Origin of the sequence: Micromonospora fiedleri, from assembly GCF_016774385.1 — a bacterium.
GTDB lineage: Bacteria > Actinomycetota > Actinomycetes > Mycobacteriales > Micromonosporaceae > Micromonospora > Micromonospora gifhornensis.
In genome coordinates this window covers 57672-113867 of record NZ_JAETXL010000009.1, presented here as the reverse complement: position 1 = coordinate 113867, position 56196 = coordinate 57672, and the positions used below count along the sequence as shown (strand labels likewise).

At 71.1% G+C, this 56196-nt stretch carries 51 protein-coding genes and 1 pseudogene (2 of these 52 running past the window's edge); 27 read left to right on the top strand and 25 right to left on the bottom strand.

Going from position 1 to position 56196, the window contains the following annotated elements:
- The 4 genes in view from JMF97_RS23960 to JMF97_RS31825 are tightly spaced (each overlapping or abutting the next) and all read left to right on the top strand, a layout consistent with a single transcriptional unit that may run on beyond the window.
- Positions 1-1179: the 3' portion of a class I adenylate-forming enzyme family protein gene (locus JMF97_RS23960; RefSeq protein ID WP_203223558.1), read on the top strand. 387 nt of this gene lie to the left of the window's left edge; only the last 1179 of its 1566 coding nucleotides appear in the window; its start codon lies off the left edge, out of view; its stop codon occupies positions 1177-1179.
- On the top strand, positions 1179-2537 hold the full coding sequence (gene purB / locus JMF97_RS23955; RefSeq protein WP_203223557.1) for an adenylosuccinate lyase: 1359 nt from the start codon (positions 1179-1181) through the stop codon (positions 2535-2537). Before JMF97_RS23960 ends, purB begins: the two co-directional genes overlap by 1 nt.
- Positions 2537-3283: an enoyl-CoA hydratase/isomerase family protein gene (locus JMF97_RS23950; protein WP_203223556.1), complete on the top strand. Its 747-nt coding sequence runs from the start codon at positions 2537-2539 to the stop codon at positions 3281-3283. Before purB ends, JMF97_RS23950 begins: the two co-directional genes overlap by 1 nt.
- Positions 3280-4902: a thiamine pyrophosphate-binding protein gene (locus JMF97_RS31825; protein ID WP_203223555.1), complete on the top strand. Its 1623-nt coding sequence runs from the start codon at positions 3280-3282 to the stop codon at positions 4900-4902. Before JMF97_RS23950 ends, JMF97_RS31825 begins: the two co-directional genes overlap by 4 nt.
- Positions 4903-4907: 5 nt before the next feature.
- Here the strand turns inward: JMF97_RS31825 and JMF97_RS23940 are convergent, their stop codons facing one another.
- Positions 4908-5735: an IclR family transcriptional regulator gene (locus JMF97_RS23940; RefSeq protein WP_013733324.1), complete on the bottom strand. Its 828-nt coding sequence runs from the start codon at positions 5733-5735 to the stop codon at positions 4908-4910.
- A gap of 142 nt (positions 5736-5877) precedes the next feature.
- On the opposite strand from JMF97_RS23940, the gene JMF97_RS23935 reads away from it, so the two are divergent.
- From JMF97_RS23935 to JMF97_RS23875, 13 genes are all read left to right on the top strand, one after another.
- The gene (locus JMF97_RS23935; protein ID WP_203223554.1) at positions 5878-7917 is read left to right on the top strand and encodes a hydantoinase B/oxoprolinase family protein; all 2040 of its coding nucleotides are present in this window, start codon (positions 5878-5880) and stop codon (positions 7915-7917) included.
- Positions 7914-8903, top strand: a complete 990-nt coding sequence (locus tag JMF97_RS23930) for a DODA-type extradiol aromatic ring-opening family dioxygenase (RefSeq protein WP_013733322.1) — start codon at positions 7914-7916, stop codon at positions 8901-8903. Before JMF97_RS23935 ends, JMF97_RS23930 begins: the two co-directional genes overlap by 4 nt.
- Positions 8896-9723, top strand: coding sequence for a DODA-type extradiol aromatic ring-opening family dioxygenase (locus JMF97_RS23925; RefSeq protein ID WP_203223553.1), 828 nt, complete (start codon positions 8896-8898; stop codon positions 9721-9723). The genes JMF97_RS23930 and JMF97_RS23925 overlap by 8 nt, the downstream gene beginning before the upstream one ends.
- A 20-nt stretch (positions 9724-9743) precedes the next feature.
- Positions 9744-10034, top strand: a complete 291-nt coding sequence (locus JMF97_RS23920) for a BMC domain-containing protein (RefSeq protein WP_013733320.1) — start codon at positions 9744-9746, stop codon at positions 10032-10034.
- A 19-nt stretch (positions 10035-10053) separates the two neighbouring features.
- Positions 10054-10380, top strand: coding sequence for a BMC domain-containing protein (locus tag JMF97_RS23915; protein ID WP_102658969.1), 327 nt, complete (start codon positions 10054-10056; stop codon positions 10378-10380).
- The gene (locus JMF97_RS23910; protein WP_013733318.1) at positions 10380-10628 is read left to right on the top strand and encodes a EutN/CcmL family microcompartment protein; all 249 of its coding nucleotides are present in this window, start codon (positions 10380-10382) and stop codon (positions 10626-10628) included. Before JMF97_RS23915 ends, JMF97_RS23910 begins: the two co-directional genes overlap by 1 nt.
- A gap of 12 nt (positions 10629-10640) precedes the next feature.
- Positions 10641-12158: a 2-hydroxymuconic semialdehyde dehydrogenase gene (locus JMF97_RS23905; RefSeq protein ID WP_238360022.1), complete on the top strand. Its 1518-nt coding sequence runs from the start codon at positions 10641-10643 to the stop codon at positions 12156-12158.
- Positions 12155-12952 carry a 2-keto-4-pentenoate hydratase gene (locus tag JMF97_RS23900; RefSeq protein WP_203223552.1) on the top strand — a complete coding sequence of 266 codons (798 nt, stop codon included), beginning with the start codon at positions 12155-12157 and terminating at the stop codon, positions 12950-12952. The genes JMF97_RS23905 and JMF97_RS23900 overlap by 4 nt, the downstream gene beginning before the upstream one ends.
- The gene (locus tag JMF97_RS23895) at positions 12949-13860 is read left to right on the top strand and encodes an acetaldehyde dehydrogenase (acetylating) (RefSeq protein ID WP_203223551.1); all 912 of its coding nucleotides are present in this window, start codon (positions 12949-12951) and stop codon (positions 13858-13860) included. The genes JMF97_RS23900 and JMF97_RS23895 overlap by 4 nt, the downstream gene beginning before the upstream one ends.
- Positions 13857-14879 carry a 4-hydroxy-2-oxovalerate aldolase gene (dmpG, locus tag JMF97_RS23890; protein ID WP_203223550.1) on the top strand — a complete coding sequence of 341 codons (1023 nt, stop codon included), beginning with the start codon at positions 13857-13859 and terminating at the stop codon, positions 14877-14879. Before JMF97_RS23895 ends, dmpG begins: the two co-directional genes overlap by 4 nt.
- Positions 14876-15589: a 2-keto-4-pentenoate hydratase gene (locus tag JMF97_RS23885; protein WP_203223549.1), complete on the top strand. Its 714-nt coding sequence runs from the start codon at positions 14876-14878 to the stop codon at positions 15587-15589. The genes dmpG and JMF97_RS23885 overlap by 4 nt, the downstream gene beginning before the upstream one ends.
- Positions 15586-16002: a RidA family protein gene (locus JMF97_RS23880; protein ID WP_013733312.1), complete on the top strand. Its 417-nt coding sequence runs from the start codon at positions 15586-15588 to the stop codon at positions 16000-16002. Before JMF97_RS23885 ends, JMF97_RS23880 begins: the two co-directional genes overlap by 4 nt.
- A 129-nt stretch (positions 16003-16131) precedes the next feature.
- On the top strand, positions 16132-16959 hold the full coding sequence (locus JMF97_RS23875; RefSeq protein ID WP_203223548.1) for an SAM-dependent methyltransferase: 828 nt from the start codon (positions 16132-16134) through the stop codon (positions 16957-16959).
- A gap of 61 nt (positions 16960-17020) precedes the next feature.
- On the opposite strand, the gene JMF97_RS23870 is transcribed toward JMF97_RS23875, so the two are convergent.
- Entirely contained in the window at positions 17021-17746 is a 726-nt protein-coding gene (locus tag JMF97_RS23870) for an Atu4866 domain-containing protein (protein ID WP_238360020.1), read from the bottom strand.
- Between the two features lie 127 nt (positions 17747-17873).
- Here JMF97_RS23870 and JMF97_RS23865 point away from each other — a divergent pair, with 127 nt between their 5' ends.
- Positions 17874-18701 carry a helix-turn-helix domain-containing protein gene (locus tag JMF97_RS23865; RefSeq protein ID WP_203223547.1) on the top strand — a complete coding sequence of 276 codons (828 nt, stop codon included), beginning with the start codon at positions 17874-17876 and terminating at the stop codon, positions 18699-18701.
- Between the two features lie 66 nt (positions 18702-18767).
- On the opposite strand, the gene JMF97_RS23860 is transcribed toward JMF97_RS23865, so the two are convergent.
- Entirely contained in the window at positions 18768-19271 is a 504-nt protein-coding gene (locus tag JMF97_RS23860) for an Atu4866 domain-containing protein (protein ID WP_203223546.1), read from the bottom strand.
- A 310-nt stretch (positions 19272-19581) separates the two neighbouring features.
- Here JMF97_RS23860 and abc-f point away from each other — a divergent pair, with 310 nt between their 5' ends.
- Together abc-f and JMF97_RS23850 are read left to right on the top strand one after the other, a co-directional pair.
- A complete protein-coding gene (gene abc-f / locus JMF97_RS23855) occupies positions 19582-21219 on the top strand; it encodes a ribosomal protection-like ABC-F family protein (RefSeq protein WP_203223545.1) in 1638 nt (545 codons plus the stop codon).
- Positions 21220-21434: 215 nt separating this feature from the next.
- Positions 21435-22151: a YqjF family protein gene (locus JMF97_RS23850; RefSeq protein WP_238360019.1), complete on the top strand. Its 717-nt coding sequence runs from the start codon at positions 21435-21437 to the stop codon at positions 22149-22151.
- Between the two features lie 51 nt (positions 22152-22202).
- On the opposite strand, the gene JMF97_RS23845 is transcribed toward JMF97_RS23850, so the two are convergent.
- From JMF97_RS23845 to JMF97_RS23830, 4 genes are read right to left on the bottom strand one after another with little or no spacing between them, the layout of a single operon-like run.
- Complete coding sequence (locus tag JMF97_RS23845) at positions 22203-23084, bottom strand: AMP-binding protein (protein ID WP_203223543.1); 882 nt, start codon at positions 23082-23084, stop codon at positions 22203-22205.
- On the bottom strand, positions 23081-23545 hold the full coding sequence (locus tag JMF97_RS23840; RefSeq protein WP_203223542.1) for a MaoC family dehydratase: 465 nt from the start codon (positions 23543-23545) through the stop codon (positions 23081-23083). The genes JMF97_RS23845 and JMF97_RS23840 overlap by 4 nt, the downstream gene beginning before the upstream one ends.
- The gene (locus tag JMF97_RS23835) at positions 23542-24714 is read right to left on the bottom strand and encodes an acyl-CoA dehydrogenase family protein (protein ID WP_203223541.1); all 1173 of its coding nucleotides are present in this window, start codon (positions 24712-24714) and stop codon (positions 23542-23544) included. The genes JMF97_RS23840 and JMF97_RS23835 overlap by 4 nt, the downstream gene beginning before the upstream one ends.
- A gap of 20 nt (positions 24715-24734) precedes the next feature.
- Positions 24735-25883, bottom strand: coding sequence for an acyl-CoA dehydrogenase family protein (locus JMF97_RS23830; protein WP_203223540.1), 1149 nt, complete (start codon positions 25881-25883; stop codon positions 24735-24737).
- Positions 25884-25972: 89 nt separating this feature from the next.
- Between JMF97_RS23830 and JMF97_RS23825 the strand changes: the two genes are divergently transcribed.
- The 4 genes from JMF97_RS23825 to JMF97_RS23810 all read left to right on the top strand — a co-directional run bounded on the left by JMF97_RS23825 (position 25973) and on the right by JMF97_RS23810 (position 30121).
- Positions 25973-26638, top strand: coding sequence for a TetR/AcrR family transcriptional regulator (locus tag JMF97_RS23825; RefSeq protein ID WP_203223539.1), 666 nt, complete (start codon positions 25973-25975; stop codon positions 26636-26638).
- A gap of 43 nt (positions 26639-26681) precedes the next feature.
- The gene (locus tag JMF97_RS23820) at positions 26682-28100 is read left to right on the top strand and encodes an aldehyde dehydrogenase family protein (protein WP_203223538.1); all 1419 of its coding nucleotides are present in this window, start codon (positions 26682-26684) and stop codon (positions 28098-28100) included.
- The gene (locus tag JMF97_RS23815; protein ID WP_203223537.1) at positions 28097-29173 is read left to right on the top strand and encodes a zinc-binding dehydrogenase; all 1077 of its coding nucleotides are present in this window, start codon (positions 28097-28099) and stop codon (positions 29171-29173) included. The genes JMF97_RS23820 and JMF97_RS23815 overlap by 4 nt, the downstream gene beginning before the upstream one ends.
- 507 nt (positions 29174-29680) lie before the next feature.
- Positions 29681-30121, top strand: coding sequence for a hypothetical protein (locus tag JMF97_RS23810; protein WP_203223536.1), 441 nt, complete (start codon positions 29681-29683; stop codon positions 30119-30121).
- A gap of 509 nt (positions 30122-30630) precedes the next feature.
- On the opposite strand, the gene JMF97_RS23805 is transcribed toward JMF97_RS23810, so the two are convergent.
- Both JMF97_RS23805 and JMF97_RS23800 read right to left on the bottom strand, forming a co-directional pair.
- The gene (locus JMF97_RS23805; protein WP_203223535.1) at positions 30631-30927 is read right to left on the bottom strand and encodes a hypothetical protein; all 297 of its coding nucleotides are present in this window, start codon (positions 30925-30927) and stop codon (positions 30631-30633) included.
- A 665-nt stretch (positions 30928-31592) separates the two neighbouring features.
- Complete coding sequence (locus JMF97_RS23800; RefSeq protein ID WP_203223534.1) at positions 31593-32789, bottom strand: helix-turn-helix domain-containing protein; 1197 nt, start codon at positions 32787-32789, stop codon at positions 31593-31595.
- A gap of 425 nt (positions 32790-33214) precedes the next feature.
- Here JMF97_RS23800 and JMF97_RS23795 point away from each other — a divergent pair, with 425 nt between their 5' ends.
- Positions 33215-34150, top strand: a complete 936-nt coding sequence (locus tag JMF97_RS23795) for a PIN-like domain-containing protein (RefSeq protein ID WP_203223533.1) — start codon at positions 33215-33217, stop codon at positions 34148-34150.
- On the opposite strand, the gene JMF97_RS23790 is transcribed toward JMF97_RS23795, so the two are convergent.
- The 15 genes from JMF97_RS23790 to JMF97_RS23720 all read right to left on the bottom strand — a co-directional run bounded on the left by JMF97_RS23790 (position 34133) and on the right by JMF97_RS23720 (position 52396).
- Positions 34133-34957 carry a transposase family protein gene (locus JMF97_RS23790; RefSeq protein ID WP_203220950.1) on the bottom strand — a complete coding sequence of 275 codons (825 nt, stop codon included), beginning with the start codon at positions 34955-34957 and terminating at the stop codon, positions 34133-34135. The two genes, JMF97_RS23795 and JMF97_RS23790, sit on opposite strands and share 18 nt — an antisense overlap.
- A 1018-nt stretch (positions 34958-35975) precedes the next feature.
- Positions 35976-38891: a helix-turn-helix transcriptional regulator gene (locus JMF97_RS23785; protein WP_307817086.1), complete on the bottom strand. Its 2916-nt coding sequence runs from the start codon at positions 38889-38891 to the stop codon at positions 35976-35978.
- 120 nt (positions 38892-39011) lie between these two features.
- Positions 39012-39623: a TetR/AcrR family transcriptional regulator gene (locus JMF97_RS23780; protein WP_102657560.1), complete on the bottom strand. Its 612-nt coding sequence runs from the start codon at positions 39621-39623 to the stop codon at positions 39012-39014.
- A gap of 46 nt (positions 39624-39669) precedes the next feature.
- A complete protein-coding gene (locus JMF97_RS23775) occupies positions 39670-40905 on the bottom strand; it encodes an acyl-CoA dehydrogenase family protein (protein ID WP_203223531.1) in 1236 nt (411 codons plus the stop codon).
- Between the two features lies 1 nt (position 40906).
- The gene (locus JMF97_RS23770; RefSeq protein ID WP_203223530.1) at positions 40907-41911 is read right to left on the bottom strand and encodes a phosphotransferase family protein; all 1005 of its coding nucleotides are present in this window, start codon (positions 41909-41911) and stop codon (positions 40907-40909) included.
- A complete protein-coding gene (locus JMF97_RS23765) occupies positions 41904-42668 on the bottom strand; it encodes an SDR family NAD(P)-dependent oxidoreductase (RefSeq protein ID WP_203223716.1) in 765 nt (254 codons plus the stop codon). The genes JMF97_RS23770 and JMF97_RS23765 overlap by 8 nt, the downstream gene beginning before the upstream one ends.
- 131 nt (positions 42669-42799) lie before the next feature.
- Positions 42800-44080 (bottom strand): ABC transporter substrate-binding protein, encoded by a 1281-nt coding sequence (locus JMF97_RS23760; protein WP_203223529.1) that lies wholly within the window; start codon positions 44078-44080, stop codon positions 42800-42802.
- A 57-nt stretch (positions 44081-44137) separates the two neighbouring features.
- Entirely contained in the window at positions 44138-45244 is a 1107-nt protein-coding gene (locus JMF97_RS23755) for a branched-chain amino acid ABC transporter permease (protein ID WP_203223528.1), read from the bottom strand.
- Entirely contained in the window at positions 45241-46119 is an 879-nt protein-coding gene (locus JMF97_RS23750) for a branched-chain amino acid ABC transporter permease (RefSeq protein ID WP_203223527.1), read from the bottom strand. The genes JMF97_RS23755 and JMF97_RS23750 overlap by 4 nt, the downstream gene beginning before the upstream one ends.
- A 17-nt stretch (positions 46120-46136) precedes the next feature.
- Complete coding sequence (locus JMF97_RS23745; RefSeq protein ID WP_203223526.1) at positions 46137-46856, bottom strand: ABC transporter ATP-binding protein; 720 nt, start codon at positions 46854-46856, stop codon at positions 46137-46139.
- Positions 46856-47638, bottom strand: coding sequence for an ABC transporter ATP-binding protein (locus tag JMF97_RS23740; protein ID WP_203223525.1), 783 nt, complete (start codon positions 47636-47638; stop codon positions 46856-46858). The genes JMF97_RS23745 and JMF97_RS23740 overlap by 1 nt, the downstream gene beginning before the upstream one ends.
- A gap of 90 nt (positions 47639-47728) precedes the next feature.
- The gene (locus tag JMF97_RS23735) at positions 47729-48889 is read right to left on the bottom strand and encodes an acyl-CoA dehydrogenase family protein (protein WP_203223524.1); all 1161 of its coding nucleotides are present in this window, start codon (positions 48887-48889) and stop codon (positions 47729-47731) included.
- Entirely contained in the window at positions 48886-50043 is a 1158-nt protein-coding gene (locus tag JMF97_RS23730; RefSeq protein ID WP_203223523.1) for an acyl-CoA dehydrogenase family protein, read from the bottom strand. The genes JMF97_RS23735 and JMF97_RS23730 overlap by 4 nt, the downstream gene beginning before the upstream one ends.
- Positions 50044-50162: 119 nt before the next feature.
- A complete protein-coding gene (locus JMF97_RS23725; RefSeq protein WP_238360046.1) occupies positions 50163-50993 on the bottom strand; it encodes an alpha/beta hydrolase family protein in 831 nt (276 codons plus the stop codon).
- A gap of 161 nt (positions 50994-51154) precedes the next feature.
- Entirely contained in the window at positions 51155-52396 is a 1242-nt protein-coding gene (locus JMF97_RS23720; RefSeq protein ID WP_203223521.1) for a glycoside hydrolase family protein, read from the bottom strand.
- 142 nt (positions 52397-52538) lie between these two features.
- Here JMF97_RS23720 and JMF97_RS23715 point away from each other — a divergent pair, with 142 nt between their 5' ends.
- A complete protein-coding gene (locus JMF97_RS23715; protein WP_203223520.1) occupies positions 52539-54326 on the top strand; it encodes a glycoside hydrolase family 15 protein in 1788 nt (595 codons plus the stop codon).
- A 3-nt stretch (positions 54327-54329) separates the two neighbouring features.
- A pseudogene (locus JMF97_RS23710) lies at positions 54330-54786 on the top strand (SDR family NAD(P)-dependent oxidoreductase); the annotation flags it as partial.
- Positions 54787-54877: 91 nt separating this feature from the next.
- Here JMF97_RS23710 and JMF97_RS23705 read toward each other — a convergent pair.
- Positions 54878-56196 carry the 3' portion of a dihydrolipoyl dehydrogenase family protein gene (locus JMF97_RS23705; RefSeq protein WP_203223519.1) on the bottom strand. It continues 103 nt past the right edge of the window, so the window shows 1319 of its 1422 coding nt (coding positions 104-1422); the start codon falls outside the window, past its right edge; its stop codon occupies positions 54878-54880.

The following is a 56196-nucleotide window of genomic DNA, read 5'->3' as shown; positions in this document are numbered from 1 at the left end:
CCGTACGCGCCGGACGGCATCCACCCGCTCGGTGACGACGGCGGCCGCCAGGCGTTGGCGGGCCTGCCCGGCTGGGCCGACCCGACGCCGGAACCGGTCGGTGACGCCGACGCGGTGCTGAACATCCAGTTCACCTCGGGCTCCACCGGCCCGGCGAAGATGGTGACGTTGAGCGGCCGCAATCTGGTGCGCAACGCGCAGTGGACGGCCCAGGCGGCCGGGCTGCACGCCGGCGACGTCCTCGCCTCGCCGCTGCCGTTGGCGCACGCCGCCGGGCTGAGCAGCGGCGCGGTGCTCGCACTTGTCACCGGGGCGCTGTGGGTGTCGACCCGCCGGTTCCGTTCCGAGACGGTGCTGGACCTGATCGAGCGACACCGATGCACGGTGCTGCAGGCCGTCCCGACGATGGCCACGATGATCGCCGATCGGGTGCAGGCCGAGCCGCAGCGGTGGGACATCTCCTCGCTGCGGGTCGGCTTCCTCGGCGGTGCCCCGTGCCCGCCCGCACTGCGGGAGCGGACCGTACGCGTGCTGGGCCTGGACCGGGCGGCCGTCATCTACGGCCAGACCGAGGCAGGTCCCACGATCAGCGTCGACCCGGGCGACGGCAGCTGTGCCCCGGTCGGTCTGACCGTCGGGCGGATCATGCCCGACCTCGACGCGGTCGTGGTGCAACCCGGCACCCGGCACCCCGTGCCGTCGGGTGAGGCCGGGGAGCTGCTGGTCCGCGGCGAGTCGGTCACCTCCGGCTACCTGGACGATCCCGCCGCCACCTCCGCTGCCCTGACCGCCGACGGTTGGCTGCGCACCGGCGACCTCGGCGCGCTCAGCGCCGAGCGGGTGTTCACGCTCACCGGCCGGGTCAAGGAACTCATCATCCGCGGCGGCGAGAACGTCAGCCCGGCCGAGGTGGAGGCCGTGCTCTGCGAACACGACACCGTCGGTCAGGCCTGCGTGCTCGGTGTGCCGTCGGCGCGCTGGGGTGAGGAGGTCGGTGCGCTGCTGATCGCCGCGCCCGGCGCACGGCTCGACATCGACGTCGTGCTCGCCGCCGTGGCCGGGCGACTGGCCCGGCACAAGCAGCCCACCCGGGTACGCGTGGTCGCCGAGTTGCCGCTGCTGCCGTCCGGCAAGGTCGACCGACGCGCCGCGCTGACACTGTTCGAGGGGGAGAACTGATGCAGCTGGGGTCGTGCTTTCTCGATTCGTTGACCGTCACCAGCTTCTTCGGCAACGCCGAGATGCGCGGGGTGTTCAACGACCGGCAGCTCATGCAGTCCTGGCTGGACGTGGAGGCCGCGCTGGCCCGTGGGCAGGCGTCGCTGGGAATCATCCCGCAGGCCGCCGCGGATGCCATCTCGGCGACGGCCCGGCTGGAGAAGTTGGACGCGGCGGCCCTGGCCTCCGATGCCGAGGACACCGTGCACCCGCTGGTGCCGCTGGTGCGTGCCCTGACCGCGGCCTGTCCGGGTGACGCGGGGCGTTACGTGCACCTGGGTGCCACCACTCAGGACGTGATGGACACCGGCTTCGTGCTGCGGGCCCGGGCCGGCCTGGACATCGTCGGCCGTCAGCTCGACGAGTTGGTGCGGCTGTTGCGGCGGTTGGCGTTGCGGCACCGCAGCACCCCGATGCCGGCGCGTACGCACGGCCAGCAGGCGTTGCCGACGACGTTCGGGCTGCGGCTGGCGGTGTGGCAGAGCGAGTTGCAGCGCCACCGCGCCCGGCTGCGGGAGATGCGCGCCCGGCTGCTGGTGACGAGCATGGGCGGGGCGGCGGGCACCATGGCCGGGTACGGGCCGCAGGCGTTCGCGCTGGAGCGGGCCGTCGCCGAGGAGTTGGGTCTGGGGGTGGCGGACACCCCCTGGCATGCCACCTCCGACCGGTTCGCCGAGTGTCTGATGGTGCTGGGTCTGGTGGCGTCCAGCGGCGAGAAGCTGGCTCGGGAGGTCTACTTCCTGGGTCGTACCGAGGTCGGCGAGGCGTACGAGCCGCAGCGCGCGACTCAGGTGGGCAGCAGCACCATGCCGCACAAACGCAACCCGATCCGCTGCGAGGCGGTGATCGCGGCGGCCAGCACGCTGCGGGCGCAGGTGCCGTTGGCATTGCAGACGATGGTCGCGCAGGACGACCGGGACATGGGCGTCGGCATGACGCTGTGGAAGCTGCTGCCGGAGTGTTTCATCCTCATCGGCGGTGTCCTGGAACGCCTGGTGGAGGTCTTCGGTGACCTGGGCGTGAATCCGGACCGGATGCGCGCCAACCTCGACATCACCGGTGGGCTGGTGCTGTCGGAGGCGGTGATGTTGCGGCTGGCCGGCCCGTTGGGCCGCGAGCAGGCGCACCACCTGGTGATGCGGGTGGTGCGCGACAGCCTGGAACAGGGTCGCCCGTTCGCCGAGGTGCTGCGCGGCGACCCGCAGGTCGCCGCCGCCCTGCCCGGCGGGGACATCGCCGAACTGCTCGATCCGCTGTCGTACGTCGGTCACGCGGCCGCCCTGGTGGACCGCGCCCTGCTCACCTCGGAGTCGCCCTGATGAACGAACCGTCCGTGTTGCTGGAGCGGGCCGGTCGGCTGGCCCGGATCACCCTGAACCGCCCGCACCGGCGCAACAGCTTCGACCTGGCGATGCTGGCCCGGTTCGAGGACGTGCTGCACGAGGTGGGCCGCGACGCCGAGGTGGAGGTGCTGGTGCTCACCGGCGCCGGGTCGGCGTTCTGCGCCGGCACCGATCTCGACGAGCTGGCCACCCTGGACGCGGCCACCACCATGCACGTGCAGCGCCGTACGGCCGAGGTGGTGGAGCGCTGGTACCGGATGGAGCAGACCACGGTGGCCGTGTTCAACGGCCCGGCGATCGGCTCCGGGGCGGTGCTCGGTCTCGCCGCCGACCTGCGGGTGGCCGTCGACAGCTGCTTCTTCACCTTCCCCGAGGTCACCTTCGGTATCCCGCTGACCTGGAGCGGCATGGCGATCCTGGCCGATCTGGTCGGCGCGGACCGGGCGAAGCGCTGGCTGCTGCTGGGCGATCGGATCGGGCCGGCCGAGATGCTGCGGCACGACCTGGTCACGGCGGCGGTGCCGGCGGACGAGCTGGGCGCGGCCTGTGACGCGGTGCTCGATCGGCTGCTGGCTGTCTCGCCGGTGGGCCGGTCGATGACGAAGCGTGCCGCCCGGCTGGCCGGGCCGAGGTTCGAGGCCGCCGCCAACGACTCCTACCTGGGTGCGCTGAGCGTCGCGTTGCGGCCGGCGGGCGCGTACCCGAAGGGCGGGAAATCATGAAGGTGTACCAGTTGCTGGCGGACGCGCTTGTCGCCCAGGGCGTCGACACGGTGTTCGGGCTGCTCGGCGATGCGAACATGTTCCTCGTCAGCGATCTGGTGGCCCGGCACGGGGTGCGGTTCGTGGCGGCCCGCAACGAGAACGCCGCCGTGATGATGGCCGACGGGTACGCCCGCGCGACCGGTCGCTGCCCGGTGGCCACGGTGACGCAGGGCCCGGGGCTGGCCGTGGCCGGTGCCGCGCTGACCATCGCCCGCCAGGCGCGTACGCCGCTGGTGCTGGTGGCGGGTGACACCCCGCCCGGCGACCCGGGGCATGTGCAGAGCTTCCCGCAGCAGCCGTTCGCGTTGGCCACGGCGGGTGAGATGGTGCCGGTGGTGGCTGCGGCGAACGTGGCCCGCGACGTCGCCACCGCGTTCCGGCTGGCCCGCTCGGCCGGTGGCCCGGTGGTGTTGAACGTGCCGATCGACCTTCAGGACCAGGACGTCGCGGACGACGTGCCGGCGCCGGTCGCCGTGGCGGTGACGCGTCGTCCGGGGCCGCCGGCGGCGCACCCGGACGACGTGGCGATGCTCGCCGCGCTGCTGCAGAAGGCCGAACGGCCGGTGGTGCTCGCCGGTCGGGGCGCGGAGGCGGCCGCGACGGCGGTACGGGAGTTGGCGGATCGCAGCGGGGCGGTGCTGGCCACCACGCTGATGGCCGGGGGTCTCTTCGCCGACCATCCGTACTGCCTGGGGGTGGCGGGTGGGCTGGCCCGGCCGCTGACCCGGCGGGTGTTGGGCGAGGCGGATCTGGTGCTGGCGTTCGGTGCCGGGCTCAACCGGTGGACCGCGGACCACGGCCGGCTGTTCGGCCAGGCCACTGTGGTGTGCGTCGACATCGACCCGGCGGCGTTGGGCGACCGCTGGCCGGTGGACGTGCCGGTGGTGGGCGACGCGGAGATGGTCGCTTCGGCGGTGTCGGCGGCGCTACCGGTGATCTCGCGGCCGCAGTGGCGGTCGGCGGAGCTGGCCCGCGAGGTGGCGGCGGCCGACGCGTTCGCCGGGCTGGAACCGTTGCAGGCGGCGGACCGGATCGACCCGAGGGCGTTCATCCGGGTGTGCGCCCGCAGACTGCCGCCACAACGCACCACGGTGGTGGGGGTGGGGCACTTCGGCGGCTGGCCGAACCTGCTGCTGGACTCACCGGCGACGGACCGGGCGCTGATCGCGCCGTGGGAGTTCGGCAGCATCGGCGTGGGGCTGCCGTTCGCGGTGGGTGCCGCGGTGGGCCGCCCGGACCGGCCGGTGGTGGCGTTCGAGGGTGACGGCAGTCTGCTCACCGGGCTCGGTGAGCTGGACACGTTGGCCCGTACGGGCGCGGCGGTGCTGTTGATCGTCCTGGACGACTCGGCGTACGGGGCGGAGGTGCGCAAGCTGCGTCCGCGTGGGGTGGATCCGGCGCTGGCCCGCTTCCCCGACCGTGACCTCGCTGCGGTGGCTCGGGCGCTGGGTGTGCCGGCGTGGACGGTGACGGACGAGGCCAGTGCCGACGCCGCGTTCGACGCGGTGCTGCCGGTCACCGGCCCCGCCCTGCTGCACGTGCGGGTGCACCCGGACGCCGTGCAGGAACACTTCTGAGCCGGTCAGTCCCCCCAGACCGCACCCACGCCATGACCCAGCTGACGCGACAGCTCGTTCGCCGTGCGTACGGCGGCGGCGGCCAGTTCGGCGACGCGGGTCTCGTCGAGGCGGAAGATCGGCCCGGAGATGCTGATCGCGGCGGTGACCTGGCCGAGCCGGTCGCGTACCGGCGCGGCGACGACCCGCAGGCCCTCTTCGCTCTCCTCGTCGTTGAGCGCCCATCCCTGCTCGCGGACCTGGTGCATCCGCTTGGCGAAGGTGTCCAGGTCGGTGATGGTGTTCGGGGTCAGCGGTGTGAACTGGGTGTCGGCGAACATGGCGCGGATCTGCTCGTCGTCGAGGTCGAGCAGCAGCGCCTTGCCGGCTGCGCTGCACCACAGCGGGATGCGCCGGCCGAGGCGGGAGACGAGCTGCACGTTGCGGGTGCCGCGCTCGATGTAGATCGACAGGGCATCCAGCTCGTCGCGGATGGACAGGTTGACCGACTCGCCCTCGTCCTGGGCGAGCTGGTGCAGCAGTGGCCGGGCCAGGGCGTGCATGTCGAGCCCTTCGAGGAAGCAGGCGCCCAACTCGAAGACGGTGACCCCGAGCCGGTACGCGCCGGTCTCCTCGTTGCGTTGCAGGAAGCCGGTGTCGGCGAGCGCCCGGAACAACCGGCTGGCCGTCGACTTGTGCAGTCCCAGCTCGCGACTGACGTCGCTGACCTTGCGTTCGACGCCGCCACTGCGGAAGGCCAGCAGCACGCTGAGCGCGCGGTCGAGCGCCTGGGTGCCCGATTCCCGGGCGGCCGGTCCCTCCGCAGCTGGGGACGGTCCTGCGACCTGCGACATCTTGCTTCCCACCTTCTCGGTTGCTAGTGTTTCACAATATAAACCACGGACCACATTATGGTCCATGCACGGGACCACATGGTCCGTGTGAGGTCAAAGCCAAACCACTCGTCATCACGAGTCGGAACCCATGAGGCGTCGCATGACCAAGACGTTGAACCCGATCGACCTCGAGATCGTGACCGAAGGTCTCATCTCGATCGTGCGCGAGATGCGCCAGACGATCTTCCGCACCGCGCACTCCCCTGTCATCGCCGATGCGCAGGACTTCTCCTGTGCGTTGTTCGACCCCAAGGGTCAGATGGTGGCCCAGGGCCGGGACATGCCCGGGCACGTCATCGCCATGCCGGCTTCCGTCGCCGAGATCTTCGCCGACTTCGCCGACGAGATGCGCCCCGGCGACCTGTACATCGTCAACGATCCGTACCGGGGCGGCAGTCACCTCAACGACGTCACACTGATCACCCCGGTCTTCGTCGACGGCGAGTTGTTCCTCTTCCCCTGCGTGCGCATGCACTGGGCCGACATCGGCGGGATGACTCCCGGCAGCGTCTCCGGGCAGGCCACCGAGATCCTTCAGGAGGGGTTGCGCATCCCGCCGATCAAGCTGATCGAGCAGGGTCGCCCCAACGCCGCCGCGTACGCCATCCTCTTCGCCAACGTGCGGATGGCCGACGAGCGTCGCGGCGACCTGGAGAGCTGCTTCGCCGCCTGCTTCACCGCCGAGCGGCGACTGCGCGAACTCGTCGGCCGCTACGGCGCGCCACTGCTGCTCGACAGCGTGGCCGCCAACATGGACCGCACCGAGCAGCGGCTGCGCGACCGCATCCGGCAACTGCCCGACGGTGTCTACCGCTACGAGGACTACCTCGACCTCTACACCGACGGGCGGTACGACCCCGCGCTGGTGCGCTGCGTGCTCACCATCGACGGCGACGAGATCGACGCCGACTTCCGGGGCTCGTCCACGCAGGTCGCCGCCGTCGTCAACTCCTCGCGGGCGATGACCGTCGCCGGCGTCTTCATCGCCGTCAAGAGCGCGCTCGACCCCGGCGGCCTGGTCAACCACGGCGCCTTCCGGCCGCTGCGGGTGCACACCGAGCCGGGCACCGTCGTGCACGTCGCCTACCCCGCGCCCGCCAACGCGCACAGCGAGGTACGCAAGCGGGTCATCTCCGCGGTCATGGCCACGCTGAGTCAGGTCGCGCCCGACCTCATCGCCGCCGACCAATTCGGAACCACCTTCCAGAACCTCATCGGCGGCGTGGACCAACGCACCGGCCGGTCCTACCTGTACTACGACTACCCCGCAGGTGGCAACGGCGGCTTCCTCGAATCCGACGGTCCGAGCGCGATGAACCCCGTCGACCTCGGCGACATCTCCACCATCCAGTCCGTCGAACGGCTGGAGACGGAGATCCCGATCGTCGTCGACGCCTCCGAGCTGCGACTCGGCTCGTGCGGCGACGGGGCACGCCGGGGCGGGCTGGGCAGCCGACGCGAAACCCGGCTGCTCGCCAGCAACGGGGCGTACTCGGTGCAGACCGACCGCACCACCGTGCCGCCGTACGGTCTGCACCGTGGTGGCCCCGGTGCCCCCACCGTGACGTTCGTGCGCCGCGCCGACGGCGAACGGGTCGACTTCGACACCCCCGGCAAGGTCGCCGGCTTCGCGATGCGCAGCGGCGACGTGCTCGTCATGGAGTCCGCAGGTGGCGGCGGCTGGGGCGATCCGCTCGAGCGTGAACCCGCCGCCGTCGCCGACGACGTGACGCAGGGCTACCTGGACGCCGACGATGCGCAGCACCGCTACGGCCTGCGGTTCGACGCCGACGGCCGGGTCGACGCCGCCGCGACCGCAGCAGCCCGGCAGGAACTGCGCCGCCGGCGCACCTGGCTGCGGGTCGGCACCACCGACCGGCAGCCGTACACCGGGGAGCGTGGCCGGCGACGGCTCGCCTACGTGGGTCCGGGCACCGGCCTGGCCGACGGCGCCCTCGTGGAGATCCACGGCCCGCACCCCGCGCCCCTGCGGGCCTGGGTCCGGCACGACCCGGACCTGACCGACGACCAACTGGCCCTCGACGACGACGGGCTGCAGATCCTCGGCGCCGAACCCGACGAGCGCACGTTCGTGCGGGTGCTGGCCGACCGGGGCACGACCGGGGAGGGACCGGCATGAGCAGAGTCTTCCGCGTGCCCGTGGCACCCGCCCGTTCGGGCGGTGCCCGCCGCTACGACACCACCGAACGACCTTCGGCGGAGCCGACGCCCGCCCGCGCCGGCATCGTCGCCGGGGTGCTGAGCCCGCACCCGCCGCACCTGATCTACGCGGAGAACCCGCCGCAGAACGAGCCGCGGTCCACCGGCGGCTGGGAGGTGCTGCGCTGGGCGTACGAGCGGCTGCGCAAGCGCATCCGCGAGGTGCACCGCCCCGACGTGCTGATCGTGCACGCCCCGCACTGGATCACGATGGTCGGTCACCACGTCAACTGCGTGCCCAACCCGCGCGGTGTCTCCGTCGAGCCGATCTTCCCGCACCTGTTCCGGTACTCCTACGACTTTCGTACCGATGTGGAGCTGGGCGAGGCCATCGCCGACGAGGCCACCGACCTGGGCCTGGTCACCCGCAAGCTGCACGACCCCCGGGTGCGGGTGGACTACGCCACCATCGGCGCGTTGCACCTGGTCAACCCGGCCTGGGACATCCCGGTGGTGTCGTTGTCGGCAAACAACAACCCGTACTTCTACTCCGAGGCGTCGCTTGAGGAGATGGAGGTGCTGGGCGAGGCGACCCGCCGGGCCGTCGAGCGGACCGGCCGCCGGGCCGTGCTGCTGGCCTCCAACTCCCTGTCCCACCTGCACTGGCACGAGGAGCCGGAGCTGCCGGAGGACATGGAACGCGAGCACCCGTACAACAACCACCAGTACCGCTGGGACATGAAGCTGCTGGAGGCGATCCGCCGGGGGCCGACCGCGCCGCTGCGCGAGCTGATCACCGAGCACATCGAGGCGACCGCGTCGGAGACCAAGGCCGGCAGCCTGACCTGGATGTTGGCCGCGATGGGCTGGCCGCAGGTGCCGGGCGACGTCATGGGCTACGGAACGATCATCGGCACCGGCAACGCGGTCGTCGAGTGGACGCCCGAAGGAGGACACCGTGGCTGACACCGGCATCGTCGCCGGGGCGCTGCTGCCCGGCATGCCGCACCTGCTGGCCGAAAAACCCGCGCAGTGCTGGGCCGACCTGGCCGCCGCCGCCCGTGTGGTGGGCGATCGGCTGCGTCGCCTCCAGCCCGACGTGGTGCTGCTGCTGTCCACCCAGTGGTTCACCGTGCTGGGCCACCAGTTCCAGTGCGACCCGAACCCGCGCGGCGAGCACGTCGACGAGAACTGGTACGCCTACGACTACGGCGAGCTCCGCTACGACCTTCGCTTCGACGTGCCGTTCACCGAGCGGTGGACCGATCACGTGAACAAGGCCGGCATGCAGGCGCGGCGTACCCGTTACGACGGCTTCCCGATCGACACCGGCACCATCGTCACCTCGGCGCTGCTCGACCCGGACCGCGAGCTGCGCTGGGCGCAGGTGTCCTGCAACCTGTACGCCGACGCCCAGACCCTCGCCGACGTCGGTGCGGCCGGTGCCGCCGCAGCCCGCGAGGCCGGCGTACGTGCCGCCGTCGTCGTGGTCACCGGCATGTCGTCCGGCCTGATCCAGCAGTGGATCGAGCCGCACGACGATCACGTCAGCGACCCCGGGCACGACCGCTGGAACCGGCGGGTGCTGGACCTGCTGACCGCCGGCAAGGTCGACGAGGTGTTGAAGATCCGCGAGGACTTCGCCCGGCAGGCGCAGGCCGACAGCCAGTTCCGCGCGCTGGCGTTCGCCGCCGGCGCCGGAGCGACCGCCGGTCCGGCGCAGCTGCACGCATACGGACCGCTCTGGGGCACCGGCGGCGCCGTCCTGTCCTGGAACCTGCCCTGAACATCGGAAAAGGAGAACCCATGCGGAACATGGCTGCCGGCTTCGTCGAGGCCGAGGGCTACACCGCCATCTTCGACGCGGTCGACGCGATGGTGAAGGCCACCGAGGTCGAGGTGACCCGCGTCGTGCGCCTCGGCGGCGGCATCGTCGCCGTCGCCCTGCGCGGCGACCTGGCCACCGTCGAGGAGGCCGTCGACATCGGCGAGGAGACCGCCAAGGCCAAGAGCCGGAAGGTGCGTTCCATCGTCTTCGCCAGCCCCTGTGACGCGGTGTCGGCGCTCGCCGTCGACCCCCGCCTCGTCGGCAACTGACCCGGTAAGGAGAACAAACATGCCTTCTGACATCGCCATCGGCATCGTCGAGACCCGGGGCGTGGTGGCCCTGTCCGCCGGGATCGAAGCCATGATCAAGACCGCGGACGTACGCTGCATCGCCGTGGAGCGGGTGACCAGCGGCTACCTCGCCGCCGCCGTGCAGGGCACCCTCGCCGCCGTCCGGCAGGCCGTCGCCTCCGGCGAGGCCGCCATCCGACAGCACGGCGAGCTGCGCAGCTCGCAGGTGTACCCCAAGCCGCACCCCACCACGGCGGCGCTGCTGGAGGACCCGGAGGCCGCCCGCATCCGCGAGGTCATGGCAAGCCTGCGGGGAGACGGCTGATGATTCTCGGTGAGGTCGTCGCCAAGGTCTGGCCGGACAAGATCCTGCCGACGTTGCAGGGTCGCCGGCTGGTGCTGGTCCGGCCCCGCAGCGAGGGGCCCGACCTGGTCGCGATCGACCCGCTCAACGTCGGCGTCGGCACCGTCGTGCTGATCGCCACCGACGAGGCGGCAGCCGCGGCCACGGGCGAGCCGACGGCCGACGCGGCCGTCGTGGCGCTCGTCGCTGACTCCACCACCGAACGATAGGGAACCAGGCCCATGACATCCGGGCGTACCACCCGTTGGCCGAGCGGCCTGATCGACGGGCGCCGCAGCGGCGACCTGCTGCTACCGAACTACGTCGGCGGTGAGTTCGTCACCGGCGGCACCTCGTTCGCGAAGGTGTCGCCGGTAACCGGCGAGACGCTGCTGCACGTCGCCGAGGCCGATGCGGCCACCGTGGACGCCGCGGTGACCGCCGCACGGGCCGCGCTGCGCGGCCCGTGGGGTGCCATGGGCGAGGGCGAACGGGCCGCGGTGCTGCGCCGGGTCGCCGACGAGTTGGAACGCCGTTTCGACGACCTCGTCGCCGCCGAGGTCGCCGACACCGGAAAGTCGGTGGCCCAGGCCCGCACCCTGGACATCCCGCGCGGTGCGGCGAACTTCCGGACGTTCGCCGACATCATCACCGCCACCCCGACGGAGTCGTTCACCACCGTCACCGCGACCGGTGGACGGGCGCTGAACTACGCGGTCCGCAAGCCGGTCGGCGTGGTGGCGATCATCGTGCCGTGGAACCTGCCGCTGCTGCTGCTGACCTGGAAGGTGGCACCGGCCCTGGCGTGCGGCAACGCGGTGGTCGTCAAGCCCAGCGAGGAGACGCCGTCGTCGGCGACCGTGCTGGCCGAGGTGATGGCCGCCGCCGGCGTACCCGACGGGGTGTTCAACCTGGTGCACGGCTTCGGCCCCGGCTCGGCCGGTGAGGCGCTCACCCGCCATCCCGGGGTGGACGCGATCACCTTCACCGGCGAGTCCGCCACCGGCTCGGCCATCATGCGCGCCGCGGCCGACGGGGTGAAGGCGGTGTCGTTCGAGTTGGGCGGCAAGAACGCCGGGCTGGTCTTCGCCGACGCCGACCTGGACGCGGCCGTCGAAGGCTCGGTGCGGTCCAGCTTCACCAACGGTGGTCAGGTCTGCCTGTGCACCGAACGGATCTACGTGCAGCGGCCGGTCTACGAGGAGTTCGCGGCCCGGCTGGCGAAGCGGGCCGAGGAGCTGGCGTTCGGTTGGCCGTCCGAGCCGGCGACGATGACGATGCCGCTGATCTCGGCCAAGCACCGGGAGAAGGTGCTCGGTCACTACGAGCTGGCCCGCGCCGAGGGGGCCACCGTGCTGGCCGGTGGTGGTGTGCCGGTGTTCGGCGACGACCGCGACGGCGGCTCGTACGTGCAGCCCACCGTCCTGACCGGACTGGGGCGGCACGCCCGCACCATGCGGGAGGAGATCTTCGGGCCGGTCTGCCACATCGCGCCGTTCGACGACGAGGACGAGGCGTTCGCGCTGGCCAACGACAGCGAGTACGGCCTGGCCGCCACGGTGTGGACCCGCGACGTGGGTCGGGCGCACCGGGCCGGGACCCGGCTGGAGGCCGGCCTGGTCTGGGTGAACACCTGGTTCCTGCGGGATCTGCGCACCCCGTTCGGCGGGGTGAAGGCCTCCGGCGTGGGACGCGAGGGCGGCACCCATTCGCTGCACTTCTACTCCGAACTCACGAACGTCTGCGTGGACCTCGGATGAGCACCGACATCAAGGGCGCGGCCGCGGCGCTGCGCCAGGCGTACGCCAGCGGGGTGGCCTGCAAGCCGCTGCGCGACGACCTGGTGCCGACCGGCGACCTGACCGCCGCGTACGCCGTGCAGCAGGCCCAGGTCAGCGACTGGCTGGCCGAGGGTCGTCGGCTGGTCGGGGCGAAGGTGGGCCTGACCTCGCGGGCGGTGCAGGAGGCGTTCGGGGTCTTCCACCCCGACTTCGGTGTCCTCTTCGCCGACATGGCCGTCCCCGACGGCGCCGAGATCGACCCGCGGACCCTGTTGCAGCCGCGCGTCGAGGCGGAGGTCGCCTTCGTGCTCGGCCGGGACCTGCCCTACGACCAGGTCACCGTCGCCGACGTGGTGCGGGCCACCGATCACCTGCTGCCCGCCATCGAGATCGTCGACTCGCGGATCGCGAACTGGGACATCTCCATCGTGGACACGGTGGCCGACAACGCCTCCAGCGGCAAATACGTGCTCGGCACCAGTCCGCGCCGGCTGGGCGAGGTGGACCTGCGGCTCTGCGGTGCCGTGCTGGAGCAGGGCGGCGAGCCCGTCTCCGTCGGGGCCGGGGCCGCGTGCCTGGGCAATCCGCTGCACGCCGTCGCCTGGCTGGCGGGGACCCTGGCCGCGAACGGTCGACCGCTGCGGGCCGGGGACACCGTGCTGTCCGGCGCGCTCGGACCGATGGTGGCGGTGACCCCGGGCGCGGCGTACGAGGCCCGCATCTCCGGCCTGGGCAGCGTCCGGGCCTGCTTCTCGAAAGGTGGCTCGTCATGAGCACCGGCGTGGCGGTGATCGGGTCAGGCAACATCGGCACCGACCTGATGATCAAAGTGTTGCGGCTGTCGGAGTCGCTGCGGATGGTGGCGATGGTCGGCATCGACCCGAACTCCGACGGTCTGGCCCGGGCCCGCCGCCTCGGCGTGGCCACCACCGCCGCAGGTGTCGACGGGCTCGTCGCGATGCCGGAGTTCGCCGACGTCGGGATCGTCTTCGACGCCACCAGCGCGGGCGCGCACCGGCACAACGACGCGGTGCTGCGCGCCCACGGCCGCCGGGTCGTGGACCTGACCCCGGCCGCCATCGGCCCGTACGTGGTGCCGCCGGTGAACCTCGACGCCCACCTGGGCGAGCGCAACGTCAACATGGTGACCTGCGGCGGTCAGGCGACCGTGCCGATCGTCGCGGCCGTCGCCGCGGTCACGCCGGTGGCGTACGGCGAGATCGTCGCCTCGATCTCCTCCCGTTCGGCCGGTCCGGGCACCCGCGCCAACATCGACGAGTTCACCGAGACCACCGCGCGGGCCATCGAGGTGGTCGGCGGGGCGGGCCGCGGCAAGGCGGTGATCGTGCTGAATCCGGCGGAGCCGCCGCTGCTGATGCGCGACACGGTCTACTGCCTGTGCCCCGATCCGGATGCCGACCGGGCCGCGATCGCGGCGTCGGTGGAGGCGATGGTGGCGGCGGTGCAGCAGTACGTGCCCGGCTACCGGCTCAAGCAGCAGGTGCAGTTCACCGAGGTGGACACGTACGTGCCGGCGCTCGGCGGGCACTTCGTCGGCATTCAGGTCTCCGTGTTCCTGGAGGTCTCCGGTGCCGGCCACTACCTGCCCGCGTACGCGGGCAACCTGGACATCATGACCAGCGCCGCGCTGCGTACGGCCGAACGGATGGTCTCGTCGTGACCGATCTCTACATCCAGGACGTGACGCTGCGCGATGGCATGCACGCCATCGGGCATCAGTACACCGTGGACCAGGTGCGGAGCATCGCGGCGGCGTTGGACGCCGCGGGGGTGGCCGCGATCGAGGTGGCGCACGGTGACGGGTTGGCCGGGTCGAGTGTCAACTATGGCCACGGTGCGGCGAGTGACGCCGAGTGGATCGCGGCGGCGGCCGAGGTGATGACGAACGCGAAGCTGACCACCCTGCTGCTGCCCGGCATCGGCACGATCGCCGATCTGAGGGCGGCCAAGGCCCTCGGGGTGACAAGTGTGCGGATCGCCACGCACTGCACCGAGGCGGACATCTCCGCCCAGCACATCTCCTGGGCGCGGGAGAACGGCATGGACGTCGCCGGGTTCCTGATGATGTCGCACATGAACGACCCGGCCGGGCTCGCCGCGCAGGCCAAGCTCATGGAGTCCTACGGCGCGCACTGCGTCTACGTCACCGACTCCGGTGGCCGGCTGACGATGGCGGACGTGGCGCAGCGGGCGGACGCGTACCGGCAGGTGCTCGACCCGACGACGGAGATCGGCATCCACGCGCACCACAACCTGTCGCTCGGCGTGGCGAACAGCCTCGTCGCGGTCGAGCACGGGGTGCGCCGGGTGGACGCCTCACTGGCCGGGATGGGCGCCGGGGCGGGCAACGCGCCGCTGGAGGTCTTCGTCGCGGTGGCCGAGCTGAACGGCTGGCAGCACGGTTGTGACGTGTTCGCGCTGATGGACGCCGCCGAGGATCTGGTGCGTCCGTTGCAGGACCGGCCGGTGCGGGTGGACCGGGAGACGTTGTCGCTCGGTTTCGCCGGCGTCTACTCGTCGTTCCTGCGGCACGCGGAGAGCGCCGCCGGACGGTACGGGGTGGACGTGCGCACCATCCTGCTGGAGTTGGGTCGCCGCAAGATGGTCGGCGGCCAGGAGGACATGATCGTCGACGTGGCGCTGGACCTGGTCCGGGACGCCGGGAAGGACCCGCAGTGATCGACACTCTCGCCGCCCGGCTGGACGAGGCCGCCGTGACGCGGACCACGCTGGCCCAGTTCGGTGCCGACGCCGGTCTCGACGTGGCCACCGCGTACCAGGTGCAGGACGCCCTGGTGGCACGCCGGGTGGGCCGTGGCGAGGCGGTGGTCGGGGTGAAGCTGGGCCTGACCAGCCGGGCGAAGATGACCCAGATGGGCGTCGACGAGGTGATCTGGGGTCGGCTCACCGACGCGATGCACATCTCCGACGGCGGCACCGTCGACCTGTCCGGACACATCCATCCGAAGGTCGAGCCGGAGGTGGCGTTCCTCGTCGAGGGTGGCGCGATCGCCGCCGTCGCCCCCGCCGTCGAGCTCATCGACTCCCGGTACCGGGACTTCCGGTTCACCTTGGCGGAGGTGATCGCCGACAACACCTCCGCGTCCGGCTTCGTCGTCGGGCCGTGGCAGCCGGTGCCCGACAACGTGGACAACCTCGGTGTGCTGCTGGAGGTCGACGGTCGGGTCGCGCAGGTCGGCTCGACCGCGGCGATCCTCGGCGACCCGCGCCGCGCCCTGCCCGAGGCGGCCCGCCTCGCCGGGGAACTGCGCGACGGTTGGGTGCTGCTGGCCGGCGCGGCGACCGCCGCGGTGCCCCTGACGCCGGGCGCGCACGTGCGGGTCACCGTCGAGCAGCTCGGCACCGTCTCGCTGCGGGCGTCGGCATGAGCGGGGCTCGGGTCGTCGCCGGCAAGGCCGTGCCGCGTGGCCGGTTCCCGCACGTCAAGGTCGCGGGCGGGTTCGCCTTCGTCTCCGGTACGAGCAGCCGCCGCCCCGACAACACGATCGCCGGTGCGACGGTGGACGCGCTGGGTACCACCTCGTTGGACATCGAGGTGCAGACCCGCGCGGTGATCGAGAACATGCGCGACATCCTGCGCGAGGTGGGCGCGGACCTGTCCGACCTGGTGCAGGTGACCACGTACCTGGTCAGCATGAACGACTTCGGCGGCTACAACCGGGTGTACGCCGAACTCTTCGACGAGACCGGGCCGACGCGTACCACCGTGGCGGTGCACCAGTTGCCGCACCCGCACCTGCTGATCGAGATGCAGGGGATCGCGCTGCTGCCGGTCGACTGAGGCGCACGTCTGCTGGGAGCGGTACCAGCCAGGGTGAGAATTCCACCCAGTCGATGGCTACACTCACCGCAGCGCCGGAACCGCCCGCAGACTTCACCCGGCGTTGTCCCTAATGGAATGGAGACGCCTGTGACCCGCGACAAGGCGGCACCCCCTGGCATCGACACCAGCATTCCCAGCGTGGCCCGGGTCTACGACTTCTTTCTCGGCGGCAAGGACAACTTCGAGGTCGACCGAAAGGTCGCCGAGCACGCCCTGCGGATCACTCCGGACGGGCCGGCAGCTGGCCAGGCGAACCGGGCCTTTCTGCGTCGGGTGATTCGCTTCCTTGTCACCGAGGCCGGCATCGACCAGTTCCTCGACATCGGATCGGGGCTGCCCACCCAGGGCAACGTGCACGAGGTCGCCACCGAGCACAACCCGAAGGCCCGGGTGGTGTATGTGGACAATGATCCGATCGTCCTGGCGCACGGGCGGGCCCTGCTCGCCGAGGAGGGCACGGCGACGGTGATCCAGGCGGATGTCCGGGCACCGCAGGAAATCCTCGACAATCCGGAGGTACGTCGGTTCCTCGATTTCGACCGGCCGATCGGGTTGTTGCTTTTCGCGATCCTGCACCACGTCGGTGACGACGAGCAGCCGCGAGCGTTGGCGGCCGAGTTGATCGACGCGCTGCCGTCCGGCAGCTACGTGGCGATTTCCCACTTCCGTGACCCGGGTGAGCGTGATCCGGAGGGCTCCCGCAAGGCGCGCGAGGTCGAACGGGTCTTCAACGAGTCGCTGGGCACCGGCCGCTGGCGCACCGACGAGGAGATCCTCGCCTTCGCCGACGGGCTGACGGTGCTGGAGCCGGGGTTGGTGCCGCTGGCCGAGTGGCGTCCGGAGCCAGGCACGCCAACTCCGCAGCAGACCGACACCTATCACACCTTCGTCGGGCTCCTCGCCCGCAAACCATAGGCTTCGGCGGCCCGAGTCCGTCGGCGGGACGTGTGTCCTGCCGACGGACTCCCCGCGCCGGTCACCGGCGGTGCAGGACGTATCCGGCGTGGTACAGCACCCCGTCGATGAACCGGCCGTACGCCCAGAAGCCCAGGTCGTCGCGGTAGATGATCCGGTCGCCGTCGATCCAGAACGCCCCCTGGTAGGCGTGCGGCCGACCACCCCGGGTCTCGTCGTACCTGCCGTCGGCGGTGAGTTCCTGGTGCAGGAAGCCGGTCTCGTCGACCCACATCCCCAGGTGTTCACTGCGGACCGTGCGCGTACGCGGGTCGGGTTCGATCGGGGTGGGCGCCAGACGGCGGCCGTTGGCGAGCACGATCTCACCGTCGACGACGACGGCGGCGGCCTGTTCCGGCCGCCAGACGATCATCTCCAGGGCGGCGCCGGCGGTCGGGCCGGCGACCAGCGCGAAGGTGGCGGGGTTTCCGGGGGTGAGCGTGCCGACCCGGTCGGCGCGACGTTGGCGCAGGCCGGCGACGGCGACACCGTCGACGACCGCGGGCACGATGGCCAGGCCGGTGCAGTCGACGACGATCGCGCCGTCGTCCTCGGCCGCGGTGTGCAGGCCCGGACCGACGGCGACGATCTCGCCCGTGCCGATCAGCAGGTCGGCGGCGGGGAAGTCACCGATCACCGGGTCGAGGGTGTGGATGGTGGCGTTGACGAACATCAGTGGCCGGTGCCGGTCACCGGCGGCCGCGGTGATCTCGGCCAGCACCGTTTCGTCGAACATCGGGCTGCTCATGGCGTACTCCTCGGGTTGGGGTTGGTGTTTCCACAGTCGCGGGCGTCGGAGTCGGCAGCCAGGCCGGGCGCAACCAGGGTGCGGCGCACCCTGCCTGGCCGGATCCCGCACGGCTACCGTTTGTGGCATGCCGACAACCGCGCTCGGGGCGTTCCTCACCGCCCGACGCGCCCGGTTGACGCCGGGCGACGTCGGACTCGTGTCCACCGGTGCCCGGCGGGTCGCCGGGCTGCGGCGCGAGGAGGTCGCGGTGCTGGCCGGGGTGAGTGTCGACTACTACACCCGGCTGGAGCAGGGCCGGGAACGCCATCCGTCGGCGTCGGTGCTGGCCGCCGTGGCCCGCGCCCTCGACCTGGGGCCCGACGCCCACGACCACCTCTTCCGGCTGGCCGGGCTCGCACCCGGTGACGCGCCGACCCCCGCTCGGTCCCGCGTCGAGCAGAGCCTGCGGGACCTGCTCGACGCCTGGCCGGACACCCCGGCCTTCGTCCTCGACCGACGACTCAACCTGCTGGCCGGCAACGCGCTGGCCGACGCGTTCTACGCGGACTTCGCCGAGGCGGACAACCTCGTCCGGATGACGTTCCTGGACCCGGCCGGTCCGACGTTCTTCGCCGACTGGCGACGGGCCACCGAGGCGTGCGTGGCGAACCTGCGGCTGGCCCTCGGTCACGACCCGCACGACCGGCAGGCACAGGCCCTGGTCGAGGAGGTGGGCTCGGCGAGCGCGGAGTTCCGTCGCCTGTGGGAGCGCCATGACGTGCAGGGCAAGACGCACGAGGCGAAGACGTTCCGGCACGGCGCGGTGGGCGAGTTGACGTTGTCGTACCACGCGTTCGACGTCCGGGACGCGCCCGGACAGCAGCTGATCGTGTACCGCGCCCAGCCGGACAGCCGCAGCGCCGAGGCGCTGCGGCTGCTGGGCACCCTGGCCGCCAGCAGTTGGCTGCGGTGACCTGCGGAGGCCGCTCAGATCAGGTCGACACGGTCGGCGAGTGCGGTGCCGCGTCGTCCATCATGGTCATTTCTCGCTCGCGTTGCGGTGTGCGTCGCTGCCCTCGCGGTAGAAGACGTATCCCGCGTGGTGCAGGACGTCCCCGTCGAAGGTGCCGTGCGCGCTGAAACCGGTGTCGTCGGCGTACTCGATGCGGTTTCCGATCACCCGGTAGGAGCCGGTGTAGGCGCTCTCCCGCTCGCCGCGGGCCTCGTCGTAGCGGCCGTCGGCGAGCAACTCCTGCCGGATGTGGCCGTCGGCGGTCACCCACATCCCGACGTACGGATGCGGCGAGGTGTCGCCGGGCGGCGGCGTCGTGGCCGGTGCGGATTCCTGCCGGTCCTGCCGTGCCGTGTCGTCTACGGCGGTGCCGCTGGTCGGGCCGGCGGAGCATGCCGCGAGTACCAGGACCGCGCAGGCTCCGCTGACCAGGGTGGCCAGGTACGACCTCCCGACCCGTGGTGGTCGGTCGGGGGTGCGGAAAACCTGTCGCGGCCCGTGCTGGTGTCCACCTAGTCTCGGATTCGCCATGTCGACCACGCTAGGTTCGTCGTCGGTGCGCAGCCTGGTCCTGGTACTCCTAGGAACGGCTCGTTCCGGCGGGCCGGGTGCTGCCGGTGCTACCGTGGTCACGCAAGATCTGAGCCTGGATGGTCAGCGAGTCAGGGAGACGAGACATGCAGGGAGACGACGACATCTCCGGGTGAGACCGGACATGTGATCGGCTGGTCGGCCCGCGCCCGTGAGCGCCGGTGCCGTGGTCGGTTGTCGTTTTTCGAGACCGTGTCCCCCTGTCGGGCGGCTGAGGTCCGCCTGCCCTCACATCCGAGGTTCTGTCCCGATGTCAGATACTTTCGTCGTCTGCTCGAACCTGAGCTTTTCCTGGCCGGATGACACCCCGGTCTTCCAGGACCTGTCCTTCACGATCGGTGGCGGCCGTACCGGGTTGGTCGCGCCGAACGGTGCCGGCAAGAGCACCCTGCTGCGGCTGCTCGCCGGCGAGTACCGGCCCACCGCCGGATCCGTCTCGGTCCAGGGGGTGCTGGGCTATCTCCCGCAGACCCTGCCGCTGATCGGTGACCGCACGGTGGCCGAGGTGCTGGAGATCGCTCCGCTGATCGGTGCGCTGCATGCCATCGAGTCCGGAGACGCCAGCGAGGAGCACTTCACCACGATCGGCAACGACTGGGACATCGAGGAGCGGACCCGTGCGCAGTTGGATCGGCTCGGCCTCGGTGAGCTGGCCTTCGATCGGCGTCTGGACACGCTCAGCGGTGGGCAGGTCATCTCACTCGGTCTGGCCGCGCAGTTGTTGAAGCGGCCCGACGTGCTGCTGTTGGACGAGCCGACCAACAATCTCGACATCGAGGCCCGGCACAAGCTCGCCGACGTGCTGGAGCAGTGGACCGGTTGCCTGCTGCTGGTCAGTCACGACCGGGCGCTGCTGGACCGGATGGACCGGATCGCCGAACTGGACCGCGGCGATCTGCGGTTCTACGGCGGGAACTTCACCGCGTACGAGGCGGCGGTGCGGGCCGCGCAGGAGGTGGCGGAGAAGAACGTCCGCAACGCCGAGCAGGAACTCAAGCGGGAGAAGCGGGAGTTGCAGGAGGCGCGTGAACGGGCGGCGCGGCGGGCCAGCAACGCCTCGCGCAACCTGAAGAACGCGGGCCTGCCGAAGATCTTCGCCGGGACACTGAAACGCAACGCCCAGGAGTCGGCGGGCAGGGCGGACGAGCTGCATTCCGCGCGGGTCAGCGAGGCGAAGGCCCGGCTCGACGAGGCAGGGCAGGCGCTGCGCAACGAGCAGAAGCTCTCCGTGGAACTGCCCGGCACCCAGGTGCCGGCCGGTCGTACGCTGCTGGCCGCTGAACGGATGCAGGTCCGCTACGGTGGGCGGCCGGTCTTCGCCGGCGACGGCGTCGACCTGACGATCCGGGGTCCGGAGCGGATCGCGCTGCTCGGTGCCAACGGTGCCGGCAAGTCCACGTTGCTGCGTCTGGTCACCGGCGCTCTGGAGCCCGGGGGTGGCCGGGTCAGGCGGGCCGACGGCCGCATCGCGTACCTGTCGCAGCGGCTGGACCTGCTGGATCCGGAGCGTACGGTGGCGGAGAACCTGGCGGTGTTCGCGCCGCAGGCCCCGCAGGCGCGGCGGATGCACCTGCTCGCCCGTTTCCTGTTTCGGGGTGCCCGAGCGCAGCTGCCGGTCGGGGTGCTCTCCGGTGGCGAGCGGTTGCGGGCCACTCTGGCCTGTGTTCTGGGCGCGGAGCCGGCACCGCAGCTCCTGCTGCTCGACGAGCCGACCAACAACCTCGACCTGGTCAGCGTCGGTCAGTTGGAGAGCGCGCTCAACGCCTACCAGGGTGCGCTGGTGGTGGTCAGCCACGACGAGCGGTTCCTCGCGGAGATCAAGGTCAGCCGCTGGCTGCGGCTCACCGAGGGACGTCTGCTGGAGACCGGTCCTCCACCCGCCGACTGACGGGGGCCACGACGGCGGCTAGGCCGAGTACGTTCGCGTGCCTTTCGCCGACGGCGGGCCGACCGTCATTCCGTAGTGGACGGACGACGCGCCGTCCTGTTCACCGACGCGCTCGCCACCGGATACGTCGGGGCACAGCTCGGCGAGTTTGTCGAAGGCGATGTCACCTACGCCGCGATCAGGCGAATCAGCCGGCGCTGCCGCAGCATATGAAGATGCATGCTCCCCCTCCCCCCGCCGTGCAGCGCCCGGTGATGTACCAGCAGTGGAACCTGATCACCTTCATCCACTGGCGCTACCCACCCGCTCTCATTCAGTCCCTGCTTCCGGCCGGGCTGAAAGTGGAGACCTTCGACGGATCAGCCTGGATCAGCCTGATCCCGTTCCTCATGCAGGGGGTCAGGCCGACGGGGGTGCCACGACTGCCCTGGCTGTCGGAATTCCCGGAGACGAATGTCCGGACCTACGTCCGGGATCAGCGCGGTCGCAGCGGCATCTGGTTCTTTTCCCTGGACGCGGCCCGGCTGCCCGCGGTGGTGACAGCGCGGGCCAGCTACGGACTGCCCTACTTCTGGTCCGACATGACGGTACGCCGTAGCGCGGATCTGATCTCCTATCGATGCTCCCGCCGCTGGCCCGCACCCCGGGGGGCCCGCTGCGATGTGGACGTACGCTTCGGTCCACCGCTGGGTGAGCGGGAGCTAGACGAGCAGGCCCACTTCCTCACCGCCCGCTACCGACTCTTCACGGTCGTCCTCGGTCGGCTTGCCGCCGCCGAGGCCGAACATGTCGAATGGCCCCTGCACCGCGCCGAGTTGCTGCACCTCGACCAGACTCTGCTGCCCGCGGCGGGTCTGCCGGCGCCCGACGGACAACCAGTGCTGCACGCATCACCGGGGGTGCCGGTCAGGGTGGGAATGTGGCACCGCTGATCCTCGACCGATCGGCGTCGGTGGCGGTGCGGGTGGTGCCGACAGCGACCGTCACCGGCGGTGTCGGCACCACCAGCGTCGTCGCCACCCACCGCCGCCTCGCGACTTCTCCTCGGCCACCTCGACCTGGGTGGCGAAGAGGGTCGTGAAGCGCTCGCCCAGCGACGGCGGCAGGGGTGTTCTGCTGACGCATCTCCGCAGCCGGGGCAGGGCGGGTCGGTCCCGGGCCGCGTCGAGCAGGGCCGCGTACATCGCCGAGGTGCCGTGGAAGACGGTGACCTCCTCGCGGAGCATGAGCTCCAGTGCCGCCGGGCCGGTGAACCGGCTCAGCAGCACCAGGCTCGCTCCGGCGGCGAAGGTGCCGGTCAGCGCGACGTCCTGGCCGAAGCGGCCACCCAGTGGCAGGCAGCTGAGCACCACGTCGCCGTCGTCCGGGTCGGTCGCGGCCCGACCGGCCGGGTCGCCGTCGGTGTCCGGGTCCGCGGCGGCGCTGCCGGGTGCGGGGTCGCTGAGGTCTTCCAACCGGGGTACGCCGGACGGGCCGCGGGTCGGTCCGACGGTGACCAGCGGTACGCCGGCCCGCGCGCTGACCCACTGCCCGGCGGCCAGGTGTGAGGTGTGGCAGACGAGCAGCCGCGCGCCGCGCAGCAAATGAACCGTCTGCGGGCTGGTCGGCGCACCGATCGGCACGGGGTGCGCACCGGCGGCAAGGGCGGCGTAGTAGACCCGGGGAAAGTCGACCACGTTCGGTGCGAGCAGGGCCACCGTGTCGCCGGCGCGTACCCCTGCGGCGCGCAGCCCGGTGCCGTAGCACCGGGCCTCCCACCACAGTTCGGCGTACGTGACGCGGACCCGTCCGTCGACGACGGCGACGGTGTCGGCGTGCCGGCGGGCGGACCCGGCTAGCACGGTCGCCGGGGAGAGCGTGGTCATCGGGGCGGGTCGGTGTACAGCCGGCTCACCGTCTCGGCCACGCAGACCGGCTTGTCGCCGCCGTCGTTCTGCACGGTGACCGTGGCGACCAGCTGCGCCCCGCCGTCGAACGGGGTGACCTGGTCGATGGTGGCGACGACCCGTACCGCGCTGCCGACGCGTACCGGCGCGGGAAAGCGGACCCGGTTGAGGCCGTAGTTGATGCCCATCCGCACCCCGCCGACCCGGTAGAGCTGGCCGACCAGGGCCGGTATCAGGGACAGCGTCAGGTAGCCGTGGGCGATGGTGCCGCCGTACGGTCCGGCTGCCGCCCGTTCCTGGTCGAGATGGATCCACTGGTGGTCGTCGGTGGCGTCGGCGAACAGGTCGACCCGGTGCTGGTCGACGGGGAACCACGGGCCGGGGCCGAGGGTGTCGCCGAGCGCGCCGGTCAACTCGTCGATGCTGGCGAAGGTCCTCATCCCAGGTGTCCTCCGAGTTTCGTGTAGCCGCGCAGCAGGTCGCGGGAGATGATCAGTCGCTGCATCTCGTCGGTGCCCTCGAAGATCCGGTACAGCCGCACCTGCCGGTACCAGCGTTCGATCGGCAGTTCGCGGGTGTAGCCCATGCCGCCGTGGATCTGCATGACCCGGTCGACCACCCGGTTGACCATGCCGGCGCCGTAGAGCTTCGCCATCGAGGAGGCGTGCCTGGGGTCCAGTCCGGCGTCGACCGTCCAGGCGGCCCGCAGGATGAGCCAGCGGGCGGCTTCCAGCTCGGTCTCCGAGTCGGCGATCATCCACTGGATGGCCTGGTTGGTGCCGATCTTGGTGCCGAAGGTCTCCCGGGTGTTGGCGTGGTCGATGGCCATCCGCAGCGCGCGTTCGGCGATGCCGACGGCGTGCGAGGGGATGGTGTAGCGCCCCTTGCCGATCCACTGCATGGCGAGGGTGAACCCCTGGCCCACCTCGCCGAGGATGTTGCGGTGCGGTACGCGTACGTCGTCGAAGAACAGTGACGCCGGGCCGCCCTCGCCCATGGTGGGGATGAACTCCGACCGCCAGCCCATCGACCGGTCCACCAGGAAGGCGGTCGCTCCGCCGTTGCGGGCGCCCCGCTCGGGGTCGGTGACCGCGATGACGATGGCGAAGTCGGCCTCGTTGCCGCCGGTGATGAACGTCTTCTCGCCGTTGAGGATCCAGTCGTCGCCGTCACGGCGGGCACGGAAGCGGATGTTGGCGGCGTCGGAGCCCGCGCCCGGCTCGGTGATGGCGAAGCAGGAGTTACGGTCACCGGCGATGGTCGGCAGCAGGAACTCCTGCCGCTGCTCCTCGGTGGCGTAGAAGAGGATGTTGTCGGCCTCGCCACCGAAGCGGAACGGCACGAAGGTGCGGCCGATCTCGGTCCAGATCAGCGACTGCATGACGGCGGGCAGGTCCATGCCGCCGTACTCCTGCGGCGTGGCCAGGCCCCAGAAGCCGAACTTTTTGGCCTTGAGCTGCAACTCGCGCAGCTCGGAGGGTTCCAGGCCGGGCTGGTGGGCCCGTTCCCGGCGCAGCAACTCCTGCTCCAGCGGCATGACCTCGCGGGTGATGAAGTCGCGGGCGGTGTCGCGGATGGCCCGTTCCTCGTCGGACAGCCCGAAGTCCATGTGCTCACGGTTCCTTTCGGTCAGAAGGCGTTGACGCCGGTGAGCGCCCGCCCGATGAGTAGCTGCTGGATCTGGCTGGTGCCCTCGTAGAGGGTGGTGACACGAGCGTCGCGCAGGTACTTGCCGACCGGATACTCGTCGATGTAGCCGTACCCGCCGAAGACCTGGATGGCGTCGTTGGCGGCGCGGACGGCGGCCTCGCTGGCGAACAGCTTGGCCATCGACGCCTCGGTGGCGTACGGCTGGCCCCGGTCGATCAGGTCGGCGACCTGCCAGACCAGCAGCCGCGCCGCGGCGGTGTCGACGGCGATGCGGGCCAGCAGTTGCTGCACGAGCTGGTGCCCGGCGATGGGTTTGCCGAACTGGGTGCGGGTGCCGGCGTAGTCGACGGCGGCGTTCAGGCAGCCCTGGGCGATGCCGACGCATCCGGCGGCGACCGACATGCGTCCCTTGGCGAGGGTGCCCAGCGCCAGCCGGAAGCCGGCACCGCACTCGCCGAGGCGGGCGGTGTCGGGCACCCGTACGTCGTCGAGGACGAGTTCGGCGGTGGCCTGTCCGCGCAGGCCCAGCTTGCCCTTGATCTCGGATCGGGACAGGCCCGGGCTGTCGGTGGGCACCAGGAACGCGGTGATGCCCCGGTGACCGGGGCCGCCGGTGCGGGCGAAGAGCAGCGCGACGTCGGCGGTGGTGCCGTTGGTGATGAAGGTCTTGCGGCCGGTGAGCAGCCAGTCGTCGCCGTCGCGGACCGCGCGGGTGGTCAGCGCCGCGGCGTCGGAGCCGCTGTCCGGTTCGGTGAGCGCGAAGCAGCCGAGCGCGGTGCCCGAGCAGAGGGCGGGCAGCCACCGCTCGCGTTGCTCCGGGGTGCCGTGGGTGGCGATCGACTTGGCGACCAGGCCGAGGGAGACCGACACGATGCCGCGTACGGCGGAGTCGCCTCGGCCGAGTTCCTCCAGCACGAGGCAGTACGCGAGATGGTCGCCGCCGGATCCGCCGTACTCCTCGTCGATGGTGAGGCCGAGGAAGCCGACGTCGCCGAGTTTGCCGACGATGCCGGGGTCGACCGCCTCGCGCCGGTCCCAGGTCGCCGCGTGTGGCACCACCTCGCGATTGACGAAGTCGGCGGCGAGTTCCCGGACCGCGACCTGCTCGGCGGAGAGGTGAAGGTCCATGCGATTAAACTAGCGCTGCAAGTTTTATGCTGTCCAGACCCCGGTGTGCGACAGTTCCCCGCGAGCCACCGATGCGAAGGAGGACGCCCATGCCCCGGCCTCGACAGGCGCTGCTCAGCCGGGAGCGGATCGTCGATACCGCCGCCGCGTTGATCGACGCCGACGGACTCGACGCGTTCTCCACCCGGCGGCTCGCCGCCGCGCTCGGCGTACGCGGACCCTCGCTGTACAACCACTTCGCCACCAAGGACGAGATCCTCGACGCGGTCGCCGACAGCATCACCGGCCAGGTGGACGTGTCGTTCTTCGGCGAGGTCGACTGGCGGGAGGCACTGCGCCGCTGGGGGTACGAGTTCCGGGCCGCCCTGGCGGCGCACCCGAACATCGTGCCGCACCTGGCCCAGGGTCCCGGCCGACGCCCGGCGGCACTGGCCATGGCCGACGCGGTCTACGGCGGACTGGTCGCGGCGGGCTGGCCGCCCGCCCGGGCGACGCACATCGGCGCACTGATGCGCTACTTCGTGACCGGTTCGGCGCTCGGCTCCTTCGCCCGCGGCTTCGTGGAGGATCCGGGGCTCTACGCCGAGCAGTACCCGCACCTGAGCCAGGCCCACCGCCTGGCCGAGCACCAGCAGCGCGTCGACGAGGGCGCGTTCGCCCTCGGCCTGGAGGCACTCATCGACGGGCTGTCGCACACCTACGAGCGCCTCATCGGGCCGCTGCCACCCCTCCCGCCGGAGGGCCGGACGCACTAGAGTCCAAACTTGCACCGCTAGTTTTAGGTCGAGGTGGAGGCGCATGGAATCCGTACGGACCGACTTCTACCTCGCCGGAGACTGGGCGCCCGCCGAGGGTCGGCAGTCGCTGGAGGTGCACAACCCCAGCACCGAGCAGGTCATCGGCACGGTCCCGGCCGGCACGGCCGACGACGTCGACCGGGCGGTTGCCGCCGCCCGGGCCGCGTTCGAGGGCTGGGCCGCGACCGACCCCGTCGACCGGGCCGCCCACCTCGACCGGCTGCACGCCGAGCTGACCGCCCGCGGCGACGAGATCGCCCGCACGGTCGCCAGTGAACTCGGCACCCCGCTCAAGGTCGCCACCCGCGTCCAGGTCGGACTGCCGTTGACCGTGCTGCGCAGCTACGTCGACCTGGCCGCCCGGCCGGCGGCGCCGCAGACCGTGGGCAACTCGCTGGTGGTCCACGAACCCGTCGGAGTCATTGGGGCGATCACCCCGTGGAACTACCCGCTGCACCAGATCGTCGCCAAACTCGCTCCCGCGCTCGCGGCCGGGTGCACGCTGGTGCTCAAGCCGAGCGAGCTGACCCCGCTGACCGCGTACCTGCTCTTCGACGCCATCCACGCCGCCGGCCTGCCACCGGGCGTGGTCAACCTGGTCACCGGCACCGGGCCGGTGGTCGGCGAGGCCCTGGCCGGCCACGCCGACGTGGACCTGGTCTCCTTCACCGGCTCCACCGCCACCGGCCGACGCATCGCCCACCTGGCCGCCGACCGCATCGCCCGGGTCGCGCTGGAACTCGGCGGCAAGTCCGCGAACGTCATCCTCGACGACGCCGACCTGACCGCCGCGATCAAGGTCGGCGTCGGCAACGCGATGCTCAACTCCGGACAGACCTGCACCGCCTGGACCCGAATGCTCGTGCACCGCGACCGCTACGACGAAGCCCTCGACCTGGCCGCCGCGGCGGCCAACGGCTATCGGCTCGGCGACCCGTTCGACCCGGCCACCCGACTCGGCCCCCTGGTCTCCGCTGCGCAACGCGACCGGGTACGCGAGCACATCACCCGGGCTCTGGCCGACGGCGGCCGACTCGTCGCAGGCGGACCGGACGCCCCGGTGCCGCAGCGCGGCTGGTTCGTCCCGCCGACGATCATCGCCGACGTCGACCCCGACAGCGCCCTGGCCCAGGAAGAGGTATTCGGGCCGGTCCTGGCGGTCATCCCGGTCGATGACGACGACCACGCGGTCCGGGTCGCCAACAACTCCCGCTACGGGCTGGCCGGTGCGGTCTGGTCCACGGACGAGGAACGCGCGGTGCAGGTGGCGCGCCGGTTGCGCACCGGTGCCGTCGACATCAACGGGGCACCCTTCAACCCCCTCGCGCCGTTCGGCGGCTACAAGCAGTCCGGCCTCGGCCGCGAGCTGGGAACCCACGGATTGGCGGAGTTCTGCGAAGTGAAAGCGATCCAGCGGTGAGAGGTCTGGTGGCCAGGGCGGCCGGTACGCCCCCGCGAGTCGAGCAGGTCGACCTGCCCGACATCGACACCGGGCAGGTACGGGTGGCGATCCGGGCGGCCGGCGTCTGCCACTCCGACCTGTCCATGGTGGACGGCACCATCGCCGCGCCGTACCCGCTGCTGCTCGGCCACGAAGCCGCCGGCGTGGTGACCGAGGTCGGCGACGGAGTCGACCGGATCACGGTCGGCGACCACGTGGTGCTCAACTGGGCCCCACCGTGCCGCGCCTGCTGGTCCTGCACCCACGGCGAACCCTGGCTGTGCGAGCGCACCGGCACCCCCGCCGTCGCTGCCGGGCACACCATCGACGGCGAGCCGCTGCACGTCACCCTCGGCCTCGGCGCACTGGCCGAGCAGGTAGTGGTGCCGCAACAGGCGATGGTGGTCGTACCGTCGGACCTGCCCTTCCCCACCGCGGCGCTGCTCGGCTGCGCGGTGCTCACCGGCGTCGGCGCGATCCGCCGCACCGCCGCCGTACGCCCCGGCGACTCCGTCGCCGTCATCGGCCTCGGCGGCGTCGGCCTGTCCGCGGTCGCCGCCGCCCGCGCGGCCGGGGCCGCCACCGTCATCGCGGTCGACGTCTCCCCCGCCAAGGCCGACCTGGCCCACGCGGCCGGCGCCACCGACTTCCTGCTCGCCGACGACAAACTCAGCCGCGCGGTACGGGCCCTGACCGACGGTCGCGGCGTCGACCACGCGGTCGAATGCGTCGGCCGGGCCGCCACCATCCGCACCGCCTGGCGGGCCACCCGCCGCGGCGGACAGGTCATCGTGGTCGGCATGGGCGGCAAGGACGACATGGTCGGTCTCAGCGCCCTGGAGATCTTCCACTCGGCCCGGACACTGCGTTCCTCGGTGTACGGCTCCTCCGACCCGGACCGGGACCTGCCGGAACTGGCCCGCGCGGTGCTCGACGGCAGCTTCGACCTCGACTTCCTGGTCACCGACCGGGTCAGTCTCGACGAGGCACCCGAGGCGCTCGCCCGGATGGCCCGTGGCGAGGGCGCCCGCACCGTGGTTCTGTTCGACTGACGCGCATCCGGCGGCGAGGGGATCGACGTGATGTTGACCAGGAAGGGCTCACGGCTCATCACGGTCGAAGGTGTGGTCTACCGGTGGCGGGCGCGCGGGCGACCGACCTACGCCCAGGCGCTCGGCTTCATCTTCACTGCGGCCTTCGCGAGTCACCGCTCCCCTCTGTGCTGGGAGGCGCGGGACGATTGACCTTAGGCCGCCACTCGTTACCCATAGCCGGACGGAGCGCGAACCAGTAAAACAAGGGCGTCCAGACAACCAACCAGACCAAGAACTCTGCCACTGGGTGGCCTCGGTCGGGGGCAAGCCACACGAACAGGAGTCCTCCTGCGACGCCACTAGCAATCGCTATCGCCACGTTGCGCCATTTCTTCATCCTGGTTCCTTATTGACGTACGCGCATCAGCGCGCCTGCTGTGGACCGGCGAAATCGTTAATGGAGTCAAGACCAATTGCTACCCCGACCCACCCCCACCCCACAACCCCCTGTGGAAGCCTGAGCCCATGCAGGCCCCTACCCCACCTCAGGAAGCAATCACGGCCGCCAACAGCCCGGACTGGTCAACGCGGGCCGCTGCAGGACAACAACTCGCCGCCTGGGCCGACCAGGACGACATCGCCGACATCCTCCAGCGGCTCCTCCTCGACTGCGGCAACACCGCCGTGGTCGAAGCAACCTGCCTGGCCCTGCTACGCCGCAACGACATCCACGGCACCCGGCTCGTCGCACGAGCAACCACCACAGCCCACGATCTCCTGACCATCGGCCTCGACCATCTCGACCACCTCCACGACGCTGTCGTGAACTACCTCCTCCCAGACTGGCTCGGCCAGGTCACCGGAACCGTGGACGCCTTCCTCATCCTCTGCAACGCCCTGGCCCAACACCCCGACTCCACCACAGCAACCGGGGCCAGAGAACTCGCCAGCTGGGCGCGCCCGTAAAACCTCGATGGCCGACGCGAGGTTCCCCTGACCACTCTTCCGATGCGAAGGTCACGGCGGCAGTATGTCCATGTGGTATCGACAAAGACAGAACAGCGGGCCCTTCAAGCGCGAGCGGCGCTGATTTTGGCAGCTCGCCGTCGCTCGCTTGTGACATACAAGGAACTGGGCCTGGCGATCGGCATGTCGGGAGTGCCCCTCAGCAACCAGATGGGCCCAGTGCTGAACAAGCTTTCCGACCTCTGTATCGACGCCGGGGAACCGTCACTCGCAGCCCTCGTTGTCAACTCGACGACCGGGGCCCCCGGCAAGGGCTACGACGACGGTGGAACCCCCTGGCACAGGGCAGTGCAGGAGATCTTTCGCTACTGGGCCAAGCAGGGATAAGGCGAGGCACCCGAGGCTCTCGCCCGGATGACCCGCGGCGAGGGCGGTTTTGTTCGGCTGACGCGCCCGACCCGATCGTTGTGCACTCACGGCGAGCGGGTCGGGCCGGGCTTGATGCGAGGTCATCCGGCCCGGTGACGCCCGTCCCGGCCTGGTTCGCCCGGCCCGGCTGCTGTTCTTCGCTCCTGCACTTCCGGCACCTGCCTGGCCCAGCCGATGAACCGGCGGTGCAGCGCCCCGGCCGGTGCCCACGGCATGTCCTCGGCGGCCTGCACGAGACAGACACCGAGATAGAGAGCCAGCGAAACCGGCGCGCCCGCGTACTCCGCGCGCAACTCCTGCCGCCGCGTCGGGCACGGCCAGGGAAGGTCGCAGCCACCACAACTCCAGATCGGCATCACCGGACCGTGCGTGCTCACCGCACACCGCCCAGGAACCGGGCCACGCTCGCGCGGGCCTGCCGGCTCGTCGCCCACTCCACCTGCCAACACGGGTACGGCACCAACCGCGACCACCACACCCGGCAACCCGCACACATCCCATCGAGCCCACGAACGTGTACCGCGAGGATCGTCTGTTCCGGCCCGCCGGTCACTGCTCACCCTCCCCAGGCCAGTGACCACGATTGATCGGAATGCGATGTCGAGCACGGCAGGGCAGATCGGCTCCGCACCGACAGACCCGCCGCCACCGCCGCCAACACCACGCCGGCCGATGCCGCCGGGCAAAGGTCATCGCGGTAGCCGACAGGTACTCGTCGTACGAGACGCGCCGCTTCAGCGGCATCGAGCCATCCCTGACCGCCGAGGGCTGTTGTGCGCCTCGCGCCTGGTCCAACAACCGCCGCCGGGCGGCCTCCTGCTCCATCGTCTGAATGCGTTGTCCAACGCTGGAGACAACCGGCGACGGGAAGTACCGACTGACGATTCGCCGCAGGAGTCCAATGCCCACTGTCATGTGTCCAGCCCTCCGCCTTGAGGGCACAGAGGGGACACCTGCTGATGTGTCTCGTTCCGCGCCCCTTGGGTGCAGTGGGCTCCAGCGTCACGCCGTGCGGGTCAACGATCCAGAAGGTGACTGTCCGCTAACCAGGTGTGCTGTCCGCTGGTGGTCGATGTCCAGGGGCGTACTCGATGCACAGGTCACGCAATGTCGCGGCCTCTGGTGCCCCCGACTGCTCCACCTTCGCCAGCAATTCCGCAGCCCGCCACCAGTTCGACGGCACCACCCGCCCGGACTCCACAGCCTGCGCCCCAAGTGCGACCGCCTCATCCGGCTGCCCGGCGGCGACCAGGGCAAGACCGAGGTCGAGACGGGCCGACGCGGACCGGCGGGGCCGCGCTCCCCCATCGCCGTACGGGTCCAAATCGGCCAACACAGCCCGCGCCACCTGCTCGGCACCGGGGTCACCCGCCCACGCCAAAGTCGTGGCCGTATATGCGGCAGCCTTGGCCGGGTCGTACCGATAATGGTGCTCGGCTCGCTCAGGAACGGGCAGATTCGCTGTCATCCGTTCGACCCGGTCCAACGCTCGCCGCGTCGCACCGACGTCCCCGATCCGCGCCCACGCACGAGCCTCCTGAGCAGTTGCCTGAATGCGGGCAGAGCTGCCCTTCGGGGCGACCCGCTGAGCTTGTTCGGAGAGATCGAGGGCCGTCCGGTAGTCGCCTTGAGTCAACACGTCCCAGGCCCGGGTTTCGAGACACCATGCCTGGATCTCGTCATGCTCCGCATGTTCGGCAAGATCACGAGCAGCTCGCAAGTGGGCAGCCGCAGCTGTCCGCTGCCGCAGGTCGATGTGCACCGTCGCCCGCAGCACCGCCAACCAGCCACCGGCAACCAACAACCGCCGTTGTTGAGCAAGCGTGACCCGCCCATCCAGCAACCGCCCGACATAGGCGAGATGCTGCCGTACCAGCGGCAACAGATCCGCCGGGGCCATCGTCGGATAGGCACTGGCGAGGTCGTCAACGCCCTGCTCGATTCGTTCGAGCACGGCTCTGCTGACATCGCTGGCGGCGACTCTCGCCCGCAGCTCGCCGGCCTCGGCCGCATGGTCGACAGGCGCATCGACCAAGCGCGCGAGCGAACCCCCTGCGTCGAGAACCTGGTCCAGGTGGCGCGCCGTGTCGACCGTCGGAGCCTTGAGCCCTGCCTCCAACTCGTGCAGATGGCTCTTACTTCGATGCGCGAGCTGCCCCAGGGATCGAAGCGACAAACCGCGCCGCTCCCGAAACTCACGCAGAGCTACGCCGAAGCGCGGATCGACGGACGATGCCATAACGCCGCTCCAAGCTCAAGATGCCAGGTGAACTCACCCAGCCGCCACCTCGTCGACGGTACCCCCAATGACGCGCATAGTTGATCCCTCGCTTGTAAGTTCACGGACGTTCAGTACAGCTAGGTTCACTCACGGCACGCACGCTGCGGATAGCGCCCCTCAAAGCCGATCCCGTACCTGGTTAACCATGATGAACGAGACGACGACTGAGACGAGCGCCGGCCAAAGCCCCTGGTCTAACAACAGGCCCTGTCCATCCAGCGCCTGTCCAGCCCAGGGCCTTACTTGCTGTAGGCTTTCGCCACTGCTGTCCCATGTGACACCGGCGTTCGGGAGGAATTGTGGCTAGTCTCAGCGACCACTTCCGCCATTGGCTTCCACCAACCGAGGCCGACATTCTGCACGCCATCACTAAAGGCCTAATCGTGCTCGACACGAACGTCCTGCTGGATGCGTACCGGTTCGCCGCTCAGGCTAGGCGCGAGTTGCTTGATTCGTTGCGGAAAGTGGGGGAGCGACTTTGGATACCACACCAAGTAGCCCTTGAATTTCACAGAAATCGTGTTCCGGTCATCGTCGAACACGACGCCGCATACCGTGACACAATAGCACTATTGACCGAATTCCGCAGCAAGCTGCACGCCGACTTTGGTGGAAAACTCGCCGAACTGGCCAGCCGAGTGGCACTACCAGAAGACCAGGGTAGTCGACTTGAAAACCTCGTGCTATACGGCTTGGACGAAGCTGCCCGCGAGCTTCAGAAAATGCGCCAGCTGCACGGCGTTCCACAAGACTCCCTACGCAGGGATGAAATTCTATTAAGTCTCCAACAGCTCCTGGCCAGAAAAGTCGGAGAACCACTTACAGCTAAAGAGGAGGAAGAGGCGCGGAACGAAGCCGCTAAGCGGATCTCGAACAAGAAGCCACCTGGGTACCTCGACCGAAAGAAAGACGATCCACACGGCGATTATTTGTTTTGGGTTCAGGCGCTAGGCGAGGCGAAGAAACGCAAGATCCCGCTACTGATCGTTACGCGAGACGTCAAAGATGATTGGTTCTGGAAACAATCCGGAAGAACCATCGGAGCCAGACCAGAGCTTGTCTATGAATGCCGGCAGGAAGCAGGAGTCCCCCTCACTCTCATGTCCACACAGACCTTCCTGTTCCACGCGAGCAAGCACCTGAGCATTGCGGTTAGCGAAGAGACGATAAGACAGGCCGACTCCCTTCCGTCGCCGAGCGAGGAGGAAGGAAAGCGACTAACACCATTATCCGGAATGTCGCTTGCCCAAAAAGGTAGATACCTAATTGACCATCTGGATCAGAAACGCAGTGAGGTGATCTCAGCAAGATTCGGGTAGGTAGCGGTATTCGAAGTGAGTCAGGTGTAGCGCGGCGGCGACGATCTCGCCGATCCGGCGTGGGCTGGCGGTGGTGTGGCGGAGCGTTTTCCAGCGTCCGGTCAGGATGGCGAAGCCGCGTTCGCCTTGCCAGCGCAGGCCGCGTAGCAGCCGGTTGTAGGCGCGGTTGTCGGGTGCGAGTCGGCTGCCGTCGGCGGGCTGTTTGATCGGTGTCTTGATGCCGTGGCCTGCGCTTTCGTAGCCGGAGTCGGCCAGGGTGGGCAGGTCGAGTTCGGCGGCGGACCAGTTCAATGCGGCGGTGACACCGAGTTCGCGGGCGCAGCTGGTGTCGTGCAGATGCGCGGGCATAGCCTGCGAGGTCCAGATCGGCAGCCCGTCTGGGCGCATGATCGCTTGGATGTTCGCGCCGAAGTCGCGGTGCTTTCCGGAGTACCAGGCGTCGATGGTCTCGCCCTTGACCGACAGGGTGGTCTCGGTGAGGCGGTCGCAGTCGAACAGCTTGCCGTCGAGGATCACGTGCGACCAGCCGTCGTCGGCGGCACGGCGCAGCGCGGTGTGTAAGTCGCTTGCTTGCGCGGCGAGTACCGCGATGCCCTCGTCGCGGTAGCGGTACGCGGTCGCCCGGGAGATCCCGAACCCCGCGCCGAGCAGGGCCAGGTCCTCGCCCTTGCGGAACCAGATCAGCACCAACAACGCCTGGTAGAAGCAGGTCAACGCGCGAGTGCCGCGCCGGGTCCCCTTGGCTCGACGCTCGGCGGCAAGCAGCCGGCCGAGATGCTGCACGAGTTCCCTCGGGACGTCGACCATGGCACGATAGGCAATCACGTGGAGCCCTCTCGAAGACGTGTTTCTGTCGCAAGGACGTGTCTATCGATGGCTCCACGCCTGTTTCCATCACCGCCCGACTCGACACCTTCGCCCGTGTCGTACTAATCAACACTTTTGCGCTGCTGAGATCACCTCAGTGAACTGGTCGCGTCCATTGCCCACTATGAGGCCCTGCACGAGAAATCAAGCGATCCGACCATGCTGCGTGCCCTCAGCGCCGCCGCCCAACAAAAGATGGATGAACTGACCGAGGTGACAAGGCAGATAGCTGATTACCAGGAGGTAGTGGAGGCGCTAGTAGATGCTAGCCTAAGAGGCAGTGGGGCGAGACTTGGGATACCGCTCATCCGGGTACAACGCATGAACGCGGTCGCCGATCGCGTTGCCGAGGAAAGCGAGGATTAGACGTCAGTGCCGTTGATTTGTTAGCGTTGAAAGGTTCACCGTCCCGAAGTAACGGACTCGACGGCGAACTAATGCCAACTCTCCCGCTTGAAGCCTCAGACGCTGCATGACGGCCGACGGCGGGGTTACAATAGCAACGTCGATCGTCTGGCGAGGCTCTCGCCCTTCGGCGGAATGATCCGACATGAACCAGTCCATTTCCGGAGTCTTGACTGTGGCCGGACTCCGTCTACGGCCGACAAATGAGCGGCTTCCGATTTCTGACGAAGTAACCGCGCGGCGCTCGCAGGACAATCAATCCTTCACCTGCAAGGAAAGGCTCTCGCCAGCGACCCGGCCAGCAGCACCGGTGAGCTGGTGTATCCGAGAGCGACCAAACAGCAGCGTGATCTTGACGATCTGTCGACGGGGTTGACATAGCCAAGGCCAACCACAGCCACCAGAACCGGCCGATCGGCCCGCGCTCGTTTGGGCGGGGTGCCGCTCGTTGATCCAGGCGCAATGGTCCCTCGCCCCTGATCGTGGCACCGATCATCGCAGCATCGCGACAGCCTGCGGAACGGGTACGGCTTGACCAGATGCTGTCGCGGCCTCAGCCCAAGGCGCGGGCCAGTTCGGTGCGGGAGCGGATGCCGAGCCGGTGGTAGATGTTGCGCAGGTGGTGGTCGATGGTCCGGGTGGACAGGAACATCTGCGTGGCGACCTCCCGGTTGGTGGCGCCGGCGGCGACCAGTTGGGCGATGCGCAACTGCTGCCCGGTCAGCAGCCGTACCGCCTGCCGGTCCGGCGTGCCAACAGACTCCCCCGCCGCGCGTAGCTCCACGGTGGTCTGCCGCGCCCACACGTCGGCACCGAGCAGGACGAAGGTCTGCCGGGCCCGGTGCAGGTGGTCGCGGGCGTCGCGGGGCCGCCGGTTGCGGCGTAGTTCCCGGCCGTAGAGCAGTTCGGTGCGGGCCCGTTCGAAGGTGGCGGCGTCGGCCGGGTGCAGGCACAACGCCCGGTCGAAGTGTTCTTCGGCTTCGGCGCTGCCGCGCGGGGCCAGCAGCGCGTGGCAGCGGGCCGACAGCGCCCGGCGCAGCGGGCTGGCGGTGCTGCCGGCCCAGCGGTCGAAGACGGCGAGCGCGGCTCGGGCCCGGGCGGGTCTGCCGTCGTGGGCGGCGGCTTCCACCAGGTGGGGTGTGGCCATCACCTGGACGAGCACCTGGCCGCGCCCGGTGCCGGGGCGGGCCAGCGTGGCCAGCCGGTCCGCGGCGTCGGCGTACCGGCCGTCGACCAGGTCCAGCACCCCGAGGGCCCACTGGGCGAGGGCGTACGGGCGGCTGCCGGGTGCGGCGGTGTCGCCCAGCTCGGCGACGTGGCCGAGGCAGGCGTCGTGGTCGGCCCGCACGGCCGACAGCACGGCGAGCAGACCCAGGTGTACGCCGGCAGTGGCGTGCTGTCCGGCGGCCCGGGCCACCCGCAGTCCTTCCTGGCAGCTTTTCGCTGCGGCGTCGTGCCTGCCCAGCCAGTATTCGCTCATCGCGCGCAGTTCGAGCGCCCTGGGCAGTAGTGACACTTCGCCTCGGTCGGTGGCCAGGTCGACGGCGTCCTCGGCGAGCCGGTACGCCGCAGCGTCGACCGCGACCAGCAGGCCGGCGGCGGCCGCACCGGTCAACGCGGTCGGGGTGACTGCGGCACCGCGCAGCCGGCCGCCGAGGGCCACCGCCCGGCGCAGCAGCGGGCCGCCGTGGGCGTGCTCGCCCCGCAGGGTGGCGGCGACCCCGGCGACCAGGGTGGTCAGCAGGTCCGCCCAGGGCGGATCCCCGTCGCGGCGGAGTGCCTGCACCCGGCGGGCCACCTCGCCGTAGCGGTAGTGGTCCCCGGAGAAGCAGACGGCCTCACCGGCGCGGACCAGGGCGACCAGTGCCGACTCGCGGTCGACGTCGGCCAGTGTGGTGGCGGCGGCCAGCAGGGTGGGCAGTGCGGTGGAGGCGCGACCGCAGCGCAGGTGCATCTCACCGCGCAGTAGTTCGGCCAGGCCAGCCGTGGCAGCGGTAACTTGCGGGCCAGCGGCGCTACGCCCGGCCAGCGAGGGTGGGGTCATCGACAGGCCAGGAGCGCTGCGCCCGGTCGGCGCGGGTGGGGTCATCGGCAGGCTAGCGGCGCTGCGGCCGGTCGGCGTGGGTGGGGCCTGGTGTGGCAGTGGGCCGGTCGTGTCGGCGAGGTGGTGCAGAAGCGCGTGAGCCCGCTCGGGTTGTCCGGCCTGCCAGGCGTAGCGGGCCGCGGTGACCTGCCGGGCGGTGGCGAGCGCCGGGTCGTCGCTGAGTTCGGCGGCCCGGGCCAGCGCGGTCGCGGCCACCGACCGGTCCTGGTGCGCTGCCGCCGCGTCCTCCAGCTCGGCGGCCAGCGCCGGATCATCTCCGTCGGTTGCCGCGGCCCGGTGCAGGGCCCGACGCAGTCGCGAGCCGGTGCCGTCGAGGGCGGCGGCGAGCAGCAGGTGGGCGTCGCGGCGGGCGGTGACGGAGGCGGTCGCCTCGATCATGCTGCGGGCCAGCGGTCGGGGAAACTCGGCGCCACCGGGTGTGGTGATCCGGATCAGGCCGGCGGCCTCGGCGGGCACGAGTGCCTCGACGCCGCTGCCGGTCGCGCGCAGTGCGCGTCCCAGGGTGACCGGGTCCACGGCGGCGGCCCGGCCGGTCGGGGTGGCGAGGTCGGCTGCGGCGATCGCGGCCAGCAGCAGCGCGCCCTGGGTGTCGCGGGGCAGGCGGGCCAGCAGGGCGCGGTACGTCCGGCCGAGGGTGCCGTCGGTCGGCGGTGCGGCCGGCAGGGGTTCGGTGCCGCACCATTGGCCGGGGGTCAGCGTGTCGGCGAGGTCGACGAGTGCCTGTGGGTTTCCGGCGGCGAGGGTGGTCAGGGCGGCCAGCACCGGCTCGGGTGGTGGTGGGCCGGGGCGTCGGGCGGTCAGCAGGGCGAGGCTGTCGGAGGGGTCCAGGGGCAGTAGTCGGCGGCCGGGTATCGCCTGCGCTGCGGTGTCGTTGCCGGCGGTGAGCAGGAGCACGACCGGCAGTTGGGGCAGCCGTCGGGCCACGAAGGTCAGTACCCGCACCGTCGGGGTGTCGCCTGCGTCGAGGTCGTCCATGGTGCAGAGCAGTGGGCCGTCGTGGGCGGCTTCGGCGAGCAGTCCGAGGACGGCGTGGGAGAGGATGAGCTGGTCGCGGTCGGGGCAGCCTTCGCCGGTCAGGGCGTCGCGCAGCACCTGCCGCTGCCGTTCGGGTAGCGCGTGTGCGCGGTCGAGCACGGGGTCGAGCAGCCGCTGCAGTCCGGCGTAGGGCAGCATCGCCTCGTCGGCCAGGCCGGCGGCGGCCAGCAGGCGGCGACCTGCACGGTGGCGGTGGGCGTACGCCAGCAGGGCGGTGCGCCCCGCGCCGGGCTCGCCGTGCAGCAGGAGCGCTCCTCCGGCCGGTGCGGCGAGCAGCGAGCGGATCTCCCGGCACTCCCCCTGCCGGCCCCGTAGCACTTCTATTTGCACTGCTGATGCACTAACCATGCATCGAGTCTCACCTATCGGACAGCGCTTGAGAAGAGGTAGAAGCGGAATTCTGCGGCAACTGCCCCAGGTCACCCGCCTCGCGGTACCGGCCGCGACCCGTCAGCGCTCGTCCACCTGAGCCAGCAGCGCGCCGACGGTACGGGCCATCACCGCCCGGGCGGCGTCCACGCCCAGCCCGAGGCCGTCGCGCAGGGTGGACCAGGCAGGCCAGGTGCTGGCCGCCACCACCGCGTTGACCACCTGGTCGCGTGCCGGCCCGGCGCGGTCGAGTTCCTCGGCGAACAACTGCTCGATCTCGTCGCGTACCCGGGCGATGTGCTTGAGCCGGTTGCGGCGCAGCTGTGCGGAGAACGGCTCGCGCATCTGCGCGGCCCGCGCCGACGGTGCGATCAGTTGCAGCAGCTTGGCCCGCTGCCGGCAGAAGGCGTCGACCCGCTTGGCGAGCGGCAGGGTGGGCGAGATCGGCCGCCAGGCGGCGTCCTGCTGGCGCAGCAGCTCCGCGCCGCTGGCCTCGAACAGGGTCTCCATGTCCTTGAAGTTGGTCCAGAGCGTACGCAGGGAGATGCCGGCCCGCTCGGCGATGCGCTCACCGGTCGGACGCAGGTCGCCCTCGGAGATGAGCGCGAGATGCGCCTCGACGATGGCCGCCCGGGTGCGCTCCGCCCGCGCAGTGCGCCCGTCGACCCGACCGGCGGTCTCGGCACCGACCATCCGCGCCCGTCTCCTCACCCTTGCTGCTCCCTCGTGCCAGCCGAGTCTAGACGCGCGCTGGTACGGCTTCCGCGTCCCGATACCGACGCAGCTCCCGGCGGGCCAGGGACTGCCGGTGCACCTCGTCGGGGCCGTCGGCGATGCGTACCGCGCGGGCCCGGGTCCAGAGCCGGGCCAGCGGGGTGTCCTGGCTGACCCCGGCCGCGCCGTGGGCCTGCACCGCCCGGTCGATGATCCATTCGACCGTCTCCGGCACCGCGATCTTGATGGCCTGGATCTCGGTGTGCGCCGCCCGGTTGCCGACGGTGTCCATCAGCCAGGCGGTCTTGAGCACCAGCAGGCGGGCCTGCTCCAGGCGCACCCGGGCCTGCGCGATCCAGTCCCGCACCACGCCCTGATCGGCAAGCGGCGCACCGAAGGCGTGGCGCTGGCTGACCCGCCGGCACATCAGCTCGACGGCCCGTTCCGCCATGCCGAGCAGCCGCATGCAGTGGTGCACCCGACCCGGACCGAGCCGGGCCTGCGAGATGGCGAAGCCCGATCCCTCGGTGCCGATCAGGTTCGCCGCCGGCACCCGTACGTCGACGAAGTCGATCTCGGCGTGGCCGCCGTGGTCGCTGTCGTCGTACCCGAAGGCGGTCATGCCTCGGCGGACGGTGACGCCCGGTGTGGCGCGCGGGACCAGGATCTGGCTGTGCTGTTGGTGTCGGGGGGCCGAGGGGTCGGTGCGGCCCATCACGATGAAGATCGCGCACTGTGGGTCCATCGCGCCGGTGACGAACCATTTGCGGCCGTTGACGACGTACTCGTCGCCGTCGCGTTCGATGCGGGTGGCGATGTTCGTGGCGTCGGAGGAGGCGACCGCCGGCTCGGTCATCGCGAAGGCGGACCGGATCCGGGCGTCGAGCAGCGGGGTGAGCCACTGCTCGCGTTGCTGCGCCGAGCCGAACTGGGCGAGCAGTTCCATGTTGCCGGTGTCCGGTGCGGCGCAGTTGAGCGCGACCGGGGCCAGCCACGGGCAGTGGCCGGTGATCTCCGCCAGGGGTGCGTACTGGAGGTTGGTCAGGCCGGCGCCGTGCTCGCCGGGCAGGAAGAGGTTCCACAGGCCGCGGCGGCGCGCCTCCGCCTGGAGTTCGCCCACCACCGGCGGCACCGTCCACGGTTGCGCGGGCGTCCGGGACTGGGCTTCGAAGATCGGCTCGGCCGGATGGACGCACTCGGTCATGAACTCGTGCAGGCGCTCGCGCAGCCGTTCGGTGGTGTCGTCGTAGCGGAAGTCCACGTCATCGTCTCCCTAGCGTGCTCAGGCCCTCGGCGATCAGCGGCGGCACCCGCGGGCCGATCTGGTCGAATCCGTCGCCGACGGTCTGGCCCTGCACGTAGCGGTAGTGCACGCCCTCGAGGATCACCGCGAGCTTGAAGGCGGCGAAGGCGAGGTACCAGGGCAGTGCGTCGACCGATCGTCCGGTGCGTCGGGCGTAGCGGGCGGCCAACTCGTCGGTGCCCGGTTGTCCGGGTGCGGTCACCCGGCGGGCGTAGACCAGCGACAGGGCCAGGTCGGCCAGCGGGTCGCCGAGGGTGGACATCTCCCAGTCCAGTACGGCGCGTACGGTGCCGTCGTCGCCGAGCAGGACGTTGTCCAGCCGGAAGTCGCCGTGCAGCACGGCCGCCGCACGGGTCTCGGGTACGGCGGCGGCCAGCCGGTCGTGCAGTTCGCCGATGCCGGGCAGCTCCCGGCTGCGGGACGCGTCGAGTTGGCGTTTCCAGCGGCGGACCTGCCGGGCGTTGAACCCGTCGGGGCGACCGAAGTCGGCCAGGCCGACCTCGGCCGGCTCGACCGTGTGCAGCACGGCCAGCAGGTCGATCAGCCTGAACGCCAGGTCGCGCACCTGCGACGGGGACCAGCCGACGAGTTCCTCCGGTTCTCGGTGCACCCGGCCGGGCACCTGCCCCATCAGGTAGAACGGCACTCCGAGCACCGCCGGGTCGGCGCAGTGGTGGACCATCGGCGGCACCGGGACGGCGGTCGGCGCGAGGGCGTCCATCACCCGGTACTCCCGGCCCATGTCGTGGGCGGTGGCCAGGACGTGACCCAGCGGCGGGCGGCGCAGCACCCAGCGGCTCTGCCCGTCGGTCACCGCGTAGGTGAGGTTGGAACGCCCGCCGGTCAGCAGCGCACCGTGCAGCGGCCCGGTGATCAGCCCGGGCACCTGGTGGTGCAGGTAGGTGGCCAGCCGGTCCAGGTCGAGTCCGGGCAGCGGTGCGGTGTCGCCCGCCGGGTCAGGCATCGCGCTGCTCCGTCTGCTGCTGGAGGCGGTTCATGCCGCGCAGCCAGCGGTCCGGGTCGGCGGCCCGGTGGGCGTACCAGCCGGCAACCTGCGGGTGCGGCAGCACCAGGAACCGGTCGTCGTCCAGCGCCGCCAGCACGCAGTCGGCCACCTGGTCGGTGGTGACGGCGGTGGCGTCCAGCAGGGCACTGCTCATCGCGTCGCCGGCGGCCAGCATCGGGGTACGCACACCCTGCGGGCAGAGCGCCTGCACGACGATGCCCCGGTGCGCGTACGTGGCGCGCAGCCATTCGGCGAAGCTGAGCGCGGCGTGTTTGGTCACCGCGTACGGCGCGTTGCCGAGCATGGTCAGCAGGCCGGCGGCGGACGAGGTGACCAGCAGCCGCCCTCGCCCGGCGGCGAGCCAGTGTGGCAGCAGTTCGCGGGCGGCGTGCACGTGCGACATCACGTTGACCCGCCAGGCCGTCTCCCACGCTTGGTCGTCGGCGTCGCCGGCGGTTGCCACGCCGGCGTTGGCGCAGTACAGGTCGACGCCGCCGAGCCGTCGGCGGGCAACGTCCACCAACTCGGCGACACCGGCCGGGTCGGCGGCGTCGGCCGGGCAGGCGTACCCGTCGATCCGAGCGGCCACGGCCTGTGCCGCCTCGGCGTCGAGGTCGTTGACGATCACGCGGGCCCCGGCGGCGGCGAACCGCTCGGCGAGGGCCGCACCGATGCCGGAGCCGGCACCGGTCACCACGACCGCCGCCCCCGACAACCACCGTGCTCCTTGCGGCTTGCCGGCGGTCGCGCCGTCGGTGGCCGGGTCGGTTGTCGACATCGGACTCCCGTCTGCGGTCGGGCGTGGCCCGCACCCGTACCGGGGTGCGGACCACGCGGACGTGGTACTCAGGCGGTCGGTACGCCGTTGACCGGTGGCGACACCGGCGGTGCGGTGTACTCGTTGACCGGTCCGTCGGCCTCGTCGGTCTCGTACGTCGGGCCGAAGTAGCTCTGCTCTCCCCCGCTGACCCGGCTCAGCCGACCCCCGCCGTAGCCGGAGTGGTCGTCGGCGGAGAAGCGCAGCGGCGCGACGCCGGGCCCCTGGTAGCCGCCCTTGCGGACAGCCTCGACCAGCGACTCGCGGGTGAGGTCCTTGCCGGCGGCCAGCAGCACCTGCACGAACAGGTAGCCCACGGCCATCCCGTAGACGGTGTTGCCGTCGAACTCCGCGCCACCGTTGTGTTCGGCGTTCACCTTGGTGAACAGCTGGATCCACGGGTTGTCGGTGTCGCCCTGCATCGGCAGGTAGTTCAGGCCGACCATGCCCTCCAGCAGCCCGGCGGCGTCGCCGAGTTGCCGGGCCAGCGTCGGGTGGTCGGCGCCCACGTTCGACACCACCCACTGGGGACGGAAGCCCAGCCGGGCGGCGGTGCCGACGGACAGAGCGGTGAAGCCGGGCACGGTGGCGAGGATGACGACCTCACAACCGGCGGCCTTGAACGCACCGATCTGAGGGGCGACGTTGGTGTTGCTCGTCACGTACGTCTCGCGGACCACCACGCCGTCGGCGCCGAGCACCTTCTCCACGCCGGCCAGGGCGTCCTGCCCGAAATCGTCGTCCTGACCGAGGAAGCAGACCTTCCGGCCGGGCAGGGTGGTCTTCACGTGGTTGGCCAGGATCTTGCCCTCGACCGTGTAGTCCGGGTTGAAGCCGAAGGTGTTCGGGTAGCGGTCGGGCTGGTCCCAGTTGCGGCTGCCGGAGGCGACGAAGAGGTCGGGCACCCGGTTGGTGTGCAGGAAGTCCAGCACGCCGGTGTGGGTGGGGGTGCCGAGGCCGTTGAGGACGGCGAAGACCTTGTCCTGCAGGACGAGTTGCCGTACGACCTGCTGGGTGGTGGCCGGGTTGTAGCCGTCGTCCATGACCTTGTAGGTGATCTTGCGGCCGTGGACGCCGCCGTTGGCGTTGACGTAGTCGAAGTAGGCCTTGGTGGCCGGGGCGATCTTCGAGTAGCCGGCGGAGGCCGGTCCGGTCAGCGGCATGTGGGTGCCGACGACGATCTCCGTGTCGGTGACCCCGGGAACCGGTTCCCCGGCGCCGGGGCCGTCGTCGGAGCCACACGCGGTGAGAGTGAGCAGCAAGGTGAGGGTGGTGGCGATCGCGAGACCGCGCCGTTCCGTGGTTCGCATGGGACACCGACCTTTCATCGGTCCGGTTGTGCGAGGTGGGTGGTGGGGGTGGGGCGGTTACGAGCGCCCGGCCGGCCGGCGGGCGCGCAGCGCCCGGGTCAGTCGGGACAGTTGACCCTGCACACCGCCGGGGGCGGCGATCATGACCACGATCAACGTGGCCCCGAAGATCGCCAGCGGGAGGTTGCCCTCCAGCCGCTGCGCCGTCGCCGGTGAGAGGGTGAACAGGTTCGTCAGGGAGTGCGTCAGGTCGGGCAGGACGACCAGCAGGAAGGCACCCCACACGGCGCCGGCGAGCCGACCGAGACCGCCGATGACGACGGCCATGAGCAGGAACAACGACAGGTTCAGACCGAACGCGCCGGGTGACACGCTCTGCGCGAGCACCGCCAGCAGGGCGCCGCCGAGACCGGCGCCGGCCGCGCTGACCACGAAGGCGATGACCTGGGTACGGGCGACATGGATGCCGGCCAGCCGGGCGGCGACCTCGTCGTCGCGTACCGCCCGGAACAACCGGCCGTAGCGGCTGCGGACCAGGTTGGCCAGCACCACCAGGCAGAGCAGGGTCGCCCCGGCGGCCACCCAGAGCTGCCACCGCTCGTGCGGGAAGTAGAGACCCAGCCCCGCTGGTGCGGGCGCCACCGGCACCGGCAGGCCCTGCTCGCCGTTGAAGATGCCGTCGAAGGTGACGGTCAACGCCGGCACCACCACCGCCACCGCCAGGGTGAGCCCGGCCAGGTAGGGGCCGCGCAGCCGGGCGGCGGCGACGCCGACGACCAGACCCACCGTCACGGTGACCGCGACGGCGGCGAGCAGCGACAGCAGCAGCACCGAGCCGGAGGTGACGCCCCGATCGAAGAAGGCGTTCTGGCACAGCGCGACCGTGTACGCGCCGGTGGCCATCAACGCCCCGTGCCCCAGCGAGAGTTGCCCGCAGAGCCCGGTGAGGATGGTCAGCCCGGCGGTGGCGCACAGGTAGGCCGCCACCGTGGCGAGCTGGAAGTTGCGGTACGAGTCGAGCTGGTAGCTGATCAGCAGCACCACCAGTGCGGCGCCGGCGGCCACGACGAGGTGGCGGAGCAGGGTCGGCACGGACCGGCCGGGACGGACGAGATCGACGGCGCGCAGTCGGCGGGGCGGCGCGGGCGCCCGGGTGGCGCTCACACCCGCCTCGCGGTGACCGTGGCGAACAGTCCGCCGGGGCGCAGCAGCAGCACCGTCAGCAGCAGGGCGAGCACCGCCAGCGGGATGAGGTCGCCGCCGGCGTACCCGCTGACGTAGGACAGCAGCAGGCCGACGCCGAGGCCGCCGACGACCGCGCCGGGCGGGCTGTCCAGCCCGCCGAGCACCGCGGCGGTGAACGCGGAGACGAAGACCAGGTCCATCGCGTGCGGATGCAGGCCCAGTTCGGTGGGGATGACAAGCATCGCGGCCAGCGCACCGACGCCCGAGGCGAGCGCCCAGCCGAGGGTGAGCATGCCGCCGACGTTCACGCCGAGCAGTCGGGACACCTCGGGTGCGAAGGCCGCCGCCCGCATCCGAAGCCCGATCGCGGTCCGGGTGAAGATCCAGACCAGGGCCGCGCCGACCACGCCGACGGTGGCGAAGACGAACAGGTCGTACGGCGACAGCACGGCGGTGTCGCCCACCGTCAGCGCGGTACGGCTCAACGGGGCCTGTGCGGGCAGGTACTCGTTGCCGTACACCATGCCGAGGATCGCCTGGATCAGCAGGACCAGCCCGAGCGCGACGATCACCGGGTTCAGTGGTGAGCGGTGGTCCACCAGTCGCATCACCGCGATGTCGACGATCACGCCGAGCAGCAGTCCGGCGAGCAGTGCCGCGGCGAAGCCGAGCCAGTACGACCCGGTCGCGGCGGTGACGCTGTAGGCGACGTACGCGGCGGCGACCGCCATCGCGCCCTGGGCGAAGTTGACGATCCGACCGGCCCGCCAGATGAGCACCAGGGCGAGGGCGAACGCGGCGTAGACCGCGCCCCTCGACAGCCCGTCGAGGGTGAGGAAGAGGAAGCGGTCCACGGTCCTCCTAGCGTTGGTCAGAATCCGAGGTAGGCGTGGCGCAGGTCGGCGTCGTCGCGCAGCCGCTCGGCCGGGGCGGCCAGGACGACCCGGCCGAGCGACATCACGATGCCCTGGTCGGCGACGGCCAGGGCGCTGCGCACGTTCTGCTCGACCAGCAGCACGGTCAGCCCGGTGTCGTCGCGCAGCCGGCGCAGCAGCGCCATGGTCTGGGCCACCACACGGGGTGCCAGGCCGAGCGACGGTTCGTCCAGCAGCAGCAGGCGGGGTCGGGCGACCAGGGCCCGGCCGAGGGCCAGCATCTGCCGTTCGCCACCGGAGAGCTGGTGGCCGAGGTGCCGTCGTCGCCGCGCGAGCGGTTCGAACAGCTGGTAGACCTCGTCGAGGGCGCGTGCGGCGTCGCGGCGGTCGCGGCGCCACAGCGCGCCGAGGCGCAGGTTCTCCGCCACGGTGAGTTCGCCGATCACGCCGCGGCCTTCCGGCACGTGTGCCACGCCGCGCCGGACGAGTTGCTCGACCGGGGTGCCCCGCAGGTCCTGTCCGTCGAACAGGATCCGGCCTGCGCTCGGCCGCAGCATGCCCGACAGGGTGCGCAGCAGGGTGGTCTTGCCGGCGCCGTTGGCGCCGATGACGGCGGTGATGGTGCCGGCGGGCACCTGCAGGTCGACGCCGTGCAGCACCGGCACCGGTCCGTAGCCGGAGGCCAGGGCTTCGGCGGTGAGCAGGTCGGCGGCCATCAGGCGGCCTCGTCGACGGTCGCGCCGAGGTAGGCGTCCACCACGGCCGGGTCCTCGCGGACCGCGTCGGGTGGCCCGGCGGCGACGACCCGTCCGAAGTCGAGCACCACGATCCGGTCGCAGACCGCCATGACCAGGTCCATGTGGTGTTCCACGAGCAGCACGGCGCAGGGGTCGGTGGCCCGGTGCGGCAGCGTCCGGATCAGCTCCGCGAGGTTGTCCACGTCGTCGGCGCCGAGCCCGCCGGCCGGTTCGTCGAGCAGCAGCAGGCGGGGCCGGGCGGCCAGCGCACGGGCGAGGGCGACCCGTTGACGTACGGCGAACGGGAGGGTGTCCGGTGCGGCGTCGGCGTGCGCCGCGATGCCCAGCTCGTCCAGGACGGTGCGGGCGTGCTCGCGGAGCCGGCGCTCGTCGCGGTCGCTGCGGGGCAGTCCGAGCAGCGCCGGCAGCAGGCCGGCGCGGGCGGTGTGGGTGGCCCCGGTCATCACGTTCTCCAGCACGGTGAGCCCGGCGAACAGGCCGGTGCCCTGCAGCGTGCGGGCGATGCCCAGTCGGGTGAGCCGGTGCGGTCGTGGCCGCAGTGGCCGGCCGTCGAGGGTCAGCGTGCCGGTGTGCGCGGTGACGAAGCCGCACACGACGTTGAACAGGGTGGTCTTGCCGGCGCCGTTGGGGCCGATCACCCCGACCACCTCGCCCGGACCGACTTCCAGCGAGACGTCGTCGAGGGCGGTGAGGCCGCCGAAGCGGACGCCGACCTGGTGCAGTGCGAGACCGTCCGTCATCAACCCTGCCCCTCGCCGTGCGGCCCAAACTTATTACACTGGGAGTGTACGTTTCTCGCGTGTTTCGTCAACACCTTCGATGCCGCGTCCTCAGCGGACGGCAGCGCCGGGCGGACCGGTGGCCGCGACCGGTGGCGGCAGGTCGACGAGCCGGGCCAGGGCGGCCCGGTGCCGGTCGGCGGTGCCGAAGGCGATCGCGGCGCTCTTGGCACGCTTGAGGTAGAGATGCGCCGGGTGCTCCCAGGTGAAGCCGATCCCGCCGTGCAACTGGACGCAGACCTCCGCCGCCCGCACCGCCACCGGCCCGCAGTACGCCTGGGCCAACGCGGCCGCCAGCGCCGCCTCGGGACCGGCCGCGCCGAGCCGGTCGGCGGCGTACCGGGCCACCGCCCGGGCCTCGGTCAGCTCCACCCACACGTCGGCCAGCCGGTGCTTGACCGCCTGGAACGAGCCGACCGGACGGCCGAACTGGTGACGCTGACGCACGTAGGCCACCGTCGTGTCCAGACACCACTGGGCCAGGCCGACCTGCTCGGAGGCGAGCAGCGCCGCGCCGGCGGTCAGCGCCGCGGTCACCGCGTCGGCCGCGGCGGCGCCGGTGGCGATCGGACGGGCCGCCGCACCGGTGAAGTCGATGTCGACGAGCGGACGGGTCGCATCCAGCGACACCACGGCGGCCATCCGCACCGCCGGTTCGGCGGCGTCGACGACGTAGAGCGCGTCGCCGGCCGGGACCAGCAGCAGTCCGTGCGGCACGGCGTCGGCCACACCGCGCACCCGACCGGTGAGCGTCGGTCCGGGACCGACCGTGACCGGGGCGGGGCGGGCCTCTGGCCCGGTGGCGAAGTCGGCTGCGGTGGCGAGGTCGGGTGCGGTGGCGAAGCCGATCGCCATCGTCACGTCGCATTCACCGGCGGCCAGCCGGCGCAGCAGGGTGTGCTCGGCACAGGCCAGCAACGCCCGGGTCGCCACGGCGGCACCCAGGAAGGGCACCGGCGCGACCGCCCGACCCAGCTCCTCCAGCACCACCGCGACCTCGCGGAAGCCGGCCGCGGCGCCACCGTGCTCGGCGGGCACGGCCAGCCCGGTCACGCCGAGCTGGTCGACAAGTCGACGCCACAGTGTCGCGTCGTACGGATCGTCGCCGTCGACGGCGGCGAGCGTGCGTTGCCACGGGGCGTGCGCGGCCAGCAGCGCGCGTACGGTGTCGCGCAGCGCCTCTTCGTCGGCGTCGTAGAGCAGGTCGCTCATCGGTCCACCCGGGGTTCGGTGGGCAGCCCGAGCACCCGCTCGGCGATGATGGTGCGCAGGATCTCCGAGGTCCCGCCCTCGATGGAGTTGCCCCGGGCGCGCAGGTAGCGGTAGGTGGCGGTGCGGCCGAGCAGGTCGGGTTCGGTCGGGCGGCGCATCGTCCAGTCGTCGTGCCGCAGCCCTTCGGCGCCGCGCAACTCCACCTCCAGTCCGCTGATCCGCTGGCTCAGCTCGGCGAAGGAGAGCTTCACCGCCGAGCCTTCCGGGCCGGGCTCACCGGCGGCGATCAGCTGCCGCAGCCGCAACGCGGCCAGCCGGGCGGCTTCGGCGCCCACCCAGGCGCGCAGGACCTCGTCGTGCAGCCCGGCGGTGCGCAGCTCCGGGCGTTCCCGCCACAGCCGCGCCAGCACGCCCACCATGCCGCCCTCGCGGGGCAGCGGTCGGCCGCCGATGGCGACGCGTTCGTTCATCAACGTCGTACGGGCGATCTGCCAGCCCTGCCCGACCGCGCCGATGCGGTGGGCGTCGGGCACCCGGACACCGGTGAGGAAGACCTCGTTGAACTCCGCTTCGCCGGTGGCCTGCCGCAGCGGACGCACCTGCACTCCCGGTGCAGTCATGTCGCAGACGAAGTACGTGATGCCGTGGTGCTTGGGCGCGGCCGGATCGGTACGGGCCAGCAGGATCGCCCAGCGCGCCTCGTGGGCCAGCGACGTCCACACCTTCTGACCGTCGACGACCCAGTCGTCGCCGTCGGGCACCGCCCGGGTGCGCAGGCTCGCCAGGTCGGAGCCGGCCTCGGGCTCGCTGAACAGCTGGCACCACACCTCTTCACCGGTCCACAGCGGTCGCAGCCAGCGTCGACACTGGGCGTCGCTGGCGTGCCGCAGCAGGGTGGGCGCGGCCATGCCGAGCCCGATGCTGTTGCGCCGGGGCCGGTTGTCCGGCGCGCCGGCCGCGGCGAAGGCGTCGTCGACGACCGCCTGCAGCTGCGGCGGCGCCCCCAGGCCGCCGCGCCCGGGTGGGTGCTGCACCCAGGCCAGCCCGGCATCGAAGCGGGCGCGCAGGAAACTGAGGCGGTCACCGTTCGGGTCGTGCGTGTCGAGGAACGCGGCGACCAGCGCGCGCAGCCCGTCGGCCGTGTGGTCGGACACCCACCACCTCCAGAATTTTTGCACTTTCGATGCAATATACGGCCGCCGGTCCTCGGGACGGAAGACCGGCGGCCGAACGATCCGGGGCAGCCTGAGTCGCGGCCGCCCCGGCAGGACCGTCAGTGCGGGCAGGTGTTGCGGTACTCCTCCACGGCCAGGCCACTCGGGCCCGGGCAGAGGAACTGGTCGTAGCGGGTGTCGTCGTCGACGAACCGCTTCAGCCAGGCCACCATCTGCTTCGCGGTGGGGGTGTTGACCGTGTTCGGGAAGAAGTGACCCTCGTTGTTGAGTTCCAGGTACGCCTTCTCCGCCGAGGCCGGGATGCTGTTGTAGAACGGCTCGGAGTGCGTGCTCACCGAGGCGACGGAGTCGCTCTCACCGCCGATGATCAGCGTCGGCACCCGCAGGTTCGACCAGTTCTTGGTCAGGTTCCACGGTGCCAGCGGCACGGCGGCCTGCAACGACGGCCGGCTCGCGGCGGCCTCCAGGCTGCCGCCGCCGCCCATCGAGTGACCGGCCACGGCGAGCCGGCTGGAGTCGATACGGCTCCGCACCGAACTACGCTCGGTCAGGTAGTCCAGCGCGGCCAGCAGTTGCCGGCCCCGGCTGCTCGGCTGGTCGAGGCGGGTGATCGTGTCGATGCCGATGACCACGAAGCCGTGCGAGGCGATCCGCGGCCCCAGCCAGTCCAGACTCGACCAGGAGGCGGTGTAGCCGGGCGAGATGGCCACCGCGCCGAAGGTGCCCGCGGTGGTGGTCGTCGGGTAGTAGATGACACCGCCGCCGAAGCCGCTGACCAGCGAGGAGACCGTCGTCGACGAGGTCGCGAAGGGGCCGCGGCTGGCCTCCAGGATCGCGCTGGTCGGCGCCGGTCCCCGCTCGTACGGGTTGGCGGCCTGGGCGGCGGACGAGGTGGCGACGACGCCACCGGCGGCCAGGACGGCGGTCATCGCCAGCCGGGCCACAAGGGTGAGGGAACGGGGACGGGTGGTGGTGGTTGATCGCACGTCGGATACTCCCTTGGGTTGGAGCTGTATCGACTGCGATCAGTGTTTGGGGCTATCCGCCGACCCCGCATCGGCAGAATCACCAGTCACCCGCTCCCCCGGGCCTAGGAGCGACCCGCCGCCCGGTAGGCCGCGCCCGCCTCGGTGGCGGTACCGTCCTCGCGGTACAGCCCGTGTGCCGCGTGCTCGCCGCTGGCCGGCAGGGCGAACCAGGCGTACCGCTCGACGTACGGCGTGGCCTGCAACGCGGCGGTCGCCTTGTCGATGAACGTGACAAGCTGCTGCGGCGTCGGGTGGCGCGGCGCTCCCTGGCTGAAATCGATCAGGCCGAACTCGGTGATCCAGATCGGCAGGCGGTAGCGTTCGTAGACCGCGTGCACGTACTGCATCAGGTGGTTCGCCGCCTCGTCACCGAAGTCCGAGCCGTACCAGTGCAGGGCGATGAAGTCGACCCGCAGCCCCCGCTCACGGACACCGGCGAGGAACCGGTCCAGCCAGCCGCCGGGGGTGTCGGCGCCGAAGGCGACGGCCGGGCTGCCCAGCCGCATGCCGGTGTGCTGCAGCCGGGGCCACAGGTCCAGCGCGTGCTCGACCGACATGTTCGCCTGTCCCGGCAGGTCCGGCTCGTTGAAGCCGAGCAACGTGCGGCCGGACCGCTGGGCGGTGGCCAGGTCGGCGTCGGTGACGAAGGTGGCACCCCAGATCATCGGTACGAACTCGGCCGCCGCCGGCACGTCGCTGTCCGAGGTGGACCAGTCGTAGTACCAGCTCGCCCCCACGTCCCGGATGCCGTCACCGCCGGGCGGGAACGCCCAGGTGGCCACGCCCTTCTTCGCCTCGGGTCCGACCACCTGCGGGCTGCCGCTCGCCGCCCAGGCCTGGGTGACCGCGCCGGAGCAACCACGGATCTGCAACGCCGTCCCGGTCTGGGCCCCACCGAACGCGTCCAGGCACTTGCCGGACCCGGTGTTGATCAGCTGACCGTTCTCCAGCAGCCAGTCCTGCGCGCCGGTGCCGTTGCAGTCCCACAACTGCACCCGTGCGCCGTCATCGTGCGAGCCGCCGTCCACGTCCAGGCACTTGCCGAACGCGCGCAGCGTGCCCTGGCGCCCGATTCCGGCCCAGTTCTGCGCGTTGGTGCCGTTGCAGTCCCACAACTGCACGGCGGTGCCGTTCTGCGTACCGGACCACTGGACGTCGACACACTTGCCGGCCACCCCGACGAGCGGTGCGCTGCGGTCGGCCTTCGCCGACGGCACGGCGACCAGCCCGGCCGCGCCCGCCAGGCAGGTCAGGGTCGCGAGAGCCCAGACGAGCCGCCTGCGGCTCACAGTGCGTGAGGTCATCAACGGTGCTCCTCGATATCCACGGTTGTTGCGGGTACCACGGCGCGCACCCCGCCGCGGTTCACCGACGCGCAACAAACGTCGTAGCCGCTGCCACCCCGGCCCGCGGGCATGGGCAGCGCGACCACGGGTACGAGCGAACATGGCCGTGATCAGTGATTACGCCCTTCTCGGCGACTGCCAGGGCGCGGCGTTGGTCTCCTCGGACGGGGCCGTGGACTGGTGGTGCCCGCCCCGATTCGACGCGCCGAGCGTCTTCGCCCGGCTGATCGGCGCCACCGGCGGCTTCTGGTCGATCCGGCCGCTCGGGCAGTACACGACCTCCCGGCACTACATCGACGGGACGATGGTGCTCCGCACCGAGTTCCACACCCCGACCGGTGTGCTGCGGTTGACCGACGCCCTCAGTCTCGGCGCCGGAGAACGCGGGCACCGCATCGGCTTCACCTCTCCGCACGTGCTGATCCGGCAGGTCGAGGCCGTCACCGGCACGGTCGACGTGGCGGTCGAGGTCACGGTCCGGCCGGAGTACGGGCTGGTCAGTCCCACGATCACCGAGACGCCGGCGGGGATGGACATCACCGGCGGCGGCGACCGGTTGACCCTGGCCGCCGACCGTGACCTTGCCGTCGACGGTGCACTGGTGACCGCGCGATTCACCCTCGCCGAGGGCGACAGCGCGGTGTTCGCGCTGCACCACCGCCGCTCCGCCGACCCGCCGACCGCGCCGCTGGACGGGCGGGCGGCGCTGCGGGACACCGTCGCCGCCTGGCAGTCCTGGGACCGCCTGCACCAGGAATACCAGGGCCCGTACCGCGAACACGTCCGGCGCAGCGCACTGGTCCTTCAGGCGCTGACCTACCAGCCCACCGGTGCGGTGGTCGCGGCCGCCACCACCTCGCTGCCCGAGCAGGTCGGCGGGGCGGCGAACTGGGACTACCGGTTCGGTTGGCTCCGCGACGGCAGCGTCACCCTCAGGGCGCTGTGGGTCGGTGCCTGTCCGCACGAGGCGAACCGCTTCTTCGACTGGATGGCCGCCTCCATCGGATCGGTGGGCGCCACGGACCACGTACCGATCATGTTCGGTGTGGGTGGCGAACGGGACCTGACCGAGCACACCCTGGAACACCTTGAGGGCTACCAGAACAGCCGACCGGTACGCGTCGGCAACAACGCCTGGCAGCAGAAGCAACTCGACGTCCTCGGCGAGCCACTGGAGTGCGCCCTGGTCCTGCGCGACGAACTCGGAGACCTGTCACCGGCCGCCACGGACCTGCTGCGCACCCTGGCAGACCGGGCCGCCGACACCTGGCAGGAGCCGGACTCCAGCACCTGGGAGGGACGCGAGGGCGAGCGGAACTACCTGACGTCGAAGTTGCTGTGCTGGGTGGCGCTGGACCGGGCCATCAAACTGGCGTCGACCCTGGACGCCGAGGCACGGGTGCCCCGGTGGTCGCAGGCGAGGGACCAGATCCGCGCGGCGATCCTGACCCGGGGCTGGAACGACTCGCGTCAGGCGTTCACCGGCGCGTTCGGCTCCGACCACCTCGACGCCGGGCTGCTCGTCATGCCGATCACCGGGTTTCTTCCCGGTGACGACGACCGGGTCGTGGCCACCGTGGACGCGATCAGACGTGAACTGGGGCGCGACGACCTCCTGCAACGCTGGACCGGAGCCGGTGCGGAAGGCGCCTTCATCATCTGCTCGTACTGGCTGGCCGAGGCCCTGGCGCGGGCCGGCAGACTCGACGAGGCCAAGCAGGTCTACGAGAACGTCACCGGCCACGCGAACGACCTCGGGTTGCTGTCGGAGGAGATCGACCGCCGCGACGGCAGCCTGATCGGGAACTTCCCCCAGGCGCTGTCCCACATCGGAATCATCAACGCCGCCTGGATCATCGGCGAGGTCGAATCCGGCAACCGGCCGTGAGCCCATGCGGGTGCCAACCACACCAAGGCCGAGATCGAGCGAACCGGTCAGCGGGCTGTCGTGGTGCAGGGCGACATCAGCGTCGAGCATCAGGTCGAGGCGATGTTCGACGAGGCCCTCGGGGAGTTTGACCGCCTCGACATCCTCATGAACGACGCGGGCGTGGACGCCTTCGGCATCCCGGTGGCCGACCTGGACACCGCGACCTGGGACCGGGCCATCCGCACCAACCTGTACGGGATGTTCCTCTGCTTGTCGGCGGTTCATCCAGCACCAGGCGATCGACGACCCGAAGTACCTGGAGGAGCAGGTGCAGTCCATCCCCTGGAAGCGGGCCGCGCAGCCGGAGGAGATCGCCAAGCTCGCCGTCTTCCTGGCCAGCGACGACGCCGACTACGTCACCGGGTCGACGTACTTCATGGACGGCGGGTTGATGCAGAACCAGGGACAGGGCGCGTAGCCGTCCGACACTGAGCGCCGGCGCGCCGCGAAGGAGTTCGGGCCGCATGCATCAGCGATTCCGCTCGGTCGGACCGGGAAACGTGCTGGCGTCAGCGGCCGTACGCCTCCAGCAGCCGCAACCACACCTCGCTGACGGTCGGGTACGCCGGAACCGCGTGCCACAACCGGTCCAACGGAACCTCACCGACGATGGCGACGGTCGCGGCGTGGATCAGCTCCGCCACGTCCGGGCCGACGAAGGTGACGCCGACGATCACCTTGCGGTCCTCGTCGACGACCATCCGGGCCTGTCCCTGGTAGCCATCGGCGTGCAGGGTGGCGCCGGCGACCGCACCCAGGTTGTAGTCGACGACCCGGGTCCGCAGCCCTGCCGCCTCGGCCGCGGCCGCCGTCAGACCTACCGCGGCGATCTCAGGGTCGGTGAACACCACCTGCGGCACCGCACGTTCGTCGGCCGTCGCCACGTGCCGGCCCCACCGGCCGTCGTCGACCTTCTCGCCCTTCGCGCGGGCCACGATGACGTCGCCGACCGCGCGCGCCTGGTACTTGCCCTGGTGGGTGAGCAGCGCCCGCCGGTTGACGTCACCGGCGGCGTAGAGCCAGTCGCCGACGGTGACGACCCGCATCGTGTCGTCGACGGTCAGCCAGTCACCGGGCGTCAGGCCGACGGTGTCGAGTCCGATGTCCTGGGTGTTCGGCGTACGGCCGATCGCGACGAGGACCTCGTCGGCCTCGACCCGCTCGCCCTGGCTGGTGTCGACGTGGACGGTGCCGGCGTCGTCGCGGTGCACGGACACGGCCTCCGCGTCGAGGTGCAGGGACACACCGGCCTCGCGCAACGACTGTGTGACCTGCTCGGCGGCGAACCGTTCCACCGACGGCAACACGCCGTCGCGGGCCAGCACCGTCACCGAGGACCCGAGTGTGGCGTACGCGGTGGCCATCTCGGTCGCCACCACGCCGCCGCCGATGATGGCGAGTCGGCGGGGAACCGACGTGGCCGCGGCGGCTTCGCGGCTGGACCACGGCGCTGCGGCGCGCAGGCCCGGGATGTCCGGCATCCGAGAGCTGCTGCCGGTGGCCACGACCACCGCGTGCCGCGCGGTCAACGTCGTCGTGGCGCCGTCGGCGTCGGTCACCTCGACGACCTTGGCGGCACTGAGCCGTCCGTGGCCTCGGTGCAGTGCGATCCCGGCCGATTCCAGCCAGGACACCTGCCCGTCGTCGCGCCAGTTCGCGACGATGGAGTCGCGCCGCGCCAGCACCGCCGCCGCGTCCAGGTCTCCCGTCACCGCCTCACGCGCCCCCGGCACCTGGCGGGCCGCGCGCAACGCGGACCCGCTGCGCAGCAACGCCTTGGTCGGCATGCAGGCCCAGTACGAGCACTCCCCGCCGACCAGTTCCCGTT

What these genes read in the sequence shown, in the direction of transcription:
- JMF97_RS23735 (WP_203223524.1), bottom strand. Translation starts at nt 48,889, where the DNA reads ATGAGCGACCTGCTCTACGACGCCGACGAAGAGGCGCTGCGCGACACC.
- JMF97_RS23790 (WP_203220950.1), bottom strand. Translation starts at nt 34,957, where the DNA reads ATGGTCGACGTCCCGAGGGAACTCGTGCAGCATCTCGGCCGGCTGCTT.
- abc-f (WP_203223545.1), top strand. Translation starts at nt 19,582, where the DNA reads ATGTCAGATACTTTCGTCGTCTGCTCGAACCTGAGCTTTTCCTGGCCG.
- JMF97_RS23725 (WP_238360046.1), bottom strand. Translation starts at nt 50,993, where the DNA reads ATGACCGCCGTCCTGGCCGCCGGTGGCGTCGTCGCCACCTCGTCCGCC.
- JMF97_RS23865 (WP_203223547.1), top strand. Translation starts at nt 17,874, where the DNA reads ATGCCGACAACCGCGCTCGGGGCGTTCCTCACCGCCCGACGCGCCCGG.
- JMF97_RS23715 (WP_203223520.1), top strand. Translation starts at nt 52,539, where the DNA reads ATGGCCGTGATCAGTGATTACGCCCTTCTCGGCGACTGCCAGGGCGCG.
- JMF97_RS23845 (WP_203223543.1), bottom strand. Translation starts at nt 23,084, where the DNA reads ATGACCACGCTCTCCCCGGCGACCGTGCTAGCCGGGTCCGCCCGCCGG.
- JMF97_RS23830 (WP_203223540.1), bottom strand. Translation starts at nt 25,883, where the DNA reads ATGGACCTTCACCTCTCCGCCGAGCAGGTCGCGGTCCGGGAACTCGCC.
- JMF97_RS23950 (WP_203223556.1), top strand. Translation starts at nt 2,537, where the DNA reads ATGAACGAACCGTCCGTGTTGCTGGAGCGGGCCGGTCGGCTGGCCCGG.
- JMF97_RS23820 (WP_203223538.1), top strand. Translation starts at nt 26,682, where the DNA reads ATGGAATCCGTACGGACCGACTTCTACCTCGCCGGAGACTGGGCGCCC.
- JMF97_RS23780 (WP_102657560.1), bottom strand. Translation starts at nt 39,623, where the DNA reads ATGGTCGGTGCCGAGACCGCCGGTCGGGTCGACGGGCGCACTGCGCGG.
- JMF97_RS23935 (WP_203223554.1), top strand. Translation starts at nt 5,878, where the DNA reads ATGACCAAGACGTTGAACCCGATCGACCTCGAGATCGTGACCGAAGGT.
- purB (WP_203223557.1), top strand. Translation starts at nt 1,179, where the DNA reads ATGCAGCTGGGGTCGTGCTTTCTCGATTCGTTGACCGTCACCAGCTTC.
- JMF97_RS23745 (WP_203223526.1), bottom strand. Translation starts at nt 46,856, where the DNA reads ATGGCCGCCGACCTGCTCACCGCCGAAGCCCTGGCCTCCGGCTACGGA.
- JMF97_RS23850 (WP_238360019.1), top strand. Translation starts at nt 21,435, where the DNA reads ATGCATGCTCCCCCTCCCCCCGCCGTGCAGCGCCCGGTGATGTACCAG.
- JMF97_RS23900 (WP_203223552.1), top strand. Translation starts at nt 12,155, where the DNA reads ATGAGCACCGACATCAAGGGCGCGGCCGCGGCGCTGCGCCAGGCGTAC.
- JMF97_RS23910 (WP_013733318.1), top strand. Translation starts at nt 10,380, where the DNA reads ATGATTCTCGGTGAGGTCGTCGCCAAGGTCTGGCCGGACAAGATCCTG.
- JMF97_RS23800 (WP_203223534.1), bottom strand. Translation starts at nt 32,789, where the DNA reads ATGGCATCGTCCGTCGATCCGCGCTTCGGCGTAGCTCTGCGTGAGTTT.
- JMF97_RS23920 (WP_013733320.1), top strand. Translation starts at nt 9,744, where the DNA reads ATGCGGAACATGGCTGCCGGCTTCGTCGAGGCCGAGGGCTACACCGCC.
- JMF97_RS23860 (WP_203223546.1), bottom strand. Translation starts at nt 19,271, where the DNA reads ATGGCGAATCCGAGACTAGGTGGACACCAGCACGGGCCGCGACAGGTT.
- JMF97_RS23835 (WP_203223541.1), bottom strand. Translation starts at nt 24,714, where the DNA reads ATGGACTTCGGGCTGTCCGACGAGGAACGGGCCATCCGCGACACCGCC.
- JMF97_RS23840 (WP_203223542.1), bottom strand. Translation starts at nt 23,545, where the DNA reads ATGAGGACCTTCGCCAGCATCGACGAGTTGACCGGCGCGCTCGGCGAC.
- JMF97_RS31825 (WP_203223555.1), top strand. Translation starts at nt 3,280, where the DNA reads ATGAAGGTGTACCAGTTGCTGGCGGACGCGCTTGTCGCCCAGGGCGTC.
- JMF97_RS23825 (WP_203223539.1), top strand. Translation starts at nt 25,973, where the DNA reads ATGCCCCGGCCTCGACAGGCGCTGCTCAGCCGGGAGCGGATCGTCGAT.
- JMF97_RS23870 (WP_238360020.1), bottom strand. Translation starts at nt 17,746, where the DNA reads ATGAGCAGCCCGATGTTCGACGAAACGGTGCTGGCCGAGATCACCGCG.
- JMF97_RS23720 (WP_203223521.1), bottom strand. Translation starts at nt 52,396, where the DNA reads ATGACCTCACGCACTGTGAGCCGCAGGCGGCTCGTCTGGGCTCTCGCG.
- JMF97_RS23940 (WP_013733324.1), bottom strand. Translation starts at nt 5,735, where the DNA reads ATGTCGCAGGTCGCAGGACCGTCCCCAGCTGCGGAGGGACCGGCCGCC.
- JMF97_RS23770 (WP_203223530.1), bottom strand. Translation starts at nt 41,911, where the DNA reads ATGCCTGACCCGGCGGGCGACACCGCACCGCTGCCCGGACTCGACCTG.
- JMF97_RS23930 (WP_013733322.1), top strand. Translation starts at nt 7,914, where the DNA reads ATGAGCAGAGTCTTCCGCGTGCCCGTGGCACCCGCCCGTTCGGGCGGT.
- JMF97_RS23880 (WP_013733312.1), top strand. Translation starts at nt 15,586, where the DNA reads ATGAGCGGGGCTCGGGTCGTCGCCGGCAAGGCCGTGCCGCGTGGCCGG.
- JMF97_RS23915 (WP_102658969.1), top strand. Translation starts at nt 10,054, where the DNA reads ATGCCTTCTGACATCGCCATCGGCATCGTCGAGACCCGGGGCGTGGTG.
- JMF97_RS23895 (WP_203223551.1), top strand. Translation starts at nt 12,949, where the DNA reads ATGAGCACCGGCGTGGCGGTGATCGGGTCAGGCAACATCGGCACCGAC.
- JMF97_RS23760 (WP_203223529.1), bottom strand. Translation starts at nt 44,080, where the DNA reads ATGCGAACCACGGAACGGCGCGGTCTCGCGATCGCCACCACCCTCACC.
- JMF97_RS23810 (WP_203223536.1), top strand. Translation starts at nt 29,681, where the DNA reads ATGCAGGCCCCTACCCCACCTCAGGAAGCAATCACGGCCGCCAACAGC.
- JMF97_RS23740 (WP_203223525.1), bottom strand. Translation starts at nt 47,638, where the DNA reads ATGACGGACGGTCTCGCACTGCACCAGGTCGGCGTCCGCTTCGGCGGC.
- JMF97_RS23905 (WP_238360022.1), top strand. Translation starts at nt 10,641, where the DNA reads ATGACATCCGGGCGTACCACCCGTTGGCCGAGCGGCCTGATCGACGGG.